We start from the raw sequence: 57171 nt of genomic DNA, 5'->3' as shown, positions 1-57171 counted from the left end.
TATATGGACAATCTATTTTTTTACAAATCTCCAAGTATTCTTTGAATTCCTCAATAATCTTCTCTTCGTCTTCTTTCGTACGGTTATTAAAAAAGCATAATGCGTTCAATGAAAGTGGTTTAAGATGATGGGTATCAAAATAGGCTTTTAAATCATCTAATGTATATTCTTTAAGATAATCTTTTAACTGATCAATTGAACGAATTTCGATAAAATCGTAACCGTGTTTTTCACAATACTCTAAATTCTGTTGAAGAGAAGCACTTTCGAATGTTGTTCCTTCATTAAATGATAATTTCATTGGTAAACCTCCATTTTTCAACTTATGTATGCGATTTCAGTTTAATAGAAATTTTCTTTATTTACTCTATATAATCTTGCTCTAAAATTGTGTTTTGGTGCTATTTTATAATTTAGTTGATAACTTTTGGTTATGAATTAATGCTTTGCACGATACTCAAAGAATATAGAATAGTTGAAAAGTTCCTAAAAATGGACCATTACTTTTGGGTCAGGATAAAATATACTATATTTAGTAATGTTAGTGTTTACAATAAGGTGAGAGGTGAAAAAGTGAATTTCTATATTCCAAAAGTAGAACCGGGCATCAGGTCAAAAAAGGGATTATATTTTTATGAACCTTCCGCTTTAACGAAAGAATTATATCATTATGTCCTATGGGGCGGTGAATATATAGTAGAGGTTCCTTACAGTATTACTCGTGATTACATGAACTCCTTTATCATTTTTTTTATAAAAAAAGGATCGATGCAGTTCCACTATCTTGACCAATCATTTGTAGCCTCGAAAGATGATATTGTTCTTCTAGATTGTAAAGAAAAAAATAACTACTATGCATTGGAAGAAACGACCTTCCAATTTATTCACTTTACAGGTAGTCACACACAAGCTATGTATAACGAGTTATACAAAAGAAAGGGCTGCACGTTTAGGCTGACGAGTGAACAAAATAATATTCCCAATATTTTATCCCTAATCGCATCGAACCAGGAAATTGACTTTACAATATCCCTAGAAATTTATAAACTGCTTGGTAATTTAGTAGAGAGCACCCGGAATACGTTTGAAAACAGAGGTGCAAACGTTGCAAAGGCAGTACCCACCGAAATTCAGGCTGTACTGACTTATATAAGTGAGAATTATTCATCTAAAATTTCCGTCGACCAGCTGAGTGAAATATCCAATTTAAGTACCTATCATTTTTGTCGTACGTTTAAAAAGTACATAGGAACCAGCCCTCACCAATATGTACTAAATTACAGATTGATCCAAGCGAAGAATCAATTGGTAGAAACCAATCTTTCCATCGAGCAAATAAGCATGGATTGCGGATTTAATAGTATTGGCCATTTTATTAGAGTGTTCTCCCAATCTACTGGGGGCATCACTCCCGGAAAGTTTAGAAAACTTTGTTTTTAAATTATCTATTTTAGGTTATGTTAAAAGATATTGTTGTTTTTTACCCCTGTTGATTGGAGCGGAAGGTGCTCGACTCCTGCGGGAGTACGGGGCAGGGGAGACCCCACAGGCGCTATCAGCGCCGAGGAGGCTCTCCGGCACGCCCGCGGGTTTGCTGAGCGCCTGGAGCGGAGATCAACAGCCCAATTTGATAGAGCATATTTTTAAAAAGATATCCATTTATGTGGATATCTTTTTGTTAATTTTTGATAACTTTATAAAAGTTTAGCAAGAATTGAGAATTTGATAGCAATTTTCTATAATACATCGATTCTCCATAATTTATAAAATAAGGTCAACCGGTTAAACAGTCCTACTTTAAAAGGAAGAAGGTTAAACGATGGAAAATAAAAAAATCTCATGGGGGATTGCTCCAATTGGTTGGCGCAATGATGACATCCCGGAAATTGGGGCAGAAAATACCTTGTCCCACTTACTAAGTGATATTGTAGTAGCAGGCTTTGAGGGAACAGAAGTTGGCGGCTTTTTTCCAGAACCTAAAGTATTGAACAAAGAGCTTCAACTTCGCAATTTGAAAATTGCCGGACAATGGTTTAGCAGTTTTATTATTCGCGACGGTGTGGAAGCAGCATCGCAAGCTTTCCATAAACATTGCGAGTATTTGAAAGCGGTTAACGCAGCTGTTGCTGTTGTATCAGAACAAACCTATAGTATTCAAGGTACAGAGAAGAATGTCTTCAAAGAAAAACCATCCTTCACAGATAAAGAATGGGATCAGTTATGCCAGGGACTCGATGAATTAGGAAAAATTGCTGAAGAATATGATTTGAAGCTAGTTTTTCACCATCATATGGGGACGGGCGTACAAACATTAGCCGAAATTAATCGTCTGATGGAAAACACGGATCCGAATCACGTTCATTTGCTGTATGATACCGGTCATATCTTTGTATCCGATGCTGATTATATGACTCTATTAACTAGCCATATCAATCGTATTCATCACGTTCATTTTAAAGATGTGCGTCCAGCGGTAAAAGAACAATGTGATAAAGAAGGAAAGTCCTTCTTACAATCCTTTTTGGCAGGAATGTTTACCGTTCCTGGTGATGGCTGCATTGATTTTACAGAAGTATACAAGCAGCTTTTGGAAACGAATTATTCAGGCTGGATTGTCATTGAAGCAGAACAAGACCCCTCAGTTGCACATCCGTTGGAGTATGCGTTGAAAGCCCGTAATTACATTAATGAAGAATTAATTCCGTTAGAAAATGGTTCATTGATTACAGGTTAAAAAAAACGAACCCTGGGGAGGGAGCATATGAGTAATCAGGCGATTGAAAAACCACGAGATTACAAAAAGGCTTTAAAGAAGATTACAGTTATATCCACTTTCGGAGGACTTCTCTTCGGATATGACACAGGTGTTATCAACGGAGCATTGCCATTTATGGCTAAACCGGACCAGCTAAATCTAACACCGGCTACTGAAGGTCTCGTTACAAGTTCACTTCTTTTCGGGGCGGCACTTGGATCAGTATTTGGTGGGCGTTTATCAGATCGTTTTGGCCGCCGCAAAATGATTCTTAATCTCGCATTACTATTCTTTATAGCAGCAATAGGATGTACCCTTTCACCGTCTGCTGGTGTGATGATTGTCTTCCGATTCTTACTGGGCTTAGCGGTAGGGGCTGCATCCGTAATGGTGCCATCTTTTTTAGCGGAAATGTCTCCGGCTGAGATGCGGGGAAGGATGGTTACCCAGAACGAATTAATGATTGTTTCCGGTCAACTGTTAGCGTTTGTATTTAATGCCATTCTTGGAAATACGTTTGGTGAAGGGGTTTCACATGTTTGGCGTTATATGTTAGTGATTGCTTCACTTCCGGCTGTGGTCTTATGGTTTGGAATGTTAGCGGTTCCAGAGAGCCCGCGCTGGCTGGCATCAAAAGGAAAACTGGGGGATGCACTAAGAGTCCTTAAAGAAATACGTGAAGCAAACCGTGCCCAATCGGAACTTGATGAGATTAAAAATAATATTGATCAAGAGTCAGGGACGCAGCATGCAACATTTAAGGATTTAAATGTACCATGGGTCCGCCGGATTATCGGGATTGGAATTGGTATTGCGATTGTACAACAAATAACAGGTGTTAATTCCATCATGTATTATGGTACTCAAATTCTTCAAAAATCAGGTTTTTCAACTAATGCAGCACTGATCGGGAATATTGCTAATGGTGTCATCTCAGTAGTAGCAACTATTGTCGGGATCTGGCTTTTAGGAAGAATTGGTCGACGTCCGATGCTTATTGCTGGATTGACGGGAACAACAGCAGCTCTTGCCTTAATTGGTTTATTCTCGTTTGTACTTAAGGGATCTCCAGCACTTCCGTTTGTTGTTCTCAGTTTGACTGTTACCTTCCTTGCATTCCAACAGGGAGCTATTTCTCCGGTCACCTGGCTAATGTTATCGGAAATCTTCCCGCAAAAATTACGCGGACTTGGAATGGGTGTTACGGTTTTCTGCTTATGGATCACAAACTTCCTTGTTGGGTTATTTTTCCCAATATTACTTAGTGCAGTGGGCTTATCGATCACCTTCTTCATTTTCGCTGTGTGTGGAATTGCCGCCATTATATTTGTGAATAAAATTTTGCCAGAGACAAGAGGAAAGTCACTTGAGCAGTTAGAAAGTTATTTCCGTAACTATGGACAAGAAAGTCAACAACAAGCTTCCAATCAATAATCTTATAAAACAATGATTGAATGATGAATTAACTATTAAATGAAAGCGTTGTCTAGATGTATCACATTAAATACGTAAACATAAAGGAGAGTATCAACATGACTTTAAGATTTGGTGTAGTAGGAACAGGTGCAATTGGAAGAGAGCATATTAATAGAATTACAAATAAATTATCCGGGGGCAGAATTGTTGCTGTTACGGACGTTAATCAGGAATCCGCTAAGCAAACGGTTGAAACGTATCAATTAGATGCAGTCGTATATCCAGACGATAAGGCACTTATTGCAGACCCGAATGTTGATGCTGTACTTGTTACAAGCTGGGGTCCTGCACACGAAGAAACAGTAGTAGCTGCTGTTGAGGCTGGTAAATATGTATTTTGTGAAAAACCATTAGCCACTACTGCTGCAGGCTGTATGAGAATCGTGGAAGAAGAAATGAAGCAGGGTAAGAAGTTGGTTCAGGTTGGTTTCATGCGCCGTTATGATAACGGATATGTTCAATTAAAACAAGTTATTGACAACAATGAAATCGGTGAACCTTTAATGATTCGTGCTGTACACCGTAACCCGGCAGTTGATGAAAACTATGTTACTGAAATGGCAGTTCAAGATACATTAATCCATGAAATTGATGTACTTCACTGGCTGGTTAATGACGACTATAAATCCGTTCAAGTGGTTTTTCCAAAGAAAACAAAATATTCACATGAAAAATTACAAGATCCGCAATTATTTACAATTGAAACAATTGGGGGCATTGTAATGAATGTAGAAGTATTTGTAAATTGCAAATATGGCTACGACATCCAATGTGAAGTTATTGGTGAAGATGGAATTGCAAAATTGCCGGAAGTTCCAAGTGTTGTTATGCGAAAAGATGCAAAATTAAGCACAACGATTTTAACAGATTGGAAATACCGTTTTATGGACGCATACGATGTTGAAATCCAGGACTTTATTGATTCAATTACTAAAAAAGGTGAGCCTCAAGGACCAACCTCATGGGATGGCTATATAGCAGCAGTAACATCTGATGCATGTGTCAAAGCCCAGCAAACGGGTGAGAAAGAATCTATTGAACTTCAAGAAAGACCGGCATTTTATAGTGAAAAAGAACTTCAAACGGTATAATTTTTTGAACAGGATTAGGTAGTTTTTTGGTCAAGTATTGTTATAGGTTTATATAACAATACTTGACTATTTGTTTTTTTAAAATTAAGTTGTAAGCCTTAGTGAAATATTACAAATTATCCGATCTATGCCTAAATAAGTGAACCAAAAAGTAAAGGGCTGCAGAGATTTTCAAGAAATCCGCTGCAGCCCTGGTTAATAAAATACTATATTACATAATTACATAGTTTCCCAATATTCTCTACTTCCACAGAAACAATGTCACCTGACTTCATTGGACAACTGCCGGAAGGTGAACCAGTAGCCAATACATCACCTGGCTCCAGTGTCATAACCTGTGAAATCCAGCTGATGAGGTAAGGGATTGAAAGTGACATCTGATTCGTATTACCATCTTGTACGACTTTTCCGTTTAAGGTTGTAACTATTTGCAAATTAGTTGGATCTATACCCGTCACGATACACGGACCTAATGGACCAAAAGTGTCAAACCCCTTGCCTCGTGTAAACTGGGGATCCTTTTTTGTCAGATCTCTTGCCGTTACATCATTAAATATCGTACAGCCAAAAACATAATCCAATGCCTCTTCTTCTTTTATATTTTTGCCGCGCTTACCAATAACAAGTGCCACTTCGCCTTCCAATTCCACCTGCTTGGTTAAATCACTTGAAGGAAGAATGATTTCCCCTTGATCTGGAATCAAGGAAGATGCCGGCTTTAAAAACAAAAACGGTTCTTTGAGATTGGCCTTCCCTCCAGTTTCTTTTGCATGTGCAGCATATGTCCAGCCGAAATTAACCACTTTTGAGGGTGCTACAGGCTCTAAAATTTTCACGTCACTATATTTAACTCTTACGCCATCAAATTTTAGTTCATTGTTTAGAACTTCAGTAAAATTACTAGACAACTGTAAAATTTCATCATCCTCAACAATTCCGTAATATACTTCATCGTGATCATTCTGATAGCGAACTATCGTTTGTGTTTTTTGTAGTACCTGCATTACCATACCAAACCATCTCCATCTATAGATAAAATATCCAAAAGATATAATGTTATAGAGAAATTACTTGATGAATCTTACCTGCTGGCTGATTAACTCAATTTGTTCGTCCTTCTTTTTATTGAACTCCACCTTATTTTCTTCAAAGACGTTATTTCCTTCTGCGTCAATGGAAACAATCAGTGGACCGAACTCATTCACTTCACAGACCCAAAGAGATTCAGGCATGCCAAGGTCTTTCCAGTGTACTTCTTTAATTTCTTCAACCTTTGTTGCCGCAAAAACGGCATTTCCGGCTGGAAAAACGAGGTGCAGTGCTTTGTGAGTCTTACAGCCTTCTTCAGTGTTCTTCCCCATTCCACCTTTTCCAACAATGAGCTTAACACCTGTTTCTTCGATAAATTCCTTTTCAAACTTTTCCATTCTCATACTGGTTGTAGGGCCAATAGAGACGATCTCGTATTGTTCATTTCCAAGATCTCTAACAATTGGACCAGCATGGAAAATAGCTTTCCCCCTAAGGTCTACAGGCAATGGAATTTTTTCTTCAATGAGTCTTCTGTGGGCAACATCCCTGCAAGTAACAATTGTGCCCGTTAGGTAGATAATGTCTCCGATTCGGATATCCTTAAGATCTTCATCTTTTATAGGTGTTGTTAATACTTTCTTACTCATAGTGTTACCCCCTCGTGAGTACTAATTTCATAGTTTAAATTACTGTCAAATGTGATCTTTCCTCTTCTATGGGACCAGCATCCGGTATTAACTGCAACTCCAATCGTAGAAGGATGTCTTGCCGTATTGACAACGTTTACACCCATGACGGATTTAGAACCCTTAAGTCCTTGAGGTCCAAGGCCAATCGCGTTAATTCCATCTTCAAGAAGTTTTTCCATCTTAGCAGCATTTTCATTTTCATTTTGACTTCCAACAGGTCTCATAAGGGCTAATTTTGAATTTAATGCCGCTGTTTCAACAGAAGTACCGACGCCAACACCTACAAGAAGTGGAGGGCAGGCGTTAAGTCCATAACTTGTCATGCGATCAAGAACAAACTTTACTACGCCTTCATAGCCTTCACCGGGCATTAGAACTGTTGCTACTCCAGGAAGGGTACAACCGCCACCTGCCATATAAGTGTAGATTTCCACTTTGTCACTGTCTTCTTCAATCTCCCAGAAGATACTTGGTGAACCGTTCCCGATGTTCTTTCCTGTATTATACTCATCGAATGTCTCTACAGAATTGTGGCGCAAAGGTGTTTCCTTGGTTGACTGAAAGACACTATTTCTTAGAATGCTTTCTAATTGCCCGATCAAAGGGAAGTTCTCTCCGCATTTCACAAAAAACTGAAGAACGCCTGTATCCTGACATGAAGGTCTCTTTAACTCAAAGGCAAGCTTCTGGTTATCAAACATAGTTTTATAGATGATTTTTGCAAGAGGATTATCTTCTCCTTCGCTCAGCTCTTTCAGCTTATTTTCCACATCATCAGGAAGTTTGTAGCTGACAAGGGATATAAACTTTGACATCAGATTAGTCATCTTTTCTTTTTGCTGTGTTTTTTCCATAATAGCGTTCATAATAACTCTCCTTTTTATGGTTAGTTCGTAACCCAGTTAGTTTAGTGATGGTGTGACTGACTTTATGTGTTAATTATTAATCAATGTATACGTTAACGTCAATAGGTTTTTTGAATTTAAAAAAGAAAGTTTGACAGCGATGCTTCAAAAACCCTTAATTTATTGTGTCCTTTTTGTGTCTTTTAATATATGAGTATATGGAACTAAAAATAATATATTGACATTAATGTATACGTTAAGTAATAATTGGTGTAAGGGTTTTCACCTGAAAAATAATACGAATATGTAATGGGAGGGGGTTAAGAATCTGGTGATCGTTTTTTCTTATAGGAACTTTCCTATCAGATGAGATTGGTAATAGTAGGGATCTGTCTAATAGATCACCTGGATAAAGTGTCCAAAAAAGTAATTAATGCACCCTAGATAATGCTTAACAAAATGTTTGTTTGTAATACTATCTTTTAGGGGGGAAATTTATGAGTGTTAACTTACAAGAATTGAAAGCAATGACGAAAAAAACAAATGTACGCTATTCTATTTTGGTTATTTTATTTATTACTACCGCAATCAATTATATTGACCGTTCGGCACTAAGTGTTGCTGCACCTGTAATGAGCAAAGATCTTGCGCTGGATGCGGTGTCACTAGGAATCGCTTTCTCAGCGTTTAACTGGGCATATGCCTTTTTACAAATCCCAGGCGGATGGTTATTGGATCGCTTTGGGGCCCGTGTTGTTTATGGAGTTGGATTGTTTGTATGGTCATTATTTACTTTTTTCCAAGGATGGGCTAGCGGATTCCTAATGTTATTCATCCTAAGATTTGTCGTAGGGGTTGCAGAAGCTCCTTCGTTTCCTGGGAATAGCAGATTGACAGCCATGTGGTTTCCACAGAATGAACGAGGCAGGGCGGTATCTGTGTATAATTCTGCTCAATATTTTGGACTTGCTCTGTTTACTCCTATACTGGCTTGGCTTTTACAGAAATATAGCTGGCATATGGTTTTTATCGTTGCAGGGGTGGCCGGAATTGTAGTTTCGCTATTTTGGTTTAAGTTTATCCATGAACCGAAAAAACATCCAAAAGCTAATGAGGCAGAAATTGACTATATTATAGAAGGCGGCGGATTGGCGAATGCAGGGGATAAACCAATCAAAATCAGGTGGGCTCATGCCAAACTGCTGTTGACCAACCGACAAATGGTCGGAATCTATATTGCGCAATTTTGCCTCAATACGATTGTTTGGTTCTTTTTGACTTGGTTCCCTACCTATCTTGTACAAGAAAAACATATGTCCATGCTTAAGGTTGGCTTTATGGCTTCCCTTCCGTACGCAGGTGCCTTTGTAGGTGGTATTGTCGGCGGATATATTTCCGACTGGTTGTTAAAGCGTGGAAAGTCACTTGGTGTAGCACGTAAAACACCGATTATAATCGGATTCTTGTTTTCAAGTATAATTGTCCTGGCTAACTATACTTCTTCTGCGGCGCTCATCATGCTGATCATGTCGGTTGCCTTTTTCGCCAAAGGGATGGCTGGTGCCACTTGGACACTTGTTGGCGATATGTCACCTAAAGAAATCCTTGGATTGAGCGGTGGAATCTTTAATACATCAGGTAACTTGGCCGGTATCGTGATTCCAATTGTAGTTGGATATATTTTGAGTACAACGCATTCCTTTAGTGCTGCCTTGTTCTTTATTGGTGCAGTCTTGTTAATCGGAGCATTATCTTATATTTTCATCGTGAACAAAGTAGAACGGATAGAATTACCCCCTGAATTGAAAGAGTAAAAATAAAATGCAGCCAAGTGTGGTACTCCAACAGCTTGGCTGTTTTTAATATGGAGGGACCTTCGTATGCACTGATAAAAGAATTGAACACTATTTTATCTAACGAAAACCCGATCTTCCGACTATGGAAAATCGGGTTTTTTAGCCCCCATTGTCCCCAACTAAGGAAGAAATATCAATAAAAGACCTTGTGGAAAGACTTCTCACTTTTCAATACCTTTTAAATAATTTAAAATTATCATATAATAATAGTAGATATATTAATATTAAATAATTTTATATAGAAATACTTTTGAGACAGAAAAGGTGTGTGATTAGGTCGCGCATTACCTTGGTGTAACACCTACATCTTTTCTGCCAAATTTCAGTGGAAAAGGTGGGTTAAAATGAACAACGGAGAAACAAAAACAGACGTCATTTTAATTGGTGCCGGAATCATGAGTGCGACTATTGGGACACTCTTGAAAGAATTAGTACCAGAATGGGAAATTACTGTGTATGAGAAACTCGAAAACGCAGGTGAGGAAAGCTCTAACGAATGGAATAATGCGGGAACAGGGCATGCGGCACTTTGTGAACTTAATTACACAGTTGAAAAACCAGATGGAACTCTAGATATTAGTAAAGCGATAAAAATTAATGAACAGTTTCAGGTTTCCATGCAATTTTGGTCTTATCTAGTAAAAAGCAAACTGATCGATAATCCACAAGACTTTATCAAACGCTTGCCACATATGAGTTTAGTACAAGGGGAAGAAAACCTAGCTTTTTTAAAGAAACGTTTTGAAGCGCTGTCAAAAAATCCTTTGTTTCAAGGAATGGAATTCTCTGATGATCATGATAAACTGATCGAATGGATTCCGCTGATCATGGAAGGCCGTACATTGAATGAACCGATAGCGGCAACCAAAATTGATTCTGGAACAGATGTCAACTTTGGTGCATTAACACGCATGTTGTTTGAACACTTAGAGAGTAAAAGTGTCCAGATAAACTATAATCATAGTGTTAACGGTATCAAACGTACAAATGACGGCCAATGGGAATTGAAAGTGCAGAATCAATTTAGTGGTACAGTCAAACGCCATAAGGCAAAATTCGTCTTTATCGGAGGCGGAGGAGGAAGCCTGCATTTGCTGCAAAAATCGGGTATTCCAGAAGGAAAACATGTCGGAGGATTCCCAGTAAGCGGGCTATTCATGGTATGTAACAATCCAGAAGTTGTAGAACAGCATCATGCAAAAGTATACGGCAAAGCTAAGGTTGGTGCTCCGCCAATGTCTGTTCCGCATCTTGACACGAGATTTATCGATAATAAAAAATCGCTGCTATTTGGACCATTTGCCGGTTTCACACCAAAGTTCTTAAAAACCGGTTCAAATATGGATTTAATCACTTCTGTCAAACCGAATAATGTTTTGACTATGTTGTCTGCAGGTGCAAAAGAGATGTCATTGACAAAATACCTGATTCAACAAGTGATGTTAACGAAAGAACAGCGTATGGAAGAGTTACGAGAGTTTATCCCGAATGCTAAAACAGAGGATTGGGATATAGTAGTAGCCGGACAACGTGTACAAGTAATCAAAGATACCGAAGCAGGCGGAAAAGGAACACTTCAATTTGGTACGGAAGTGATTACTGCAGCTGATGGCTCAATCGCAGCGTTACTAGGCGCTTCACCAGGCGCTTCCACTGCCGTTCACGTTATGCTTGAGGTAATCAAAAAATGTTTCCCGCAACATATCAAAGAGTGGGAAGCGAAAATCAAAGAAATGATACCTTCATATGGCATGTCACTAATGAAAAATCCAGAACTTCTGCATGAAATTCATAATTCAACAGAGCAGACACTTGGACTAAGCGAAAAAGAGCTTGTGTTTAGTTAATTCTGAGGATGCAGAAATCAGTTAATAGAAGTAGAAAAAACGCCAATTGGCGTTTTTTTTTTTAGATTACGGTTTTCCTTTCCAAAAACTATTATTTTTAAAAAACTTTATCCATGAACACTTCGTCTATTATTTAGGAAGGAGGGGGAGACATGGAAGAACTGACTTTGGAAGTATTAGAAACAGAAGATAAAGAATTACTTATTGATGAAATTATGAACATGTATGGACAGGAAGTCCTCCACTTGGTTTTTTCCTATGTAAATAATCGTTCCATCGCGGAAGACCTGACTCAGGATATATTTGTTAAGTGCTATAAAGGACTCCATACATATAGAGGCAAATCGAAGTTACGAACTTGGTTATGGAGGATTGCCATCAATCATTGCAAGGATTTTCTGAAAAGCTGGTACAACAAGAATGTTGTGATTACTGAAGAGGAGCCGTTAAACAACACGACGAAAAAGGAAATGATTGAGCTGGCGGTTATCCAAAGGCAAGAGGATGATCAATTGATTTCTGCGATCATGCTCCTTCCTATTAAATATAGGGAAGTCATTTATCTCTTTTATTATGAGGAATTACCCATTAAGGAAATTGCCGCAGTAACAGATGTGGGAGCTAACACCGTTAAAACCAGGCTCAGACGGGCAAAGGAACTTCTGAAAGAACGATTGGAGGAATGGTGATGGAGGACCGTTTAAAGAACTTAAAAAAGGCCATGGATCAACGAACGTTTTCTCAATTGAACTTTACAGAGAAGCATCGCAGAAATATCCTTGGAAAAATTAATCAACCAGCCGAAACTGACGAGGACATATTAGTAGCGGTTATGCAGCTGCTTGTTCATGAAAAAACAGGTTTCGAATTAACGAAGCAGTTGCGAGGAAGAGATATCCGAAAATTTGAAGACAACGAAGGTTTTTTATACACTCTTTTACATCGATTAGAACAGTCCGGATCAATACAATCAGTATGGACGGAAGATGAGGCTAAGTATTATCAGTTAACTGATAAAGGACGAAAAGTGTTGCGGAAAGCTGATAAAAGACAAGCCAAAAACCAAGTGGTATGGAAAGAATTATTTGAGAGGTGAGGCGTTTGTGAATAAAAAACAAATCTTTTTAAATGAAGTCATCGCTCAAATCAAATCCAAGGAAGCAAAGCAATATGTAACAGATGAATTGAATTATCATGTAAAGGAAGCGAAAAATATTTGGATAGAGAAGGGACTTGCAGAAGTAGATGCTGAAGAAAAAGCGGTAGAGCAAATGGGAAGTCCGGTTCAATTAGGGCAGCAGCTCAATAAACTTCATCGGCCAAAGGTAGATTGGATTCTGGTGGCTCTTTTAGTGACCATTTTCGGGCTCGGATTTTTACCATTGTTCTCAATTGGCGGTATGGGTGAATATTTGTTAGCCTCTAAAGTCATCATTACTTTAATCGGCTGTGGATTCGTTATAGGGATCATGCTAATGGATTATCGGAAGTTAAAGAAGCAAGGCTGGTTATTTTATTCCATTGGGGTATTGATTCTTCTGGTGTTAAGACTATTTTCAAACACCACGATTAATGGACTTCCACTTCTTAGGATTGGACCGTTAACGATTGAAAGTATCATGGCGTTACCATTCTTCTTCCTTGCCTGGGCTTCCTTATTTAATCTTGAGAGGCTGAAGGTCTGGCAGTTTATTCTATTATTCTCTCTGCCATTCATGTTACTACTTACGGTACCAAGTATTTCTACCACCTACATTTACACCATTATGGTCTTTTCGATGCTTTGGTGGAGCAAGTTTAGTCGGAAAATTGTTCTATTAATCTGGGGAGTATCCGTTTTTTGTTTCTTGTTCGTGAGTATTATTTCGTGGAAGTTTTTGGGATTTTATCAAAAAGATCGATTGTTGGCCTACTTAAATCCGGAAGAATATTCGGATGGACCAGGATTTATGATCTTGCGTGTGAAAGAATTTCTGTCAAAAGCAGGCTGGTTTGGTCACTCCATGAACAAAGAATTTATTCCCGAAGCCCACACCAATTTCGTCTTTGTGAGCTTTACCTATTATTACGGCTGGCTTTTAGCCTTTGCGCTATTGTTGATTCTGTTCCTATTTGCCGCCAGAATCATTGTGATCACAAGCAGGATAAAAGATTCGTATGGCAAACTTCTTCTCATCGGTGCTGTTGCTCTATATTTCGTCCAGTTAGCCACTAATATCGGAATGACATTAGGGGTGTTCCCATTAATTTCGATGTCCTTGCCATTTATCAGCTATGGATTAATGCCAACACTACTAAATGCTATTTTAATTGGAATTGTCTTAAGCGTCTATCGCCGAAAGGATTTAACCAGAATAACCGGGTAATTAAAAAAAGTAATAGAAAAAAATGAACACTGGAAAAGGCTTCCGTGTTCATTTTCATATCAAAGTAAAATTAGTATTGTACTTCCAAGCCACTTTTTTGAAGATGATCGGAAGATAGACTATAAGCAATGACCTTCTTCTTGTACTGTTTGACTACATCAATGCGATCGTTGTATCTGAAAACAAATAATCGAACATCATTTTTGCCACTTTTCGTATCAATAACCAAAGGGGTATGACTATTTTCGGGATGTAAAAATAATTCCTCAGTCCCTGGATATATATAATGCTGCTTCAAATAGGTAGCTTCGTTAAAGTAATGGATAACTTGAAGTTTGTCTTCACCTGCTAAGTTTTTTCCGTCAATGGTTATGGTGACGTCTGTTTCATTAAGTTTTGAATGAATTTCAAATTTTTTTATAAGCCATTCCACTGGTCCAGTTGGAAGACAGGTCACTAATATTTTAATAGTACTTATGATAATTATCGAAACTACAGCCCATGTCATTTTCCATCATCTCCGTTAAAGATTAATAGGTTAATAATATCTCATCCGGATGAATTGTTAACCATCCAATTTATCTGAAAATGTACCATCCACTTTCTGTCCAGATAGTACAAATAGAAAAGGCCGCCATTTCGGCAGCCATGTTAGCGAGAGTTACCAAGTCATTTATGACATACTTGATGGTAAATTTTGTTCGACCACTGTCTTCTTTAACCAAGGTTTGGAGACCCAGCGCTTAAGGGCAAAAAATCCTCTGATACATTCATCCAATCCTTGAGCAAGCCAAATTCCTAACAGTCCTAAACCAAGTGTAATTCCGAAAAAGTAACTTAAGACGACTGCAATTCCCCACATGCTGATTATTCCGATGACAACAGGGAAGCGTACATCACCGACTGATTTTAAAGAACCCATGAGAACGATATTCATGGCCCGGCCCGGTTCAATGAACACAATCGCCCACAATACTGGGAGAGCGATAGCGATTATGTCAGCATCGGTTGTAAAAATAGTTAAAATTGGCTTGCCGATTAAAGCAACCGCAAGTGAAACAGCTGCCGAAACAATCACGGCAATTTTTAAAGTCTTAAGGCCCCTTTTTAGGGCACGGTCATATTGTTTGGCTCCGATATAACGGGCAATCAACAGTTGTGTCCCTTGGCCAATTGCAAATGTAAATAGGAAGCAAACCATGGATATATTTAAAATATACACACGTGCTGCTAACGCAGCATCCCCGGTTAGTGCTACAAAGCTTGTAATCACCACTTGTGAAAATTGATAAGAGAGGTTTTCTCCAGCAGATGGGATCCCAATCGAAAGTAGCCCCTTAACATCCGTTTGATTAATTTTAAACAAATCTTTCGTATGAAACTTTAAAGCTAGTTGCCTATAAACAAAATAAAAAAGTGCGACAATGATAAAGATCCGGGCAGCAAACATAGCATAGGCAACCCCGGCAACACCTGTTACAGGAAGGCCGAACCATCCTTTAATGGCAATAAAGGAACCGACCATACTAATCACATTCATGATAACCGTAACGACCATGGTTTCTTTTGTGTGTCCGTAGCTGCGCAAAACAGCACTTAATGCTAATGCAATGGCCTCGAGGAATAGAGACAGCCCTATGATAGATAGGAAGGTGTAAGCAAAATCGTAAACTTCCCCACTCAGTCCGTAAAATTTTAAAAACACACCGCCAAATGCAACTACAATGATGGTCATCACAACACCAATCCAGAAGTTCACCCCAAAGGCAGACCTTGCAAGGCGTCGTGCCCGGTCTAATCGGTTCGCCCCCAAATTTTGACCGATCAGGATAGTTGCTCCAATGGCTGTGACGTTAAAAGCTAAAATAAATATATTAATTATCTGATTGGCTACGCCAACTCCTGCCACTGCCTTGTCTGAGTATCCGCTTAAAATTAACGTAGCAACGATTCCCATACCCATATGAAGCGATATTTCGATAAAAAGAGGCCACGTGATGCTAAATAATGATTGGTCCTGGTACTTATTGTTTTCTACAGTCAATTGATTCTCCTTCTTCTTTACTTAAAGTCATATAAAACCTATTCTAACTATATTTGTTCTAATTTAAAATAAAAAAGATATTTCTAAAATTTAGGAGGTCCAATTAAAAAAACCGTGTATAACGGTTTTAATGAATTAGTGAGTTTTCAATTTTGCTTTTCTTTGATTTTTTCACGGATTTCTTCCAGTTCTTTTAATGACAGTTCACCTAGAGATTCTTTAATTTCTTCCTCAAGTTGTTTTTTGTTGCTATCTCGGTATCGATTCCACCATTCCCGTAGACCCTCAGTTTCATCTAAAAGGTATTCGATATCGAGTTCTTCTAATTCATCATCGGACAAATAATTCATTACAGCCCCTAACATGTAAGTAAGTTTACCGACTTCATCTTCTTTTTTGGGGTCATTTTGCGATAGATCATTCTCTTCGGTGTCAGGCACCTCATTATTCACTGAAGCTTTTCGTGGCATTGTTACCATTCCTTACTATATTATACTTTGATGAATAATAGTATTACCATTATATATAGGATTGATTAACTTTACTGACCTTTTTGGAAATTTTCTACATAGGACGCAGTTTTATTTCGCGAATATTTGTAAAAAAAAGTTAAATTTGTAATATAATATTATTAATGCATTTGTGAAATAAGGAGGTATGATAATGATTTGGTTATATATTTTTTCGCCTGTCGTTATTTTGGGTGCAATAGCTTTTTATTTTGACAAAAAATCTGGAGCCGCTCCTTCCGATGATAGTAGATTTGCTGAGAAGTTAGAGGAATACCCTCCGGAAAATAACAATATTTATGGACCGTAATTGACTTCGCCCCATGGATAAATCCAGGGGATTCTTTTTTACACTTTTATCAAAGCCGCCTGTCGGCCGGGGCTTAAAAGGGAGAGGAAATGATGATAGCAACCCAATACAAGATTACTTTACCAAGTGATTATGATATGAACATCATCAAAGAAAGAGTAAGAAATAATGGTCATAAAACAGATGGATTTGATGATCTAAAGTTTAAACTTTATTTAGTAACAGAAAAAGGAATCCATAACAATTTACAAAATAGTTACTGCCCATTATATCTTTGGAAAGGGAACGATGGGCTAAATAAGTTTTTATTTAATGGATACTATGACAATATCCTAAATTCTTTTGGGTGGCAGCGAGTAAATGTGGGAATTCCACTTATTGATACAACAACATCTAAAATCAATGAGAATAACTATCTATTTCAAATCACAAGACAAATACAACCACAAGAAAGTCTAAATAACTTAAAAGATAAAATCGAGGAAGATATTCCGACGATTGATAACTCAGAATATCTCGTAATCTATAATCCTGATAAATGGGAGTATGATGTATTTTACTTATTAAGCGATGTAAGCAACTTAAAAGAAATGAGTGGAGTAATTTATACGATCCTACACATATCACAAGAAGAACTCCCATATTAAAAGTAAAAAAAGAACGCTAAATTCGGCGTTCTTTTATCTTTTAGTTTTCCGAAAGAAAGTTCCTACAATTACTACGACGGCCAAAGGGATGATTAGCCAGAGCCAATTGAATGAGTTACTTTCTTCTTCGTAGTATGTTTCAGTATCATCGAAAGAAGATGCAGTTTCTATTTCTTCCGGCACTACCGTTTCTGCTTCCGTTTGATTTTCATCAAAACTAACCGTTTCAGAATATAAATCCTCGTCTACTGGCTCATCTTCTGGTATTTGTACGTCCATTTCCTCTAAATCAGCAAGCGTATAAACGTTCCCTTCTTCATCCGAGTAGGTAGGTTCATCGTCGTTTGCTTCGTTTATCATTAATAAGGCCGTTCCAAAAACAAGCGTTTTTGATAACACACCACCAGAAAAATAACGTGTAGATTTTGGATATTTTGTTGTAAGGGCTGAATAAGATGGCGATTTCGTCGTAGTGTTTGCTGTACTGCTAGAACTCGGTTTAGGTGAAGAGGTCCTCGGTGTAGACATAGACGGTTTGGTATAGCTAGAACTCGTCCCTCTAGTACCGCCTGTTCGTGTTTTTGCTTCTGCACTGACACTACAAAATAAAAAACTCAAAACAAGGATAGATAGCACACTAACAAAAGTTTTTTTCATTAAATTCCTCCTAAAAAATAGCCTCCTCAGATTAATGAAGCTTCTTACTTTCTTTAATAGATTAAGTAGGTAGGATAATATTAACATATTTTTCCTGATAAAATATAAAAAACTCTGCAATTTTTCGTTCGATATTCCCCCCCTTATCAATAGTTAGGTCCTGAGGAACCCGTTAGTCTGCCTAATTTTAAGGTAAAATAAGCTCACCTATATTCTTTAAGCATAGTATGTAAAAGAAAGTAGGTGAAAACATGACATTAGATTCTCAACGAATAATGGGTGGTTTCCCAGGCATGGGCATGGGCGGTTCCCCAGGTATGGGCATGGGTGGTTTCCCAGGCATGGGCATGGGCGGTTCCCCTGGTATGGGCATGGGCGGTTTTCCAGGCATGGGCATGGGCGGTTTTCCAGGCATGGGCATGGGTGGTTCCCCTGGTATGGGGGGCATGGGCGGTTTCCCAGGCATGGGCATGGGAGGTTCCCCAGGCATGAGCATGGGAGGTTTCCCAGGCATGGGCATGGGAGGTTCCCCAGGTATGGGCATGGGCGGTTCCCCAGGCATGAGCATGGGAGGTTTCCCAGGCATGGGCATGGGAGGTTCCCCAGGCATGAGCATGGGTGGTTCCCCAGGCATGAGCATGGGCGGTTCCCCAGGCATGGGCATGGGCGGTTTCCCAGGCATGGGTATGGGCGGTTCTCCTGGCATGGGTATGGGCGGTTCTCCTGGCATGGGTATGATGGGTGGTTTCCCTAGCATGAGCATGGGTGGTTCCCCAGGCATGGGCATGGGTGGTTCCCCTGGTATGGGTATGATGGGAGGTTCCCCAGGCATGGGTATGGGTGGTTTCCCAGGCATGGGTGGCTTCTAGAACGTATTTACCCAAGTATTCTATAACATCGATCTATAATAATTTAGTAATATTAAAATTTAGATATCAATAAGAGGTTATCACTTTAACCCAGATATACCTCCGAAGAGGCGTTTGCAATTATTTCAGACGCTTCTTTTCATTTTCAATAATTATTTAAGAAATAGCCAATGATTTAGAGTGAAGATTGAGCTTACTCTACTTGCTAGAATTTCACTCAATCATTGAAAATTAAAATTTGATTAAATTTAAAGTACCTTTATTTTTTAGAAGGAATTTTTAAAAGAAAACGAAAATATATAAAATAATACAACCTCGGTTCAAGCTGTGTTTTGTCTATTAATAAATAATGTAAAGGGAGTGCGGAGAATGGTAAATATGTTCATAGATAGTATTTGTCCAAAATGCGGAGAGATCAATCAAGTGGAGCATAAGGGGGAAAAAATTCTTATTGTAACTTGTAAGAACCACCATATGTATGACCATATCATCATCCCGTATTCTCGAACACACCCTATTAAGGATGAAAAACGTATAAAATTAGAAGAAATGCTCTTAGAGAAAAAGTTCCATCGAATGAGTGATAAATCAACCATATGTCTTCTCATTTTTAACAATGGGTATGAAATTGAAGGGCGTTCCACTGTTCGAGATGTTGCAGATTTTCGTACAGTGGTTGGTAAGGATAAAGCCTATGAACAAGCTTTGAAGAAAGCAATGGTGGCGTTGGGTGCATTCTTAGTATAAAAGTGTATTACTCTTTCTGCAAAAAAGTAGTAAAAGGTTGGCGAAATCAATCGTTTGATTATCTATATTTCAAAAAAACTCTGATGGTGTAAAATAATCCCCAAAGCTTATGAACTATTAATTTTCCATTATGAAAATATTCTTTCATAGACCTCTATCCCATATATATGGGATAGAGGGGGGGGGGGCGAGCATTTGCAAAGAAATGTGATTTCTTTATGGGATGAACATTTATTTTGGTTAGAAGTTTTACAAGATCATGCGTATTTTGTGAGAGACAATCTTTCTGTTAGCGAAACTGATTATGTTAACACCGCGCAACAATATATTAATTTATTTGGGGATCTAATTGCAGCATTAAACAACATACCACGTTCGGTTAATTATACAGACGAAACCATGATTTATTTTTCCCAGAGGGCATGGCCGGTGGCTAAAGGATATTTCGAATTTGAAGGGAAATTGCAGGCGCTTAGAATTGATAATAAGCTGAATTTAAATTTATCGCCGACCTACCTGAACGGAACGTTAGCTGAAAATCAAGAATATCTGCGATTTTTAAGTTTGTTGGTTTATGGAAAAGAGCCAGTACCTCTTCCATTAGCAGACCTAATGGATTTATGGCTTGAGGACCAACTAGGGCATGCCGTTCTTTTCAAGAATATCATTGATCCTATTGAAATTATGGCCAGCACTCAAGCGGAGATGTATATCAACAAATTTCAAGTATTTATCGTTCAAAATCACCACTTGAGGGGTTATTTACGGTTCAAAGAGCCAGGGTTCGCCCGTCAAACTGAATTTGCTAATGAAGTGGGAAAAACAACCCTAGAAATGAGCCAATTTGTATACAACATGGTGACTAAATATAAAGAAAATAAATTGCTTAATAAAACAACATTAAGATTTTTAGAGCATCATTTTCCAGAAACCTGTTACTTTATAAAAAAGCTAAGCTTCTACGCTCCCAATTTACAGGAAGCAGTAAGTAAATGCTCTTTAAAAAGACCATCTTATCACTAAAAAAGGGGCCATCCTGATGGCCCCTTTGCTATTCTTGTAACATCGAACTACTTTCCAATGAAGCCGACTTCATTTGAGGCTTAGGCCATTTAACGTTCGCAGCAACAATTCCGCCTAAAATAAGGACAACTCCAAGCCATTGCGACAAACTTACATTTTCTGTTAGGACCAATGCGGATAGAATTACAGCAATCGGTAGCTCAGAGGCTGTCAAGATGGTTCCAAGGCTTGGTCCGACATGCTTCATTCCTATAGAAAATAAAAGCGGTGGCAAAGCGACGCCAAGTAATCCTAGGAACAATCCATAAGGAGCTACTCCAATCATTACGGGTAAATGAAGTAAATTTGTTGGCTGAAAAACCAATAAAACCGTGATTAATCCACCAGTGGACATGAGCGCGCTTTTCTGTACTGGCGGTGTATCCTCTCCCACAGAACTGCTGAGAAAGATAAAAGCGGTATATGATATCGCAGAAAACAGTCCCCACACTGTTCCTTTCAAGGATAGATCTACGCCGCCATCGGTAATAATGCCAGCGGCAAGAATCGAGCCAATGATTAGAATCGCAATCGAAGCCATTTTTCCCCTACTAGGTATTTTTTTATAAACAATCCATTCAATAAAAGTGCCAATCCATACAAATTGAAATAAAAAGATGATTGCAAGTGAAGCATCAAGGGTCTGTAGGGATTGATAATAAAACACACCCGTTAATCCAACGGGAATTCCTGCTAATAGTAATTTACCAATGCTCAGCAGTGTAAGTTTTTTCTTCTTTGAAAAAAGTGCGACAATCCAGATGAGTAAGGTCCCGAGTATGAATTGACTTCCTGTAACTTCTTTTACCGTAAACCCTGCAGAGTAAGCAAGCTTAACAAAGGTCGATAATACACCGTAACAGCATCCTCCTAAAAAAACAATCAATGCATAGTGCCAAGTTTTCATTTTTCTACCCCTTTTTGATTTTTTGAACCAATGTTCCAGTTTCCAAACAACAAAAAAGCCACACAGATCTCAGGTGAGAACTGTGTGGCGAAAATAGAGATATCTCTAGAAAAGTCCACAAACAAATGAATTTTGTTATTTGATTTGCCTTTGTTACTTTAAAACAATTGTCATGAAATGTCAATACTTTGAGTATTTAAAAACCTACGCCATATGACCAGACTTTTTTACTTTCGTTTGTAAGTATTTTTCGTTGTACTCGGAGATATCGCCCCAAAGAGGAGTTCGCCCAGAAACTGGTGCACCTGCTGCTTTTAAGGCTTTAAGCTTTTTCGGATTGTTGGTAATGAGGGTGACAGGTTTGGTTCGTAGTGCTTTAAGCACTTCAATCGCATCCTCGTAATTTCGTGAATCATCTGGAAAACCAAGTCCTTCATTTGCCTCGACAGTATCGTAGCCATTTTCTTGTAGAATATAGGCCATTGCCTTGCTAAATAAGCCTATTCCGCGGCCTTCATGATTGGCTAAATAAAATAACGCGCCGGTTCCATGCTCGGCAATCATTTTCATCGATTGTTTCAGTTGAAAACCACAATCACAGCGCTTGCTTCCAAAGATATCTCCCGTATGACAAATCGAATGCATTCTGATTAATGCATCCTCTCCATATTCAAAATCTCCATAAACGAGGACACTTGATTGTTGGTATTCCGCTAAATTCCCAGAAGCTAATTGATCAATGACTTGCTGGAAATCTTCTGTTACATGTTCACTCTTCAGCCAGCTGTACCATTTGAATTCAACCGTTTCCCCGTATAAATTGACCGGAAGCTTGATTGGTCCCACTAGGTAAATCGCTTCATCACCTTTTTTAACTAATTTTATTTTATCTTCTAAAAAAGAGAGAGTATCTGCTTTTAATTGAATTTGTTCCACTATGAATTCCCCCAATCCATATTTTCATAGATTCCGACTCCCATTTCTGTTAAGAAAGGACATGCACGGCAAAATTATCCCGATAGGTTTTTTCTTTCTCCCGTTGCTGCTGTTGCAGATTTTCTGTATGATTCCGGCGTTCGTGTTCGAATCTTTTTAATTGTGCCTCACTATGGTTCTGTTTGTCGAGTGCTTCGCTCAGCACATCAGCTAATACATCTGCATCTAATAGGGCACAATTAATCCCAAATGCGCCAGTTGGACTCATCGTATGTGCGGCATCGCCCATGATTACCAAACCGTCCATTACCCATGTGGGAGAATGGGAGCTTTGCACTTTTAATAAAATAAAATCGTCCCATGATTGAATCTGTGTACGAATGGTTTCCGCTAACTCTGGAAATGCCTCTATCACTTGTTTGATAAAAGGTTCACATGATTGCTTTTTTAATGTTGGATAAGAATCTTCTTTAATATTCCATCCTATTTGGATGAAACCGCCTGCCTGGGTAAATAAAGCCAGTTGATTTCCATTCACCATTGCGTTTTTAATAGTAGGCTCCCAATTAGCTGGGCTTTGAATTTTCGCCCATAACAAATCGTATCCATGTGTTTTCTTTGTAAATGGCATCTCAGCTAGATTCCTTATTGTTGAGAACCTGCCATCAGCACCAACAACAATCTTGCTGTTTATCGTTACTTCTTGCTCGCCATTCATTGCTTTTAAACCAGTTACACAACCCATATCATTAAAGATTAATTCCGTCACTTTTGTCCCCATCATCAGCTTGAAATTCTGATAAGGTTCAGATGCCCGAATTAACACGCTTAACAAGTTCTTTTGCGGGACATGGATACCGACATGCTGCTCCCCGGCACTAGGTGTAATGGTCTTTATTACCTTTCCGTCCTGCCAATATTCCACTCGTTCCATCAATAACAGTCCAGCAGCTTCCACTTGGTCATATAGACCATATTTTTTTAATACTCGTTCTCCATCTTGATTGAGATGTTCACCACGGAATTCTTTGTCAATCCCTTTGTGGCGTTCGAGTACAATCGTTGAAATTCCTTTTTTCGCAAGCAAATATCCTAGTAAAGCGCCGCCGGGACCTGCACCTACAATGCAAACATCTGCCTCAAGGTTCATGTTTGAAAACCACCTTATTCTATATGATGTATTGACGAACCATAATTGGTTAAAGTAGAATATTAATAGTTAATAATTATTCGTTAGTCAGTTACTTTATGTAAGTAATTATATTTTTTAAACTCGATTGTGTCAAATAAATTTATTTTGCAAGGTAATTATGTTGTTAATTGCATTAGGCAAAGAGGGGGAAAGGTCAATGGATGAGTCAGTCATTTGTCCTCGATTTGAAAAAGCGATGGGGATGTTAAGCCAGCGTTGGACAGGATTAGTTATTTATCAACTGCTATCAGGTCCAAAACGCTTCTGCAGCATGGAATCGTCCATGGCGATCAGCGGAAGAGTCCTTTCCGAGCGGCTTAAGGATTTAGAAGGTCAGGGGATTGTGAAACGAGAAGTGTTTCCGGAAACGCCCGTCAGAATTGAGTATTCTCTTACAGAAAAGGGACTCTCTTTAAAACCGATCGTAGAAGAACTTGAAAAATGGTCACAAACCTGGCTGACCATTGAATAAATGATTTTTGGGGCAACCTTAGCTGAGGTTGCCTAATTTTTTTTGATGTAAGTTATTTTAAATGCATGAAAAGAGTCGGATATTTAAATGAATCATATTTATTGACGACTGAAAATCATAAAAATGAGGCAACAGGGTAGCCAATAGAGCTTATTGACGACTGAAAATCATAAAAATGAGACAACAGGGTAGCCAATAGAGCTTATTGACGACTGAAAATCATAAAAATGAGGCAACAAGGTAGCCAATAGGGCTTATTGACGACCAGAAATCATGAAAATGAGCAACAAGGTAGTCAATAACCATTTGTTTATTTAATTTCCACTCTTGATAAAAAATCAGCCCCTATGCTGCTTTTATTAATCCTTTTTAATAGTTGTATTTGATTCTAGAGTAGAGTGTTCCATGGCCTCAGCGAATTCCTCTTTCATTGTGTCGAGATTTTCTTCGGTTCTAGTATTCCAAATACTATATTTGATTTTACTTGGTAAATCCATTCCTTCTTTTTGCATAATCGTAATCACCTCCATTCCATATCGTCTCAATAATAAGTGGAACTATACCGTAAGAAGCAAAGAAAAATCATGAATAAAATCGCATAGCCTTCAAAAAAGTTAGCAAACTAAAATGGTGGATGACGACTTATTGATTGACATCCTTAATTAGGAAATGATAAGGGTGGTGAAGAGATGGCTAAAAATAAGAATAACCAATTTAAGAAAAATAAAAGTACTCCACCAAATGCAGAGGTGGAATTTTCTGGAGAGAATGGACTTGAAAAAGTAGCAAGACAAGCCCAAAAAAGCAAAAATAAGTAATGAACAGTTAAAAGATCGTCATTTGGCGGTCTTTTTAAATTAGGTAAATCTAGACCAATAACACAATTTTAATAGTTGAGGACATATGTCCTATTCAAATAAGCTTGTGATACCTTTTAATATAGACAGAAATAAAAATTAGGGGAGAAGAGAGAATGAAGGGAATTATCTTTGCTTTTTTAGGCGGGGCATTTATTACTCTGCAAGGAATTGCTAATACACGTATTAGTCAAGATATAGGCACATGGCAAGCAGCAACCATTACCCAGTTTACGGGATTTGTAATGGCTTTTATCATCTTAATGTTCGTTCGGGACGCTAAATGGCAAGGCTTCAAACAAGTGAAACCATTATATCTGATGGGTGGAGCCTTTGCAGCGATTATTATCTTCAGTAATGTCAAATCGATTCAGGAAATCGGTGTAACCCTTAGTATATCGGCCATCCTGATTTCGCAGCTTACATTAACTTTTATTATCGATAGTAGCGGATGGTTCGGCCTTGAAAAGCAGAAGATGAAACTGCCACAGTTTATTGGTATCGGGATGATGATTGCTGGTGTGGTCATCCTAAGGTCTTAATATCACGCATGCTGCAGTTAAAAACAGAGGTGAAACCGAGTGAGAGAACAAAAGGATCAGGAGCAATTGCTCGCTTATATCCAAACATACCAACTAGATTCGATATTTCATGAACCATTGATTCCGCATTTGTCGCTGTACAGCTTTGACCAAGGGGAATTGATCTGTTCACAAGGAGAAACTTCGCAGTATTTATATGTCCTTGTAAAGGGAAAGGTCAAAATCTATACCAGTTCGTCAGAAGGTAAAACACTCATTCTTTCATTTAAGAAACCGATTGAAGTGATCGGGGATATTGAGTATGTCCGTGGCATTGATATTATTAACACGGTGGAGGCTGTATCACCGGTTTGGATGATTGGGATTCACCATCGCTGGTTGAAGAAATATGGAAGTGACCACGCGCCATTCCTGCAATTTCTATTAGATATTATCACGAAGAAGTTTCAGCTTAAAAACAATTCTATGACCTTCAATATAATGTATCCAGTCGAAGTCCGTTTAGCTAGTTACCTATTGTCGGTTTCCTCTGATGAAACAGATTCGCATGATAAAGATCAACTTAGTATCAGCATTAAGGATGCGGCCAATTTAATCGGCACGAGTTATCGCCATTTAAATCGAGTCATCACACAATTTTGTGAAGAAGGTCTGATTGAGCGCCATCGAGGTTCCATTTTAGTTAAGGACAGGAATGGATTGAAAGACCTCGCAGGGGATAATATTTACGAATAACCTTGAAAAATCTCAACATAGGGAGAGAAAATACATGTTTATAGGATTATTGTTTGCAATTATAGCCGGATCGCTAGTAGCTTTGCAAAATATTTTCAACAGTAAAGTCAATGAACGGGCGGGGTCATGGGCAACGACGACTTTAGTATTAGGGATGGGATTTCTTGCTTCACTAACATTCGGCCTCATTTTTGAAGGAGGAGGATTATTCCACCTAGAAAATATGAGAACATGGTACTGGTTCAGCGGAATGATTGGAGTGGGAGTGGTTGTGTGTCTCGTTCAAGGAATGAAGAGACTCGGACCCACTTATGCCATCGCAATCGCGTTAACATCACAATTGTTGATTGCCTTACTCGGGGACTCATTAGGCTGGTTAGGTCTAAATAAGGTTCCATTTACTCTCAATCAATTGATTGGAGTGCTGGTCATCGTCGGCGGAATTGTTGTGTTTAAATTTGCCGGCAGCGGTGAGGGGCAGAAAGTGTTTACTTGGCCATTTGCAAAAGGGAATAAAGTGTCTGAATTTCAACAGAGAGAAAGCTAAAATGCGCTGAGAACTGTACTGGAAATTGATTTTTTAATTTGTTAGATACTTGGCACCGATGGTCATCTCAATTAAAATTATAAATTTTCAAATAATTTGTTGACAGGATTAATGGGAGGATGTTAATATCTTATTAAGTAATCATATGAGTATTGTCGGAATTAAAAACAAGCAAACAAAATGCTCTAAACTAGTTAATAAAATAATAATCGTTACCAGACAACTGGAGACACAACTTACTGTGTCTCCTTTTTGTGTATATAAAATTCATACACTAGTCGACTATTCCGATAGAGACTTCTCGTACCTTTGAGAAGTCTCTTTTTTAATCCAAATTAAAGGAGCTGATTCTATTGAGAAAAAAAGTATTTATAAAGAATGGATGGGACGAAAAAGTTACTTGTAGAAGGGAAATTTGCGAAAAAAGACTTTGATTTGAATGATTGGATTGCTAAGTAACTCTTATCAAAACAAACAAACTATTAAGGGAGAGGATGGTATGGAGAATATCCTTCGGAATGCTGTAGAACAAAGAAGGAAAACATTAATAAATATATTGCTTACCTTTAAAGTATTTGAAAATGAGGAACAGCTTTCGAAGTTTTCTTTAACAGAATTAGAAAATGAATACAAACGATTAAAGTCTAATAGTCATCCTCACAGTGATAGCGGCTCCATTCAATGGAAGAAGAAAATATGAAACTATGGCGCACAGTGACGGTCACTGTGCGTTTACTATTCAGTCTTTTGTTAAACATCACGCGTTTTCTTGCTTCCATCATAAAAAGTGGTTAATCTTGAGATAGATACGAGGATGAGTTGTGGAGGCATTTTTATGAAGTTACTTAAAGAAGTCATTCTGAGAGTTCTTGCAATTATTGCGCTATTCCTAATATCGATTGGGATTTTTATATTACTATCTATTATTCAAGAAACCGTATTTGTACCGAAAGATTATATCATTTGGATTTTTAAACGGCCCTATTCCGGTTTAGTTATAGTTTATGAGATATATCTTATTGGTTTGTTTTTCTACGTGTTCTATAAAGATTTGAGGGATACCTGGAGAAACGGGAGGCTTTTTAAAAAGTATAGAAAACCAGTCCTTACTGCTTTTATTACTTTTAATATCGTTTTACTATATACAATCACTTCCGCTGTCGCTGTAGTAACCAAGGATAAGATTATCAATTATTCGTTTTTTTCTCCACAGGGCAGGGAGTATAGCTACAACGATATCGTTAAGATTAAAACTGGAGTTTATAGTAAGGGGCGACCTTCTCTGTTTAAACAATCAAAAGGTGATTTCTTTTACACAATTGAACTAAATGACGGGACAAAGATTGATTTGACTGATGTGGGTGGAGTAAAAAATGATGAAGATGAGCGTTTTGTCATTGAAAAACTGGATAGACAATTAGTCAACATGGATATTCAGAAAGAATCTAGCATGAAAAACTTTGAATACACCAAGAAGGACTTAGCTAAGATATACACAGATAAAATACGTAACATATTGGAAAATACAAAATGATACTGTAGCCTGGGGATCTGCTAAAAGAAAAAGAGGAACAACGCCAAGCATTGTTCCTCACTACTACACATATTTGTCTCGGCCTGACATCATCCCGAACAGCATAACGACGAAAGAGATGATGATTAATGTAAAAAGTGGAATGGTCCACATATGAGTGTAATCATATAAAAATCCCATAAACAAGGGACCTACTGCTGCTAAGATATAACCAGTTGATTGAGCCATTCCTGATAGATCAGCTGCTTGGCCGGCACTCTTAGAGCGCAGTCCGATATAACTTAAAGCCAGTGGAAAGGTTCCTCCCAAGGCAATACCAATAAAGCTAATACTTACGATTAAAATGGGATAGGATGAGCCCAACAGTAATCCTCCATAACCAATGACAGAGCACATGCTTAACGCGAAAGAAATCCATATTTGGGAACGATAACGACCTGCAATCATAGGGATGAAGAAACTAGCTGGTAAGCCGACAATTTGGCTAAATGACAAGAGCCAGCCAGCTGTTTCCATACTCAATCCATGGCTGTGTAAGATTTCAGGTAACCAAGAAATCGTTACATAAAATAATAAAGATTGAAATCCCATAAATATAGCGATTTGCCAAGCAAGCGGCGAGCGCCAGATATGATTCGAGCTCGGAGTGACTTTTCTAATCTCCTTTTGATTACCTTGATTAAATTTAGAAAGGAATATCCATACCAAGATCGCGGCTACTGCCGGAATTCCCCAAACGTTTAAGGCACCCTTCCATCCAAGGTTCATTCCCACTGCTAACGGAACACTAACTCCGGATGCTAAGGAGGCAACTAATCCCATGGATGTCGAATAAACACTTGTCATCAGCCCGAATTGGTCTGGGAATTTATCCTTTGCAATGGCTGGTAATAAGACATTTCCTATCGCTATCCCGACCCCAATAAACAAAGTCCCTGTGAAAAGGAAAAACGCCATGGGAATAGACCGAATCAAAATGCCAATTAAAAGTGAGGACAAACCTGCTAATAAAGCCAATTCATTTGTTATCCGATTAGCGAGCTTCGGGACAATCGGTGACATGATGGCAAAAACAATTAAAGGCAAACTCATTAATAAGCCTGCGCTCCAATGGGCTAGTCCCACATCTTTCTGGATCATTCCAACTAACGGTCCTACTGATGTAATAGCAGGGCGCAAATTAAAGGCTATTAGTACAATCCCAATAATGAGCCAAATGATGTAAGTCGATTTCGAATAGGTATTTGATTTTAGTAACTCCACTTATTAAACCTCCACTGTAGAACAAACTTTCTACAGTATAACACAATTAAAGTTGTGAGTCGCAACGCGGGCTAGAAAGATCATCTAATGAAATGGAGTCTTAAAGAAGAGAAGAATAATAGGATAAAAAAAGGTCAGCCTTCCATTACGGTGAAGTAGTGGGAGTCTGACCTTTTTTGGAGATTTTTAATTCAAGCTTTTCGCTCAAAAAAGTGGAGCCTAAGACAAGGGCACCGCCTATCATTTGAATTAGTGACATGCCTTCGTTTAGGAAAATCGCAGCAATGACGACGGCTGAAATCGGGTCGATATAGCTGAGAACAGCGATCGTTTGCCCTTTCAGTTCTTGGAGAGATGTAAAATATAAAAAATAAGCAAAACCCGTATGTACAATTCCGAGAATCAAGATAAAAATAATTGAAGTGGAGTCTAAACCACCCAGGTTTAAATTACCCTGCCAGAGTACATAAGGAAACAGAACCAGAGCTCCCGCCATTAATTGCACCAATGTAATTTCAAAGCCCGATAGATTTTTGATAAATTTATTTATTAAGACGACACTTGCATAAAATGCTGCAGCTAAAAGGCCGTAGAAAATTCCTAAAGTATGATTCTGTGATCCGTTTGTACCGCCAGCACCAGGATTAACGATTAAAAACAAACCAATCATTGCCGTTGCGATGCAAATAACCTTCACGCTCGTCAATTTTTCTTTCAGAATCCATGGGGCTAAAATCATCACAAAAATCGGTGCAAAGTAATAGCTAATCGTGGCATTGGATATTGTTGTATAGCGATAGGATTCAAACAGAAAAATCCAATTCAAGCCAATCGCTGCCCCTGATAATAGAAGCAGAAGCGCATTTTCTTTAAGTGCTTGAAAAGATGGCTTATGTTTGACAAGGAAACTAGCAATAAGCAGAAACAGACTTCCGATGACCCCTCGTAAGAAGGCAATTTCACTTGAAGATAGGTCAATCTTTTTTACAAAAACTCCGATGCTTCCAAAAATGAGCATCGTCATGATAAGTCTCATTTTCCCTTTCATGTAGAACCCCCCTCTTTATTAAATTGAATATTACTGTTTGCACAACTGCTGTTTACAGCAGGGGGCACCGCCTTACTTTGTTATAAACTGGAATAATATAAAAATCAACCATTAAATTGTTTTAAAGTACAAGGAGGATTGTATGAATTGGAAGATTTCAATTCATATTAAAGGAAAAGGAGGTATCCTGGAAATGAATTTTACTTGGTTATTTGGGTTATTATTTTTATCTCAACAAGTGAATATGCCAGGTAGTTTATTAATCACTAACAACGGGCAACCTTTGTCGGTAGCTAATTGTACTGACCTTTCATTTAACCTACCTGGATTACCTATTATTAATACAGAAAAGTTAACAAAATGTATGGATCAAATTGACAAACAGGTTTCTAAAATGCCTAAAAATGCAATTAAAGATAAGTCCGGAAAAATTATTCCAGAACATGCTGGTTGCCGATTATATCGCCAGATGTTTACAGAAAAAGTGTATTCATATTATTTTAACAATGGTTCAAATAAATTAGAGGTTCCCTTGCTTCCTATTTACCCTAGAGTTGACAGTGAATTACTTGGAAATATTCAAAATGAAAAAATTGGAAGATATGTAACATCCTTTAATCCATCTAACAAAGAACGAAGCAATAATATTTATCTTGCAACAGAAGCTATTAACAACTATGTTCTATTCCCAGGTGAAATATTTTCCTTTAATAATGTCGTTGGAAAAAGAACAGCAGGAAAAGGATACTTACCTGCTCCAGTGATCTCAAGAGGAGAATTAACAAAAGATATTGGTGGTGGAATCTGTCAGGTATCATCTACCCTTTTTAATGCAGTAGATAATGCGGGATTAAAAGTAGCTCAGCGTATCTCTCACAGCAGAGAGGTTACCTATATCCCACCTGGGCGGGATGCCACCGTTAGTTGGAATGGACCAGATTTTGTATTTATAAATAAATACAATCAACCAATTCTAATTCAATCAAAAACGTTAGGGAACAAGTTAACCATCGAGATATATTCTTCAGATGTCATTAACTATACTCCTAAAAAAGTTCCACACCTTCCTTATGAGCAAAATCACCCACCCAAGTAATGTTACTTGGGTCTTTTCCTGTCAGTCCTTATCGCTCAACTGGAACTTAAAGATTAACGCACGATTTAAACTGAATATTTCATACTATTCATAAGAATCTGTTTTGAGAAACAGGCAGTTATTTTTGCGACCTGAAAGGTAAAACCTATAGGATAAACTCTAAAAAATCCCTTTAATAAAAGGAGAAGCAATGTTTATGAGGAAGTATTTTAGTGGAGCCATTTTAACAGCATTCATCCTATCGAATATGACAGGATGTCAAGAAAGTAATTATAAAAATCCAAATGATATAGCAAAGGAGGTAAAAGAAACGATGAATCCTTCCGCCTATGTAGATCCTGCCATTGACCTCTCTAGCAAACAAACCATCTCGATTATCATCGAATTCAAATCAAAACCAGCCAAAGTAGCAGTGATAGAATCCGAAGCAAAGGGAATTCCATTAACATTGGAGGAAGCGAAGAAACAGGTAGAAGAAAGTCATCTAAACTTTCAAAATGAACTTCACGAGTTATTAGATAAGAATCAGATCCCCTATACCGTTCGTCACAAATATACGACAGCCCTAAACGGTGTGTCGATGGAACTACCCGCAAATGAAATCAAAAGGCTGGCAGAGTCCTCGTCTGTCATTTCAAGGATATCACTAAATAGAAAAATCAAACTAGATCCACCACCCATTTTACCTTATGAACAATTGTGAAAATATAGTTGCGGTATTCTAACGATATATACATAAATACCCCTAAAACTGGAAAACAATATAAAAATTAGGGGGTGGTTCATTTTGAAGAAAAAAATCTTAAAGCCGCTTTTTAAGAAACTCAATCCAGAACCACAATTTAGTGAACAGTCCAATGCACAGGATATTGAACTAAAAAAACAAGATATTAGCAGTAATTATGATCAAAATTTAGCGACATTTAAGTCCATTTTCAGTATACCAAAGAATATCGATATCAAGGTACGTGAGTTTACCATCGGTTCACTTGATCTCCGTGCTTTTATCATTTACATAACTACGATGGTCGACGCACAGAGCATTCAAGAAGGCATCATGGAAAAATTAATTGGAAACGATCAGCCGTCAGGTAAGATTCAAAATATCACTTCCTACCCAAGTGAAAGAACAGCAACAAATATTGGGGAAATTACGGAATTTATTACAGGTGGAGTCACTGCACTCTTTGTGGATGGCGATACTCAATGCTACTTATTTGAAACGACGAAAATTACAGGCCGTTCCATTGAGAAATCCGATAATGAAGTGATTGTAAAAGGGGCAAAGGAAGCTTTTAACGAAAAGGTAATCGATAATATTGCCTTACTTCGTAAAAAGATAAGAAATGAAAATCTTATTGTTGAGGCTAAGGTTATTACGAAACGATCCAGAAACGATGTATTTTTGGTTTATGAAAAAGACCTAGTAAATGATGAATTGCTTCAAACGATAAAAGATAAGTTAGCTTCGCTCGAAACGGATAGGATTCTTGATCTAAGTATTTTAGAGCAATACCTAGAAGATCGACCAAGGTCATTATTTCCATCCATATTATATACAGAACGTCCTGACCGGGCGACATCTTTCATTGAAGAAGGTCACATCGTTTTATTAATGACAAATTCTCCAAGTTGTCTGGTACTGCCTGCTACCTTTTGGTCAATGTTTCATTCGCCCGAAGACCATTATCTACGCACACCCTATGGTAATTTCATCAGGTTTTTGCGATTTCAAGCTTTGTTTGTCGCCATGTTTGCTTCGCCCTTATATATTGCGATTACAAATTATCATGTAGGGATGATCCCGCCTGATTTGTTAATGGCCATTGCCGGGACAAGGGAACGTGTCCCTTTTCCATCGACCGTTGAAATCTTCATGATGGAAATCGCCTTTGAACTCATTCGAGAAGCGGGTCTACGTGTGCCAACCCCTATTGGTCCAACGATTGGGATTGTCGGTGCACTAATTTTAGGCCAGGCTGCTGTTCAAGCGAATATTATTAGTCCGATTGTCATCATTGTTATTGCTTTAAGTGGCTTAAGCTCCTTTATTATCAGTGATGTGAGCATGAATTTTGCGATTCGCATCACGCGCTTTTTGTTTATTTTTGCGGCAGCCTTTATGGGTATTTATGGCGCAATAGCTTTATTTATACCGGGACTCTTTTATTTAGTGTCATTAAAATCATTTGGCATTCCTTACTTTGCACCCATGACGCCACATTTCATCTCTTCAAAAGACTTAATTATTCGTCATGTTCCCATGAAAGAAAGGTTTCGTCCAGGGTATTTAAATCCAAAGGATACTGTCAAACGAGGAAAGGGATAAAAAACCTATGAAGCAGCAACCTGGAAAAATTGGTATCCGTGAATATGTGTCCATCGCCATTTTAATGGTTGGTGCAAAAATAACTGAAGACACACCAACTGCTCTGTTTCAAAAGGTCCAAAATGCAGCATGGATGATCCCGATCATAACGGCCGTAATCTCTTTTATCCCGCTCTTTTTATTAATAAAGACCATGTCATTGTATCAAAACAAAAATCTATTTTCTGTTATTCAAAAATTACTCGGAAAATATCTAGGATTTTTTGTCTGTCTTCTAATATTTATCATCAATGTATTTTCCATTTCGTTCGATTCAAGAACGTATACAACGATCATAAAGACGTTTTATTTTAATAGGACACCTATGGTCATCATCTATGCCATCTTAATGGGCGTTTGTGCATATGGTGCGAAAAAGGGAATTCAGCATATCGGATCGGTTGCCTATCTAATTATTTACTATGCGATACTATTGTTGTATCTTGCGTTCTTTTTAAGTACGCAAGAAAGTAGTATTCAATCCCTTTTCCCCATTTGGGGCCCTGGAAAACTTGAAATATTGAAGCAAAGCACCCTAAGTCTATCCCTTTTCTCTGAATTTTTACTGTTTGCTTTGATTATACCGTCCATCACCTCATACAAAGATTTTCGAAAAGGGACGTGGATTGCCTTAGTTTACGTCAGCATCCAATTGAGTGTGGGTATTATCATTTTCATCTGTCTGTTTGATACATCCTTAAGTCAAAATGGTTATCCATTCCACACAGCGATTCGTTTTATTTCAATTGGAACTTTTTTTCCGAATATCGAAATTATATTTTTCGTCATATGGTTGATGGCGGCATTTATTCGTTTCACAGCATTTTTGTACATAAATGCACTTATGTTCGGTCAGCTATTTAAAATTAAAGACTTTGAATTCCTCATTCCATCACTGGCAACGCTTTATTTATTAATTGGATCCATTCCGGAATCACCTTATGATCTCAGTCTCCAACTGAAACCGATTTTAAGAAGTGTTACAGGTCCTACACTTTTGGTCATTTCAATCACTTTATGGCTGGTTGCACTGCTTAAGGGAGAATTTAAACATGAAAAAAACAGAGGCAGTATATAGAATATTATTGTTTTTCGTCACTGTTTGTTTATTAACAGGTTGTTGGGATCGTCAAGAAATTGAAGACAAAGCTTATGTGATCGGAATAGGATTAGATCGCTCCAAAGATGAAGGGAAAATTAAAGTCACCATGTTACTTGCTAATCCGGAAGTCGGCAGTATGCAAGGTGGTGGTGGGTCAACCGAAAAGCCACGGGAAATTGTCTCGTTTGATGCCAATGATATTATTGCGGCGAAAGCCACAGGCAATTCCGTCATCTCCCGGGATATTAGTTATGAACTATTGAAAATTATTGTTGTTTCCGAGGAATATGCACAAGACAAAGATTTTATTAGGAAATTTTACGACGTTTTAAAGGATAAAGACATTCGCTTGGATTGCCATTTAGCCATATCTAAAGAAAAGGCAAGTGAGTATTTTATTAATAATCGGCCGAAAATGGAAACAAGACCACATAAATACTTTCAATTCATGATTGATCACGGAATCGATAATGGGTTCATCCCAGATTCTACCCTCTTTCGTTTTTTTAAAACGTTAGAAAGAGGGACAGACCTCTTTTTGGCGATGTACACAACAGCCGAGAAGACAAAGAATCCTGAATTAAGAAGTGAAGATGAATACATTGCAGGGCAGTTGAATGCTACTGGCGAACTGGATGTTACACAATTTATTGGGTCAGCTGTCTTTAGGAATGGTGTTATGATTGATAAGCTAACCGGTCAAGAAACACGTAATATCAATATTCTAGATGATTCAACGAACATCCAAGATATATTGGTAGATATACCTGATCCTTTTTCGGACGACCAGTTGCAGTTTGCAGCAAGAGTCATGAAAACAGAAAATAATAAAGTGAAGATGGACTTAAAGGGTCAAAGGCCAAAGATTTTTATAACCATCCCATTAAAGATAGAAATTATATCAAACCCGTCAATGGTCAACTATACAGAGAAAAAAAATCAACAAATAGTAAAAAAACAAATAGCCGCTCATATAAAAACATTGAACGAAAAATTGTTGAAAAAAACACAAACAAAACTTAAAGGTGTACCATATCCATTATCCATGTATGCCAGAAGATATTTTGGAACGATTCAGGAATATAAAAAATTCAATTGGGGTAAATCATATCAGGTAGCGGACATTCATGTGAAAGTAGATGTTGAAATTGTTGATTATGGTAAAAGAACAAAAAAACCTCCAAAGGTGGGGGCATAGTTGGAAAAATTAATTTACGTTAGTCTGTTTTTAATTATTGTTTATACCATGGGATTCGGCGTTTCCTTGTGGAAGGAAAAACAAAAAATAGGTGCAATGGCCATATTTTTTCTGTCTCTTTGCTTAATCATCCTGCCTTTCTTCTCGATTCTTTAAGACTAATCTCAATCGCTAATAATAAAGCAAACATCGAGGGCTGGAAAATCAGTCCTTTTTTATAAATAATTAGTTTGTTGTTTGGATAAACTAACAAAATGTGATGAATAATGTAATTTTAACAATAGAAGTGTAATTTCACTAATAATTGATTTATAATGGAAGTAAATGACCAGAATGATATGGTGACTTAATTTACGCAATATACAAACGGGGTGTGAACTATTGATGATCGCGGATCAAATATTAGTGAAAAAAATGAACCAAAAGGTATTATTGAATGAAATTGTTTCTAATTCTCCAATCTCAAGGGCTAGATTATCGGAAATAACAGGATTAAATAAATCGACTGTATCTTCCCAAGTAAATACATTAATAGAAAAGAAGCTGATTTTTGAAATTGGACAAGGGCAATCCAGCGGCGGGAGAAAGCCTGTGATGCTTGTTTTTAATAAAAATGCCGGTTTTTCAATCGGAATAGATATTGGTGTTGATTCTATCATTGGAATTCTAACAGATTTAAAAGGAAACATCGTTGTAAATCAATACCATCATCTAGAGAAACCTTCTCTTGATACCAACAAAGATATATTATTTTCAATGATTAAGGAACTTAGCAATCAAATCCCTGAATCTCCTTATGGTTTAATTGGCATCGGGATATGTGTTCCAGGTCTTGTCAGTACAGAGCAAAAGGTCATTTTTACTCCTAACGTCGACTGGAATTATCAACTTGACTTAAAAGCTGACATCGAAAAGGAATTTCAAGTACCCGTCTTTCTTGAAAATGAAGCCAATGCTGGTGCCTATGGAGAAAAAGTCTTTGGGGCAGCTAAAAATTACGAAAACTTAATTTACGTGAGTGTCGGTACGGGAATCGGGATCGGAATTGTCATTAATCATGATATATATCGAGGGGTTAATGGGTTCGCTGGTGAAATGGGTCATCTAACCATCGACTATAATGGTCTCAAATGCAGTTGTGGCAACAAAGGGTGCTGGGAATTATACGCCTCTGAAAAAGCATTACTCCACACTTTTCAGCAAAGCAATCGTGTCAATTCCAGTGATGAACTAATCCATCTGGCCAACCAAAATGATCCAGAAATATTAATGGCATTACAAAATTTCGGCTTTTACCTTGGAATTGGAATGACAAGTATCTTAAATACATTTAACCCACAAGCAATTATTATTCGAAATGACGTTGTCGAAGCTCTGCCTATGGTTATGAACTCAATTAGAAATTCTATTTCATCAAGAAGTAATGATCAGCCTATCCACAGTCAGGAATTATTACTCTCTTCCTTAGGAAAAAATGCTCCCGCATTAGGGACATCTTCGATTGTTATTGAACACTTCTTAGAAATGTTTACAGCTTAAATCATGTGTATGCTGAAAGGTGGCGGTATGCTTGAAAAAAACGATTTATATTACGAGAAAACTACCCGGGGAAATTGTTGATAAACTCTCAAGTCAATTTCATGTAAAGATGTGGTCTGAAGAAAATGTTCCTGTTCCAAGGGATGTGTTATTAAAAGAAATAGAAGAGGTAGACGGGCTGATCTGTCTATTAACAGAAAAGATAGACGAAGAGGTGCTAAATAAAGCGAAACAGTTGCAGGTCATTAGTAACATTGCGGTTGGCTATAATAATATCGATATTCAAACTGCAACAGAGAAGGGCATGATCGTAACTAACACACCTGGAGTATTAACCGAAACGACAGCGGATTTAACGTTCGCTCTACTAATGGCAGCAGCCAGAAGAGTGGTGGAGGGATCGGAATATTTGCGCAGTGGGGAATGGGGGTCCTGGTCCCTTATGCAAATGACTGGACAGGATATTTATGGTGCCACCTTAGGTATTATTGGATTAGGCAGAATTGGCGAAGCCCTCGTTAAGCGGGCGCAGGGTTTTGATATGAATGTTCTTTATCATAATCGGACAAGGAAACTGGATAAAGAGGAACAGCTAGGGATTCACTACAGAGAAATGAAGGACTTGTTGCAGCAATCTGATTTTGTTTGCCTGCTTCTGCCGTACAGTCCTGAAGTCCATCACTTAATCGGTAAAGAAGAATTGTCGCTTATGAAAAAAGATGCCATCCTTATCAATACAGCAAGAGGGGGCATTGTCGATGAAGAAGCATTATATCATTCATTGAAGAATGGGGAGATTTGGGGAGCCGGGCTGGATGTTTTTGAACAAGAACCCGTACCAATGGACTACCTTTTATTGTCCCTGCCCAATGTGGTAACCCTGCCGCACATTGGAAGTGCAAGTGTGAAAACAAGAATGAAGATGGCACATTTAGCAGCTGATAATATGCTGAGTGTATTAACAGGCGGGCAAGCCCTTACCCCGGTTAATACTAAAAAGTAAAAGTAAAATACGACACTTTTCTGAAATATTTGTTAAGAAGGATAGTTGTCGCAAGAGGTGTCAATATTATTTATCTTCATAATTATTGGTAATTATTCCGTTATTTAGTAGGTGGCGCAAAGAGAGCCGTTTTTTCTTGATAGAGACAGAGACTTAGAGCATCAGGAGTTAGCATGTTATGAAGTTTCTAATAGAATTAATCATACCTTTCTGTTGTAAAATCCTTCCTCAAATATGACAAAAATCATATGTTACGATGAATTTGTGGAAAAACGGCAAATTGTCGAAATAGGAGGAAGAATCAATGATGAAGAAAAAAGCAATTCTTACTGTTGCAGCTGCAGCGGCATTAATGATGTCAAATCCGGTCTTAAATAAAGCCCATGCGGCCACTAATAGCCCGTCGGTACAGGAAAAGGTCTATGTATACCAAGGGACAAATATGAATGAGCTTAATAGTGTCATTGAGAAATATCTTGCTAGTTTAGGATTTACAGTTACACAAAATACTGAAAAGCAGCCAACTCCAACTCAACCGAATCAAACGGTCGAAACAAAGGAGCCTGCTCAAACTGCACCTCAGCCTGTGCAGCAACAACCAGCAGCTGAGACAGCTACTACACAAACTACAAGTACCTTAAATGCTTATGAGCAAAAAGTAGTTGAATTAACCAATCAAGAAAGAGCAAAAAATGGCTTGCCGGCTCTTAAAGTGGATGTAACGCTTAGCAAAATGGCTCATGAAAAATCCCGTGATATGTCTGCAAATGGCTACTTTAGCCATATAAGCCCAACATACGGTTCACCATTTGATATGATGAAGAAGTATGGGATTACCTATCGTTATGCAGGTGAAAATATTGCAATGGGACAGCGTACTCCTGAAGAAGTCGTCAAAGCCTGGATGAATAGTGAAGGACACCGTAAGAATATTCTCAGCCCGAACTACAATTATATTGGTGTAGGTTATGTCGCGCAGGGGAACTATTGGACACAGGAATTTATTGGTAAATATTAAAAGTTCGGGGCTTGGGGATGAATGATCCTCAAGCTTTTTTTGTATTAAACTAGAAAAATCATTTAGTGTCAGAGGAATTAGTTGAATGAATCTTGAATTATTAAAGGGGTAAATTAAAAGGTATAGTATATAAATTTAAGGGGTGGAAAAATGAAAGTATTAGGATTTGGCGGCATCTTTTGGAGATCAAAAAATATTGATTCTTTAAAAAAATGGTATAACGACGTTCTAGGTATCCCTATGGACAATGATTGGAATATGACAATCATTACTCCTGGAACAGAAAATGAAACAGCTTTTTCATTTTTTACAGAGGAAAATGATTATTTCCCTAAAGAGCAATCTGTTATGTTGAATTTTCAAGTTGATAATATGGCTGAGTTTCTTGAGCATCTTAACCAAAGAGAGGTTCCTCTTTTGAAGGAGCCGGAGCAAAGTGAATATGGAACATTTATTTGGATTTCTGATCCCGACGGCAGATGGATTGAATTGTGGGAAAAATCCACTGACGTTCAAGAAAAGATATAACAGGCAACGAATGTTTTCTTCATTACAAACAAACGGAGCCATTTAGAAAACTAATCAAACGTTTGATTAAAACGTGGCATCCTCAGGATGTAGGGGTGAAACAACTAATCAAACGTTTGATGCAAAAAACCTTACACCTTATAAAAATAATAACGAAACTCGTCATCTACTTTAAATCCTTGGTTTTCCCAAAAGTGCCAGGCTTTTTCATTGGTATGCTCCACTGAAAGTTCGATCCCTTTCGATTTTGTTAATAGGGTAAATTCCTTCACTTTGGCAAAAAGCTGTTTTCCAATTCCCCCATTACGACACTGTTCTGTTATATAGAAGTCATTTAATAACCAAACCCGTTGTAAACTTAATGACGAAAAAATCGGATAAAGTTGCGCAAAGCCAATTACTTCACTTTGTTGCTCTGCAATAAAGATGACAGACTCTAAATGTTCAAATTTTTCGTATAGGAAACTTTCTACTTTCAAAGGATCCTTTGGGTGTTTAAAATACTCACGATAGGAATCGAAGATTGGAACTAGTTTAGGCAAATCTTCGATTGTAGCTTGTCTAAATATTAATTTGCTGCTCATTATACATCCCTCTATGTTCAAAAATATATTATCCTTCTATTCCATTCTATCATAAGTAGTTTTTCATGCTCCTTACCATCTATAAACTTCATGACATAAGAAAACAAACACAGAAATATTATTAGGAAGTGTAAGTAATCATTCTTTCATCCTGTAAGGGGGGTGAAAATAACGGAACCAAGTGGAAGTGAACGAACCCAAAATCGTTATATCAAGTCGACTTTTCAAGCACTTGTTCAGGCAATTATTCCACCCCATTTTAGATATATAAATTCAATAGGCATCGTTCAAGTGCCTGGAGCTCTGGAATTAGATGTTTATGAATATATCATTTGGATATTGGATCATTCAATTGCTCTTCCGGTTAAAGCGCAACTAAATTTAGGAGATTGCAGGTCCATGTCGAAAGCTACTGCTGAATTACTAGACGCGGGCGCTGCTCATTTAATTCAGATGGGGCAGATTCAATATCCACTTAATGTACATACATTCTCTGGCGGAGGTCCATTTTCAGCACTTTCTCCGATAGACAGGTTGAGGGCGATTAGCCATATAGATCGGCTTGAAATTAATCTTGGAACCTTGAGTAGTCCATACAAAAATAATCCGGGACTTGTTCGAATTATGATGGATGCACTAAATGAACTCCCTATGTTTGGCCAGTATTCGGAATGGACAGCGTACGGAACTACACGACTATTTCCTCCTGAGTACAGAAGAGTGGAATATTTTCCGCATGGATGGTTCCAGACCCAATATCCAGGTCCGTCTTTTGGATATCGTGATTTTCGTGGATTCTTAGCAATCATTCAACACAAGAAGGTGAATGACTAATGGCCAATCAGGACGTGATTGTAATTGGTGCTGGCGGTGGTGGAGCCGTGATTGCAAAAGAGCTGGCAGAAATGGGATTAAAGGTTTTGGTTATAGAAGCAGGTCCTTGGTACGGGAACAAAAAGTGGCCTAATCCAAATATACAGCCTGGAGCCGAATCTAGTTCGGCACCAGATGATTTGGATGTCCTGCTATATAAACAATTGTTGAACAAGTATGAAATGAATATGAATGATTTAGTTTCAGGAAGGTTTCGTTGGGGCCCAGCGGATCGCAGTCGCCCCCAATGGTTTCGGCATTCTAATCAAAAGGGCGTTATTTGGCAATGTTCCGGTGTTGGGGGAACCACACAGACCTATACAGCAAATTGCCCCCGGGCATATCCCACCGCCATCGATGATGTCTGGCCCCTATCTTACCTTGAACTTATTCCCTATTATGAAAAGGTTGAAGCGACCCTACCGGTCAACTTTGCCGCTACTACGGCAAAGGAAGACCTATTTTACCATGGTGCGAAGAAGGCAGGGTGGGATTTAATTCCTACACTGGATGTAACCGTTCCAGGATATAGGCCACAGCCTAATGCTATTTTGCCTCCCAATGATCACATCAAAAATCCAAACATCTCCGTTGAGGAACTATCCTGGATGGAAGGATGCACGCTTTCGGGTCATTGTATCAATGGTTGTCCGCATGGACCATCTGTAGATAAAATGGCAAAACGCTCCACAAATGTTAGTTATATTCCGCTTGCTTTAAAGACAGGAAATGTTTGTATAAGACCCAATGCCTTTGCAATAAAAATACTAACAGAAAATACCCCTGCTAAAGGGCTGCATGCCGTTGGAGTAAGAATACGGGACACTTGGACGGGGGAGCAGGAAGAACTAAGTGCAGAAATCGTAGTGATGGCGTCCGGATGCATTGAAAGTCCAAGACTCTGGTTAAATTCAGGACTGCCTGAGAATCCATGGGTTGGAAGAGGATTGGTTAATCATTATATGGACTGGTTATCTGGAATCTTTGATGAAAAGGATTTGATTCCAATACTCGGAACCTCAGATATTAATCCCTTTGTAGGAAATACCTGCGGGGCCAGGCTGGACTATCCCGGACTTGGAACGCTGCAGACGGTTGGGATGAGTCCGGGATTAACCGCTTCCTTTTATGGGGTAAGTGAGTCTGGTTACTCTTTCTTATACCCGCCTAGCTTGGACGATCCTTGGGATATCAAGGGGCGTCTTTTTGGATGTGACTTAAAAGAAGTTATGGATTCCTACCGTAGAACCTTAAATATTTTAGTAAGTACCGATGATGAAGTCGATCAGCGAAATGGAATTACCCTCGACCCGTTACTGAGTGATGAAAATGGGCCAGTGCCTGTTGTGACGTATCAGCCTGCCAAAGCATCCAGAAGGAAACGAAACCACCTAGTGAAGATAGCGGCAGATTTGTTACGAAAAGCTGGCGCTAAAAAAATAATATGGACAAATTGGCCGGCTGGAATGATGATTCATATGGAAAGTACGATGCGAATCGGTTTTGTTGTTGATCAGAATTGCGAAGCATTTCAAGTAAACAGGTTATATATCGCAGATAACAGCGTCCATTATAATAGTTTAGGCGGAGTCAATCCTACCCTTACGACACAGGCTTTAGCTACCCGTACAGCAGAGAAACTATTTAATAAGTATTTTACTTAGCATGCTTGGAAATCCTACTTTTATATAAATCAAAGTTTGGTGGGATTTTTAAACATGAAATTATTTGACTTAATTCAAGATGTTTTTGAACCATTTATGGACGGCGAGAAAAGACCATTAAATGTCATGGAGGTTTCCAACCTATGGTTTTTTCTATTGGGAACGGAAACGACTATGCGAAATGAGGAAATCGGTTACAATCTAGCTCAAGATCCAGAATTAAAGCAAATTTTAAAGGATATCAGAGAAACCGTTCATATTCCGATTAGAGACGAGCTGAAAGAGTTTCTCATGAGAGAGGAGGTCCCCTTTCCACAATCAACTCCAGAAAAACCAGTTGGAGATTATAAGAGTATTCCCGAAGGTGCTAAATTAAACGATGAAGAGATGGCTAACTTAATGTCCTACAATCTTGCTATGGGGGTTAATTATGCCTCTAGAGGACTTACTGAATCCATTCGAGCAGATGTTGGTTTAATCTTTTCGAAAATTATTCTGAAAAAGACCACTGCCGGCTTAACGGTAAAACAGTATTTGGATCGGCACGAGTGGCTGCGAATTCCGCCTTATTACAAGGCTTAGGTAATGTAAAGTATTAAGAGCTTTCCTCAAACCTACAATGAAAGTCAATTTGTAGGTTTTTTATATTTTTTTAGCCAATTGACATAAACATAAGTTTCAATTAATATTTATTTATTAATCAATAAATAAATTGATATTGAAAAGGATGATAGCAATAGTGGCAGTCAGGGAAGATAAAAAAGAACTCATAATCGAAAATGCAGTAGGGGTCTTCGCTGAGAGGGGGTATTATAAAGCAACAACTGCAATGGTCGCAAAGGCTGCGGGAGTGACACAGCCTTATGTATTTCATTTTTTTAAAAACAAGGAAGAATTGTTCAAGGCTGTTATTGATCGTGCATTTGGTCGCATTTATGATACTTTTGCTGAAATTCAAGCACCTGCCGATCGATTAATTGAAACGATGGGGCATGCATTCGAACAAATTATTCAAACGCATCGTGATGAGGTATTGATGGTTATGCAGGCATACGCCATATCAGATACCGGTATTCGCGAACATGTCAGTAAGTTATTTCTAACCATTTTTGAATCTCTAACATTAAAATTTGAAAATGCAGGGATTCCAAATGCTAAAGAAACAGCATCCCAGTTTATTGGCACAGGTTTATTAATTACACTTGCAGAAGTTTTAAATTTGCCGCAATTAACACCTGGAAAAGATCATTGTTAAAAAGGAGCTTAAATCGCTCTCTTTTTTTACAATTATATTTATTGATTGATAAATAAATAGCATCATTTTTTTTGGAAAAATATTTATTGACTGATAAATAAATCATTTGAAAGAAGGGATTATATTGAAGGGAAATCGAAATGAAGTTGAGCCGTCTCATAAACTATTTGAAGGAGAAAGAGGTCTTGTCCTTACTGGTATGATTGGATTTATTCTTTCGGCAGGCATCGCTCTTTATATCTATTTTCAAGGATCGATTAAGGCACCGGAGGGCAATTTGAGGGATGCTTTTTCCTTTAATGCCGCAATTGGCATGTTTTTGCTATCGATGGCTGCGATTTTACCGCTTACAAGATTTAAAGCAGGGAGGCGGAAAGCGGTGCGGTGGTCATTTATCATGGTAAGCTTATATTCCTATACCATTGAAACGGTTCAGAACTTTAGAGGCATAAGTCCAAGATTTTCACGTGAAGGAACAGTTGTGGATACGGCAGCTGGAATGCTGTTTGGGGTTGTTTCATTAGTTCTTGTCTTTTTGGCGATGGTCCTTGTGCTCCATTTTTTTCGATTGAAACGTCCTTATGAACGCCCCTTGCTTCTATTGGGGATCCGCTATGCCTTTCTCTCTGTTCTTGCTGCAAATTTTGCTGGCATCTGGATGATTTTTCTTCAAGACCGCCTAACTGGGGATGGGGGAAATGTCATTGTCCTGCATGGATTTGGATTTCATGCCCTGCAAACACTAATCTTGCTAGCTTGGCTTTTGGAAAAAGCTCAAGTTAGTGATCGGATAAAAAAGCGGCTGATTCACTCCGGGTGTATCGCATGGATGCTCTCAATACTTTTGATAGGTATCCAAACTGCATTAGGTCGTACAGTATTTGAACTGACTCCATTACCCTTTCTCGGCATCCTGTCATTACTCGTTTGGTTTGGAACGTTAATCATCGCCTGTGTTTTTTGGATAAAGCAATGGAAGATTACCTCGGTAACAGCAAATCAGCTTCCTTTAATGAAGGAAAATAAGTAATAATATCCTGTTTTACCTCAAAGTTAAGGGAGCATCATTTTAATCTGGTGCTCTTTCCTCAGTATCGGCTCCGCCTACGCCAAATACCATGATAGCCACGCATGCTATCCCCTCTAATATGTACTATAACGCTAGATTATGAATAGAATATGAACTAGTTGTTAATCATCCGTTAATTTATTGACTATAAAACTAATCAAACGTCTGATTAAATCGCTAGAACCATTGATATACATGGTTTTGAGAGATTGACCAAACGTTTAATTAGAAAAAGTAACGATCATTTTAAAGGAATCCAAATTTCCGAGTAGTAATCATCGCCCCAAGGATCACCGGCTGAATAGACTTCTAAATCTGGCGTCCCTGCGTGCTTGTAGTGGCTGGAAGGGAACCATTCGGTGTATATTTGTTTCCACACTTTTTGAATAGCATCAGGCATTGCACCGTGCACTTCAAATACCGCCCACTTTGAAGCGGGTATCTCGAGATTCATTAAGCCTTCGGGAGTGTCACCAGTATGTTCCGTAGCAATCCAGTAATCCATTAATTGTGTCTCCGTGCTTCGTTTATCGACACATACTCCAAGGACTCCGTTAATAACCCCGTTATTCAACTTGAAAAATAAATCGTTCGTTCCATCTGTATGAACATCAGCCCACATTTTTGGAATCTCCGTTAAGTTCTCCCCGTTCTCACATGATAGCTCGCGCTTGATTCCAACTACTTGGAAACTTTCTCTTTTGATAATTTTGTATTTCATAAGCTCCGCTCCTTTCAATGTTACCTGAATGGCCAAGCGATTATACGTTTCAACTTCCCTATTTTAGTATGAAATTTTATAAATTAGCTAAACTAATATAAAAATCTCAGGGAGGCTTCTTATGGGCTTTGTGGTCTTTTTCTTACTGGCATGGCTAACTGGATCTCTTGTAGCAGTTATAAAAAAGAAGCTAACATTGGCTGAGAATACATTGGTGTTCTTAGTTGTTTTAATTGTTAGTATTAACTTTTCCTGGATTGTTATTGAGGAACTAAGGCTAATCAAACTAACAAAATCAACCTTAGAATATACGGGTTTCCTACTCAATCGTAGTGTAATCACTCCATTTTTAGTCCTTATTCAGCTAAATCTCCTTCTATGGAGTAAAACGATGATGATGAAAATAACAATAATTGTTGCTGTTGTTATTCTACTGATTGGTGTAAGTAGTCTCTCTAACTTTTATGACATAATCGACTATAAACATTGGAATTATTGGTATGATGGAATCTATTTTTTTATTCTAAATTTAATTGCGATTTTTTCTTATAAGTTATATGCGAGAGTTTCTCGGAATGTGGTGAGCTATTAATGATACTATGGGAAGATTTTGATAAAAATGAGATCTATATCTTAATTATGATAGTTGTTGCTTATTTGGCATTTTTTCTATTTCCGAAAAGATTACCTACTTCGATTACCATTTTATTTTTAGTTTGGGGATTCGCAAGCTCTACTTTGTTTGATTTCACTATCGGCGGTGGATTGCTTGATTTTTATAAGGTCAATGATTCTAACAAATATGAGCTATTTGATTTGCTCAGCTATTTTTTATTTGCCCCGTTCAGCTATTTTTTCGTCTACTTTTATGAAAGATTTAAAATCGGCAGGAAAACATTTGTATTTTATGTGCTCGTTTGGTGTTTTGTAGGTTTACTGATGGAAAAAGTCTCTGGATTTATGGGACTAACACATTATCAGCATGGTTATAGTATTAAGTATTCATTGGTGGTATTCTTAGTAGTTCAGACAAGTACAGCCCTTTATTATGAATTAATAAAGAAAAGAGAACCATTAAACAAGTGATGACCTCATCCTGTCATGGTAATTCAGCGGTACATTGTCATGGTCAATTACGTACGGAAAAATTGTAAAACTGTACCTTTACCTTCAGAAACTTCTACCTCCGCATATGCCCCATTGATGAAGGTGATTTGAGGTGGGAGATGTCCGCAATCAATATCATGAATAATTGGTAATTTGAGTTCATTAGCAAGGTCTTGATATACATCTTCCACCGTATAGTTTTCGACAGACTTATTGGCTTCACTCCGGCCAAACATTAGTCCAGAACAATTATCAAACCAGCCGGCTAATTTCATTTGGACCAAGGATCTCCGCAAATCAGCAGTATTCATTTCACAATTCTCTAAATACCAAATGATGGGCTCTCCATTTATATGTTTTTTTCTAAAAGCATCTACATCACCGAATGGTGTCCCGATAAGATGCCTAATAATGTCTATACACCCGCCGAGCAAGCGCCCTTCGATCTTAACAGGTTGGTTTCCGACAACTTTCCAAACGGTCTTTTCGGTTAAATGAAAGACACAGGGTGAGGGATTTGTATGCTGCCATTCCTTTTGATAATGTTCAGAGGAATACTGAATAATAGCCTCTCCAGAGTTCGTTGCTAATACAGACTCCCACATGGCGGTCGTTTCATCCATCAATTCTCCTCTTAAGTCTACGAGATTTGTCCCATGAGCGGTAGCAATACCTGTTTTCAAGGTAATCGCAAGCAAAAGCGCACTAACATCTGAATAGCCTAAAACCCACTTCTTATTAATATTTTCAAATTCTATATGTTCGAGAATCTCGATTAACAATTCCCCGCCCCAAGGTGGAACGATGATGTCAAAGTCACTGTTTTGCATCATTGCATTAAATTCATTTGCACGGATTAAAGCTGGAGCTGATTTAGCCTTGTCTTGAGTCCATGTTGTTTCTCCACAGACCACCGTGAATCCTCTTTGCTTCATCCGGCTGCATGCTTGTTTAATGACTTCATGAAGTGGTGCGGGCACACCTGATGAAGGTGCGGTTACTCCAATGGCAGCTCCCTTTTTTAAATTCGGATAGGTAATCATAATGAAAATCCCCCAAACATGCTTTTACATGATTTTACCAAAAGGTTTAGTAATATTCATCAAAAAATAAATTTCACGATTTTGTCAATTTATGACTAGCCATGTGAACTTGAAAACGCTATAATTAAATTATGAAACAACGTACCACGATGTGGAACAACTAAAATCCAAGAGAAAACCAATTAAGTATAAGGAAGTGGATATTGTGGAAACAAGGTACTCAACACACCCAGATCATGCAAAAACATTTACAACCGAGGAACTTCGCAAACACTATCTAATTGAAGAATTATTTGTGCCAGGCGAAATCAAACTCGTGTATACGATGGAAGACCGTGCTATTGTTGGTGGCATCACGCCAATGGGAGAGACGATTTCTTTAAAGGGCTATGACCAAATCAAAGCCGATTACTTCTTAGAGCGCAGAGAAGTGGGCATTTTCAATGTTGGTGGAAGCGGGAAAATCACCGTGGATGGTGAGACATATCAAATGGACAACAAAGATTGTTTATATGTTGGATTAGGAAAGAAAGAGTTACAGTTCACGAGTGAATCTACTGTGAGTCCAGCAAAATTTTATTTATTCTCTGCCCCGGCTCATAAAGAGTATCCCGTTCAACACGTAGCCTTCAAGGATATTGAAGGTGACCGATTAGGATCACTTGAAAATGCAAATGATCGAGTGATTCGCCGCATGATACATAATGAGGGAATCCAAAGCTGCCAGGTTGTGATGGGCTTGACGCAATTAAATACGGGAAGCGTGTGGAATTCGATGCCAACTCATACACATGACCGCAGGATGGAAGTCTACCTATATATAGATTTAGATGAAAATGCAAGAATGTTCCATATGATGGGTGAACCAACCGAAACGCGTCATTTGGTAATGAAGAATGAACAAGCAGTCATCTCACCGCCATGGTCGATTCACTGCGGCAGTGCAACTAGTAATTATACTTTTATATGGGCAATGGCCGGAGAAAATAAAACCTATAACGATATGGACCAAGTAACCATGGACCAACTGAGATAACTTGTAAACTGCAAAATGATATGACATAAAAGAAGAGGTGTTTAACAAATGAGTTTAAGAGATTTTTCACTAGATTTTTTTCAGTTAACGGGTAAGGTTGCGATTGTGACAGGAGGAAATACAGGTCTTGGCCAAGGGTATGCGATCGCGTTAGCGAAAGCTGGAGCAGATTTATTTATTGTATCCCACGATACCAAATGGGATGAAACCAGAGCTCTGATTGAAGAGACTGGACGTACGGTCCACTTTCATCAAGCCGACTTAACGGTAAGGGAAAATATTAAGAATATCGTAGATGAGTGTATGAACGTCTATGGGAAAATTGATATTCTCGTGAATAATGCAGGAACCATCCGTCGTACGCCATTACTAGAATACAAACAAGAAGATTGGGATGCGGTTATGGATATCAACCTGAACGCAGTCTATTTTCTAAGTCAAGAGGTTGCTAGAGTCATGGCTAAGCAAGAAAGCGGAAAAATTATCAACATAGGTTCAATGCTGTCCTTCCAAGGTGGTAAATTTATTCCGCCATACACAGCCAGTAAACATGGGGTTGCGGGTCTTACAAAGGCATTCGCCAACGAATTAGGACATTACAATATTCAAATCAATGCGATTGCACCTGGATATATCGCTACTGCCAATACAGCGCCAATTCGTGCAGATGAGGAACGGAATGCAGAAATTCTCTCTCGGATTCCAGCCGGAAGATGGGCTGATCCATCAGACCTTATGGGTGTAGTGGTCTTCTTATCTAGTAAAGCATCCGATTATATGAATGGACATATTCTGGCAGTTGACGGTGGTTGGTTAGCCCGTTAATCCGGGTATAGGAATGAGAGGTTCAAAAGTCAAAGGCGGTTCAAAGTCTTATCGCTTACATCCGGCCGCCTTTGATTGTTTACATTTGATTTAGGAACATAACACAGCATGTCTCAACTTTTATTAAAAAATTACCCATTATTAACCGAAAGGTAAGGTATGCAATTATGAAAATTATGAAGACGATTGAAAAAATCCCTGGTGGTCTTATGCTGGTTCCATTATTTTTAGGTGCAATTATTCATACACTCGCACCAAAATCTGGGGAGTATTTTGGTTCATTTACAAATGGGTTAATGACCGGTACAGTTCCAATTCTAGCAGTCTGGTTTTTCTGTATGGGTGCAGGAATCAATATAAAAGCAACAGGTACGGTTTTACGAAAATCAGGAACACTTGTGGTAACAAAGATAGCGGTTGCATGGGTCGTTGCCATGGTTGCTGCTATGTTTATCCCAGATGGCGGGATTCAAACAGGCTTTTTTGCAGGGTTCTCTGTTCTCGCTTTAATCGCATGCATGGATATGACAAACGGTGGTTTATATGCTTCCATTATGCAGCAGTACGGCAGCAAGGAAGAAGCTGGTGCATTTGTCCTTATGTCACTTGAGTCAGGTCCACTCGTGACTATGTTAATTCTTGGTTCAACGGGGTTAGCTGCATTCCAGCCGCAAGCATTTGTAGGCGCTGTCTTACCTTTCTTAGTAGGATTTATTCTTGGTAACTTGGATAAAGATTTCCGTGAATTTTTCAGTAAAGCTACACATACCATGATTCCATTCTTTGGTTTTGCTCTTGGTAACTCGATTGATTTGACTGTGATTGCGAAGACAGGTCTGGCAGGAATTTTATTGGGTCTTCTTGTAATCGCTATCACAGGAATTCCATTAATGCTAGCTGATAAGTTTATTGGTGGCGGAAACGGTACAGCAGGACTTGCAGCATCAAGTACAGCAGGCGCTGCAGTGGCCAATCCGATGATCATTGCTACGATGAAACCTGAATTTCTTCCGGTTGCACAATCGGCAACGGCTTTGTGTGCAGCGTCTGTGATCGTAACATCGATATTAGTTCCGATTTTAACTGCCTACTGGTCACAATATATGAAAAAGAAAAACAATGAACCAGTTGTTCCGGGCGGAAAGAAAATCACGGCTTGATAAGTAAATCAAGGGAGACATATTGGCGTATGTCTCTCTTTCAATTAAGGGGAGAATCGTATGAGTAGAATAATGACAGTAGGAGAACCAATGGCACTCTTTGTAGCAGACCAAGAGGGCTCCTTAGAAAATGTTGAGCGATTTGATCGTTTTGTTGCAGGGGCTGAGGTTAATTTTTCGATTGGGATGTCACGCTTAGGGCATGACGTTACCTATATTACCCAATTGGGGATGGACCCGTTTGGCAAAAATATTGAAAAGTTTCTAAAGCAGAATGCGATTGATACCACGTATGTGACGTATAATGCAAACTTTTTAACAGGGATGCAATGGAAGGAAAAGGTCGTGAGCGGTGATCCGGAAGTGTTTTCAGCCCGTAAAAATTCAGCAGCTTCACATATGAACTTGGAGACAATCGCTCATTTGAACTGGGACGGATTTGACCATATTCATTTAACGGGTATTCCGCCTGCCTTATCAGCAGGATGTCGAGAGATGGTTAACGAACTTATGAAGGAAGCTCGGGAGCGAGGCGTGCAAATTTCGTATGATCCTAATTTGCGTCCAGGCCTTTGGACTGACAAAAACGAAATGGCCCAAGTCATTAACGACCTGGCCTGCCGTGCAGACATTGTTCTTCCTGGCATTGAGGAAGGAAAACTGTTAACAGGTAAAGAAGATGTTCAGGAGATTGCTGCTTATTATCACGCCGCCGGTGTAAAAACAGTCGTTATTAAGCTCGGGGCAGCAGGGGCGTTCACAAGTTCACAAGGTGAGCAATTCTACACAGACGGTTTCCCAGTAAAGAAAGTCGTTGATACGGTAGGTGCTGGTGACGGATTTGCTGTTGGGGTGGTCAGCGGGATATTGGAAGGTTTACCTTTGAAGGAAGCAGTAGGACGCGGAGCTGCAATCGGTGCGCTTGCAGTGATGTCCCCTGGTGATAACGACGGATTACCTAATAGAGCCAACTTGGAAGCTTTTATTGAAGAATCATTGGAGAAGCGTTAATAGATGAGATGAAAAAAGGTAAAGAAAATCCGTTTGATCTGGTTTTCTTTACCTTTGTATTATCTTGTTTAAGAACCAGTATACCCAAGGTTTCTTGAAATAGCGATACTATACTGTTTCATTTTGTCAATTAATGTAAGGTTGATCAGATCCATCGTTACTCGATTATTAGGTCCTGAAATACTAAAACTAGCGATAATCTTACCTTTATGATCGTAAATAGGTGAGGCGATACACATTAGCACTTCTTCATTCTCAGCATTATCTAATGCATAACCTTGCACCTTCACCGTTTCAATTTCTTTGATGAATTCTTCTTTAGATGTAATTGTTGTTGGTGTCTTAGGAATGAAGGAAGTATTTGAAACGATTTCTTCAAATTTGTCCGGCTCCATGTCTGAAAGCAATATTTTTCCTACAGCGGTACGGTACATAGGAGCTCTGCTGCCAATACGTGAATACATCCGAATGGTTTGATTACTTTCAATTTTATCAATATAGACCACTTCGCCCCGGTCTTCAATGCATAAATGAACGGTTTCATTCACTTCGTGTGATAATTTTTCTAAATATGGTTTAGCAATCGTGACAATATTTGAGTTGTTTAAAAGGTTTCTAGAAAGAAAGAGGACTTGTAAGCCAAGTTTATACTTGTCTGTTTCTTCATCTTTGACAACATAATTCATACTCGATAATGTGGATAACAATCGATGAAGGGTACCTTTTGTCAGTCCAACCTGCTCCGATAGCCGCGTAATCTGGATGCCGTCGGGATATTCAGAAAGCTTATTTAATATGGTTAGAGCTCTTTCAAGGGATTGAACATTAGACATAATTTCTACCTCTTTTGAATGTTTTTCATTTTACATTTTTGGAACACTGTTCTATTATATGATACGATAAGAGGTATCTTTTGTAAATTCAAATAAGATCAATGAAAATTTTTTGAGAATAATTTTTTAAAAAAAAGTAGAAAGAAAGTGACTGCTATGATGAAGAAAATCAATATCTTAACGAAAATTGCTGAATGTGGTGTGGTTGCGGTTGTAAGAGCAGACTCTAAGGAAGAGGCTGTTAACATTTCGGAAGCCTGTGTAGAAGGCGGCATCCAAGGGATTGAAGTTACTTTTACCGTCCAAGGCGCAGATGAAGTGATTAAAGAATTAGCAAACCATTATCAAGATAATAATAATGTAGTGATTGGAGCGGGAACAGTACTAGATGCAGCAACGGCCAGGATTGCCATTTTGGCGGGGGCACAGTTTGTGGTGAGTCCAGCCTTTGATCAAGAAACGGCAACGTTATGTAATCTTTATCAAGTACCCTACATGCCTGGCTGTATGACCCTCACTGAAATGAAACGTGCTTTAGAAGCGGGAGTAGATATTGTGAAATTGTTCCCTGGCAGTGCCTTTGGTCCAGAGTTTGTCAAAGCAGTAAAAGCGCCGCTTCCGCAAATAAACATTATGCCAACTGGTGGAGTCGATTTAGATAATGTTGAACAATGGATTAAGAATGGCTGTGTAGCCGTCGGAGTAGGCGGTAATCTAGTAGCACCGGCTAAAACAGGGGAATACAACAAGATTACTGAGTATGCAAAACAGTATGTTGAAAAAGTTCAAATTGCAAGAGGAAGATAAGCTGTATTCCATTTCGTGGTTTTCCAGTATCGAAACAAGGACTAGCTAGTGTTTGTTTCGATCTTTAATAAAGAGGAGGAATAGATGATGCCAACAAATTTAAAAGACACAACTACATTACATAATGGTGTAAAAATGCCGTGGGTAGGATTAGGTGTTTTCAAAGTAAAAGAAGGAGAAGAGGTAGTTCAATCCGTTAAAGCAGCCATTAAGAATGGATACATTAGTATTGATACCGCCGCTATCTATAAAAATGAAGAAGGCGTTGGTCAAGCAATAGAAGAATCAGGGGTGCCGCGTGAAGAATTATTTATCACGACCAAGGTATGGAATTCTGATCAAGGCTATGAGACAACCTTAGAAGCATTTGAAACTAGTTTAAATAAACTTGGACTCGATTACTTGGATCTTTATTTAATCCACTGGCCAGGAAAAGATAAATATAAAGAAACATGGAAGGCTCTGGAAAAGCTCTATAAAGATGGCCGTGTACGCGCCATTGGTGTAAGTAACTTCCTTGTTCATCATCTAGAAGATTTAATCAGTACCGCAGAGATTAAACCAATGGTAAACCAGGTAGAATTCCATCCACATCTAACCCAAAAAGAATTGCTGGCTTACTGTAAAAAGGAAGGCATTCAATTGGAAGCATGGTCACCATTAAAACAAGGCCAACTTCTAAATGAACCAGTTCTTGAGGATCTTGCCCATAAATATAATAAATCAGTTGCTCAGGTAATCTTGCGCTGGGATTTGCAGCATGGTGTAGTGACCATTCCAAAATCAATCAAAGAACATCGCATTATCGAAAATGCAGATCTTTTTGATTTTGAATTATCCGCTGAGGATATGGACAAAATCGATGAATTAAATCAAGATAGCCGCGCTGGCTCCCATCCGGATACAATGAGAGTTGGTTTTGAAGAATAGAATTTAATGATCAAGCGTTTGCCCTTAGTATTAAAGGGCAGGCGCTTTTTCTTTCCTTAGAAAAAATATTACTTGTGCTATAATGTTCTATATCTTAAAGGACAGTAGAACCTAAACCTCAGGAAGGAGCAGGACACTTGGACGTAACATTAACTCATAAACGTATTAAAGAAATGTGCGGCACTGTCTCCTTCAAACGAGGAGAGTATTTTTATCAAACAAATAAAGTTATATTTCAGCAATATCTCCCACATCGCTGTCAAGCAACCGTGGCAGGTGATGAAGATTTTCATGTGACAATCGAAATAGGTCCCAGTGGCGACCTCCGAACGGAATGCAGCTGCCCAAAACTGGCTTCTTTTTCAAAGGAGTGTCAGCATGTTGCGTCCGTTCTACTAGCGATTTACAATCACCAACAGAAAGGGATAATCCCGTCGGTGTCTCAATCAACCCAGCAAGAACTGACCGAAGGATTACTCCATCTCTTTTCGGATCAGCCCGTGCGATCAAGCGGTCATCAACGTCATTTTGAAAAAAGAAATGTACTGGATATCGGGTTTATCTTGAAGCCCGTTGATATTGGCTGGGGAACCAATCTATTTACAATCGAAATTACGCTCGAAAGCATCGTTGTCCCAAACACCCGTGAATTTCTAGAACAGATTAGAGCAGGAAAAACCTATACACTTACCAATTCATTTACCTTTGACCCAAGTCAGCATTGCTTTCATCAAGAAAGCAATGACATTCTAGAACAGCTCATTCAAGTGGTGCGAGATGAAAAAGTTTATATGGATGCGGTGCCTGACACCAATAACAATACCACTACACTGCAAATGCTATTCATTCCATCATCCGCTTGGGGCCGCCTTCTTTCTTTCCTTCGCAAGATACCTAATGTGCTAGTGGAGTATGAGGGCCAAACCTATCCGGGGCTTCGTGTATCTGAGGAAGGGCTACCCTTACAATTTGATTTTTCAAAAGCGGATGGGAACGGCTATCAGCTGAAAGTAAAAAACTTGGAGCGGATGATATTCTTCGAACCCTATCATTCCGTTCTATTTGAGGGGAAAATGAAACAGCTCGAAGATCACGACTTTAAACGTCTTTCTGATCTCAAAAAGATGCTTGATGCCTCAGGAATTAGTCAAATTCCGATTCCAGAAGAGCAAATTCAGTTTTTTTTGGAAAAAGTGGCGCCTGGACTAAAAAAACTAGGCCAGGTTACGATAGCTGAAACAATCACGAAGCAATGGATGAACACGCCACTGGTAGCCAAACTTTACTTAGATCGATTGAAAAACCGCTTGCTGGCCGGACTCGAATTTCACTATGAAAATACAATCATTAATCCATTGGAAAATAGGGACCTCCCGTCTGGATCGGTAGTGATTCGCGATGTGGATAAGGAAGAAGAAATCTTGCAGATCTTTGAGGATAGTTCGTTTGCCAAGACAGATGGCGGATATTATCTCCATAACGAAGAACTAGAATATGACTTTTTAACTTATGTCGTTCCAAGACTTCAAAAACTTGTCCGAATCTACGCAACGACAGCGGTCCGAA

Annotated in this window: 63 protein-coding genes (2 of these 63 only partly in view); 45 read left to right on the top strand and 18 right to left on the bottom strand. The window is 38.5% G+C overall.

Features of this window, described 5'->3' with window-relative positions:
* Window positions 1-301, bottom strand: the beginning of a protein-coding gene (locus tag BR30_RS0131580; RefSeq protein ID WP_026568535.1) for a sugar phosphate isomerase/epimerase family protein. Its footprint begins 563 nt before the window's first position; the window shows 301 of its 864 coding nt (coding positions 1-301); its start codon is at window positions 299-301; the stop codon falls past the left edge of the window.
* A 272-nt stretch (window positions 302-573) separates the two neighbouring features.
* Here BR30_RS0131580 and BR30_RS0131575 point away from each other — a divergent pair, with 272 nt between their 5' ends.
* From BR30_RS0131575 to BR30_RS0131560, 4 genes are all read left to right on the top strand, one after another.
* Window positions 574-1440, top strand: a complete 867-nt coding sequence (locus BR30_RS0131575) for a helix-turn-helix domain-containing protein (RefSeq protein WP_197032448.1) — start codon at window positions 574-576, stop codon at window positions 1438-1440.
* 379 nt (window positions 1441-1819) lie between these two features.
* Window positions 1820-2734, top strand: a complete 915-nt coding sequence (gene iolE, locus BR30_RS0131570) for a myo-inosose-2 dehydratase (RefSeq protein WP_026568533.1) — start codon at window positions 1820-1822, stop codon at window positions 2732-2734.
* A 27-nt stretch (window positions 2735-2761) separates the two neighbouring features.
* Window positions 2762-4189: a sugar porter family MFS transporter gene (locus tag BR30_RS0131565; RefSeq protein WP_051633870.1), complete on the top strand. Its 1428-nt coding sequence runs from the start codon at window positions 2762-2764 to the stop codon at window positions 4187-4189.
* Window positions 4190-4287: 98 nt separating this feature from the next.
* The gene (locus BR30_RS0131560; RefSeq protein WP_026568531.1) at window positions 4288-5322 is read left to right on the top strand and encodes a bifunctional inositol 2-dehydrogenase/D-chiro-inositol 1-dehydrogenase; all 1035 of its coding nucleotides are present in this window, start codon (window positions 4288-4290) and stop codon (window positions 5320-5322) included.
* Between the two features lie 206 nt (window positions 5323-5528).
* Here BR30_RS0131560 and BR30_RS0131555 read toward each other — a convergent pair whose 3' ends face one another.
* From BR30_RS0131555 to ttdA, 3 genes are read right to left on the bottom strand one after another with little or no spacing between them, the layout of a single operon-like run.
* Complete coding sequence (locus tag BR30_RS0131555) at window positions 5529-6332, bottom strand: fumarylacetoacetate hydrolase family protein (protein WP_026568530.1); 804 nt, start codon at window positions 6330-6332, stop codon at window positions 5529-5531.
* Between the two features lie 57 nt (window positions 6333-6389).
* A complete protein-coding gene (gene ttdB, locus BR30_RS0131550) occupies window positions 6390-7001 on the bottom strand; it encodes a L(+)-tartrate dehydratase subunit beta (RefSeq protein ID WP_026568529.1) in 612 nt (203 codons plus the stop codon).
* On the bottom strand, window positions 6998-7909 hold the full coding sequence (gene ttdA / locus BR30_RS0131545) for a L(+)-tartrate dehydratase subunit alpha (RefSeq protein WP_231507880.1): 912 nt from the start codon (window positions 7907-7909) through the stop codon (window positions 6998-7000). Before ttdA ends, ttdB begins: the two co-directional genes overlap by 4 nt.
* Window positions 7910-8385: 476 nt before the next feature.
* On the opposite strand from ttdA, the gene BR30_RS0131540 reads away from it, so the two are divergent.
* The 5 genes from BR30_RS0131540 to BR30_RS0131520 all read left to right on the top strand — a co-directional run bounded on the left by BR30_RS0131540 (window position 8386) and on the right by BR30_RS0131520 (window position 13957).
* On the top strand, window positions 8386-9702 hold the full coding sequence (locus BR30_RS0131540) for an MFS transporter (RefSeq protein ID WP_035446453.1): 1317 nt from the start codon (window positions 8386-8388) through the stop codon (window positions 9700-9702).
* Between the two features lie 386 nt (window positions 9703-10088).
* Window positions 10089-11591: a malate:quinone oxidoreductase gene (locus tag BR30_RS0131535; RefSeq protein ID WP_026568526.1), complete on the top strand. Its 1503-nt coding sequence runs from the start codon at window positions 10089-10091 to the stop codon at window positions 11589-11591.
* 152 nt (window positions 11592-11743) lie between these two features.
* Complete coding sequence (locus tag BR30_RS0131530) at window positions 11744-12280, top strand: sigma-70 family RNA polymerase sigma factor (RefSeq protein ID WP_026568525.1); 537 nt, start codon at window positions 11744-11746, stop codon at window positions 12278-12280.
* Window positions 12280-12687, top strand: coding sequence for a PadR family transcriptional regulator (locus BR30_RS0131525; protein ID WP_026568524.1), 408 nt, complete (start codon window positions 12280-12282; stop codon window positions 12685-12687). Before BR30_RS0131530 ends, BR30_RS0131525 begins: the two co-directional genes overlap by 1 nt.
* A 7-nt stretch (window positions 12688-12694) precedes the next feature.
* On the top strand, window positions 12695-13957 hold the full coding sequence (locus tag BR30_RS0131520; protein ID WP_026568523.1) for an FtsW/RodA/SpoVE family cell cycle protein: 1263 nt from the start codon (window positions 12695-12697) through the stop codon (window positions 13955-13957).
* 70 nt (window positions 13958-14027) lie between these two features.
* Here BR30_RS0131520 and BR30_RS0131515 read toward each other — a convergent pair whose 3' ends face one another.
* From BR30_RS0131515 to BR30_RS0131505, 3 genes are all read right to left on the bottom strand, one after another.
* Window positions 14028-14465: a YfmQ family protein gene (locus BR30_RS0131515; RefSeq protein ID WP_026568522.1), complete on the bottom strand. Its 438-nt coding sequence runs from the start codon at window positions 14463-14465 to the stop codon at window positions 14028-14030.
* 165 nt (window positions 14466-14630) lie between these two features.
* Window positions 14631-16001, bottom strand: a complete 1371-nt coding sequence (locus BR30_RS0131510; protein WP_026568521.1) for an MATE family efflux transporter — start codon at window positions 15999-16001, stop codon at window positions 14631-14633.
* Window positions 16002-16147: 146 nt separating this feature from the next.
* Window positions 16148-16471, bottom strand: a complete 324-nt coding sequence (locus tag BR30_RS0131505) for a hypothetical protein (protein ID WP_026568520.1) — start codon at window positions 16469-16471, stop codon at window positions 16148-16150.
* A 193-nt stretch (window positions 16472-16664) separates the two neighbouring features.
* On the opposite strand from BR30_RS0131505, the gene BR30_RS37160 reads away from it, so the two are divergent.
* Both BR30_RS37160 and BR30_RS0131495 read left to right on the top strand, forming a co-directional pair.
* Entirely contained in the window at window positions 16665-16820 is a 156-nt protein-coding gene (locus BR30_RS37160) for a hypothetical protein (protein WP_155929000.1), read from the top strand.
* A 92-nt stretch (window positions 16821-16912) separates the two neighbouring features.
* The gene (locus BR30_RS0131495) at window positions 16913-17467 is read left to right on the top strand and encodes a DUF4865 family protein (RefSeq protein ID WP_026568519.1); all 555 of its coding nucleotides are present in this window, start codon (window positions 16913-16915) and stop codon (window positions 17465-17467) included.
* Window positions 17468-17500: 33 nt separating this feature from the next.
* On the opposite strand, the gene BR30_RS0131490 is transcribed toward BR30_RS0131495, so the two are convergent.
* Entirely contained in the window at window positions 17501-18085 is a 585-nt protein-coding gene (locus BR30_RS0131490; protein ID WP_155928998.1) for a hypothetical protein, read from the bottom strand.
* 290 nt (window positions 18086-18375) lie between these two features.
* Here BR30_RS0131490 and BR30_RS35005 point away from each other — a divergent pair, with 290 nt between their 5' ends.
* From BR30_RS35005 to BR30_RS0131475, 3 genes are all read left to right on the top strand, one after another.
* Window positions 18376-18993 (top strand): hypothetical protein, encoded by a 618-nt coding sequence (locus tag BR30_RS35005; protein WP_231507879.1) that lies wholly within the window; start codon window positions 18376-18378, stop codon window positions 18991-18993.
* Window positions 18994-19362: 369 nt separating this feature from the next.
* Window positions 19363-19740, top strand: a complete 378-nt coding sequence (locus tag BR30_RS0131480; protein ID WP_026568517.1) for a Gp49 family protein — start codon at window positions 19363-19365, stop codon at window positions 19738-19740.
* A gap of 195 nt (window positions 19741-19935) precedes the next feature.
* Window positions 19936-20763: a DUF2935 domain-containing protein gene (locus BR30_RS0131475; protein ID WP_231507878.1), complete on the top strand. Its 828-nt coding sequence runs from the start codon at window positions 19936-19938 to the stop codon at window positions 20761-20763.
* A gap of 28 nt (window positions 20764-20791) precedes the next feature.
* Here BR30_RS0131475 and BR30_RS0131470 read toward each other — a convergent pair whose 3' ends face one another.
* The 3 genes from BR30_RS0131470 to BR30_RS0131460 all read right to left on the bottom strand — a co-directional run bounded on the left by BR30_RS0131470 (window position 20792) and on the right by BR30_RS0131460 (window position 23795).
* Window positions 20792-21709 (bottom strand): EamA family transporter, encoded by a 918-nt coding sequence (locus tag BR30_RS0131470; protein WP_026568515.1) that lies wholly within the window; start codon window positions 21707-21709, stop codon window positions 20792-20794.
* Between the two features lie 204 nt (window positions 21710-21913).
* A complete protein-coding gene (locus BR30_RS0131465; RefSeq protein ID WP_026568514.1) occupies window positions 21914-22645 on the bottom strand; it encodes a GTP cyclohydrolase II in 732 nt (243 codons plus the stop codon).
* A 49-nt stretch (window positions 22646-22694) separates the two neighbouring features.
* On the bottom strand, window positions 22695-23795 hold the full coding sequence (locus BR30_RS0131460) for an FAD-dependent monooxygenase (protein ID WP_026568513.1): 1101 nt from the start codon (window positions 23793-23795) through the stop codon (window positions 22695-22697).
* A 199-nt stretch (window positions 23796-23994) separates the two neighbouring features.
* Between BR30_RS0131460 and BR30_RS0131455 the strand changes: the two genes are divergently transcribed.
* A complete protein-coding gene (locus tag BR30_RS0131455; RefSeq protein WP_026568512.1) occupies window positions 23995-24309 on the top strand; it encodes a winged helix-turn-helix transcriptional regulator in 315 nt (104 codons plus the stop codon).
* Window positions 24310-24668: 359 nt separating this feature from the next.
* Here the strand turns inward: BR30_RS0131455 and BR30_RS37155 are convergent, their stop codons facing one another.
* The gene (locus BR30_RS37155) at window positions 24669-24839 is read right to left on the bottom strand and encodes a hypothetical protein (RefSeq protein WP_231507877.1); all 171 of its coding nucleotides are present in this window, start codon (window positions 24837-24839) and stop codon (window positions 24669-24671) included.
* A gap of 159 nt (window positions 24840-24998) precedes the next feature.
* Between BR30_RS37155 and BR30_RS38625 the strand changes: the two genes are divergently transcribed.
* The 6 genes from BR30_RS38625 to BR30_RS0131415 all read left to right on the top strand — a co-directional run bounded on the left by BR30_RS38625 (window position 24999) and on the right by BR30_RS0131415 (window position 28524).
* Window positions 24999-25127, top strand: a complete 129-nt coding sequence (locus BR30_RS38625) for a hypothetical protein (RefSeq protein ID WP_269320667.1) — start codon at window positions 24999-25001, stop codon at window positions 25125-25127.
* 155 nt (window positions 25128-25282) lie between these two features.
* Window positions 25283-25708 carry a DMT family transporter gene (locus BR30_RS0131440; protein ID WP_026568511.1) on the top strand — a complete coding sequence of 142 codons (426 nt, stop codon included), beginning with the start codon at window positions 25283-25285 and terminating at the stop codon, window positions 25706-25708.
* 39 nt (window positions 25709-25747) lie between these two features.
* Complete coding sequence (locus BR30_RS0131435) at window positions 25748-26443, top strand: Crp/Fnr family transcriptional regulator (protein ID WP_026568510.1); 696 nt, start codon at window positions 25748-25750, stop codon at window positions 26441-26443.
* 34 nt (window positions 26444-26477) lie between these two features.
* Window positions 26478-26990: a DMT family transporter gene (locus BR30_RS0131430; RefSeq protein WP_026568509.1), complete on the top strand. Its 513-nt coding sequence runs from the start codon at window positions 26478-26480 to the stop codon at window positions 26988-26990.
* A 499-nt stretch (window positions 26991-27489) separates the two neighbouring features.
* Window positions 27490-27690, top strand: coding sequence for a Fur-regulated basic protein FbpA (gene fbpA / locus BR30_RS0131420; protein WP_026568508.1), 201 nt, complete (start codon window positions 27490-27492; stop codon window positions 27688-27690).
* A 135-nt stretch (window positions 27691-27825) separates the two neighbouring features.
* Window positions 27826-28524 (top strand): hypothetical protein, encoded by a 699-nt coding sequence (locus BR30_RS0131415; protein ID WP_026568507.1) that lies wholly within the window; start codon window positions 27826-27828, stop codon window positions 28522-28524.
* A gap of 63 nt (window positions 28525-28587) precedes the next feature.
* Here the strand turns inward: BR30_RS0131415 and BR30_RS0131410 are convergent, their stop codons facing one another.
* Together BR30_RS0131410 and BR30_RS0131405 are read right to left on the bottom strand one after the other, a co-directional pair.
* On the bottom strand, window positions 28588-29787 hold the full coding sequence (locus BR30_RS0131410) for a CynX/NimT family MFS transporter (RefSeq protein ID WP_026568506.1): 1200 nt from the start codon (window positions 29785-29787) through the stop codon (window positions 28588-28590).
* 145 nt (window positions 29788-29932) lie between these two features.
* The gene (locus tag BR30_RS0131405) at window positions 29933-30835 is read right to left on the bottom strand and encodes a DMT family transporter (protein ID WP_026568505.1); all 903 of its coding nucleotides are present in this window, start codon (window positions 30833-30835) and stop codon (window positions 29933-29935) included.
* 193 nt (window positions 30836-31028) lie between these two features.
* Between BR30_RS0131405 and BR30_RS0131400 the strand changes: the two genes are divergently transcribed.
* The 10 genes from BR30_RS0131400 to BR30_RS0131355 all read left to right on the top strand — a co-directional run bounded on the left by BR30_RS0131400 (window position 31029) and on the right by BR30_RS0131355 (window position 40687).
* Entirely contained in the window at window positions 31029-31931 is a 903-nt protein-coding gene (locus BR30_RS0131400; RefSeq protein ID WP_026568504.1) for a VanW family protein, read from the top strand.
* Between the two features lie 196 nt (window positions 31932-32127).
* Window positions 32128-32634, top strand: a complete 507-nt coding sequence (locus tag BR30_RS0131395) for a protease inhibitor I9 family protein (RefSeq protein WP_026568503.1) — start codon at window positions 32128-32130, stop codon at window positions 32632-32634.
* 84 nt (window positions 32635-32718) lie between these two features.
* The gene (locus tag BR30_RS0131390; protein ID WP_026568502.1) at window positions 32719-34260 is read left to right on the top strand and encodes a spore germination protein; all 1542 of its coding nucleotides are present in this window, start codon (window positions 32719-32721) and stop codon (window positions 34258-34260) included.
* 7 nt (window positions 34261-34267) lie between these two features.
* On the top strand, window positions 34268-35377 hold the full coding sequence (locus BR30_RS0131385; protein WP_026568501.1) for a GerAB/ArcD/ProY family transporter: 1110 nt from the start codon (window positions 34268-34270) through the stop codon (window positions 35375-35377).
* The gene (locus BR30_RS0131380) at window positions 35352-36599 is read left to right on the top strand and encodes a Ger(x)C family spore germination protein (protein ID WP_026568500.1); all 1248 of its coding nucleotides are present in this window, start codon (window positions 35352-35354) and stop codon (window positions 36597-36599) included. Before BR30_RS0131385 ends, BR30_RS0131380 begins: the two co-directional genes overlap by 26 nt.
* Window positions 36600-36755 carry a hypothetical protein gene (locus tag BR30_RS37150; protein ID WP_155928994.1) on the top strand — a complete coding sequence of 52 codons (156 nt, stop codon included), beginning with the start codon at window positions 36600-36602 and terminating at the stop codon, window positions 36753-36755.
* Window positions 36756-36980: 225 nt separating this feature from the next.
* The gene (locus tag BR30_RS0131370; protein WP_026568499.1) at window positions 36981-38138 is read left to right on the top strand and encodes an ROK family transcriptional regulator; all 1158 of its coding nucleotides are present in this window, start codon (window positions 36981-36983) and stop codon (window positions 38136-38138) included.
* A 31-nt stretch (window positions 38139-38169) separates the two neighbouring features.
* A complete protein-coding gene (locus BR30_RS0131365; protein WP_026568498.1) occupies window positions 38170-39141 on the top strand; it encodes a 2-hydroxyacid dehydrogenase in 972 nt (323 codons plus the stop codon).
* 307 nt (window positions 39142-39448) lie between these two features.
* Window positions 39449-40159 carry a CAP domain-containing protein gene (locus BR30_RS0131360; protein ID WP_026568497.1) on the top strand — a complete coding sequence of 237 codons (711 nt, stop codon included), beginning with the start codon at window positions 39449-39451 and terminating at the stop codon, window positions 40157-40159.
* Window positions 40160-40309: 150 nt separating this feature from the next.
* Window positions 40310-40687, top strand: coding sequence for a VOC family protein (locus tag BR30_RS0131355; protein ID WP_026568496.1), 378 nt, complete (start codon window positions 40310-40312; stop codon window positions 40685-40687).
* A 131-nt stretch (window positions 40688-40818) separates the two neighbouring features.
* Here the strand turns inward: BR30_RS0131355 and BR30_RS0131350 are convergent, their stop codons facing one another.
* On the bottom strand, window positions 40819-41271 hold the full coding sequence (locus BR30_RS0131350; RefSeq protein ID WP_026568495.1) for a GNAT family N-acetyltransferase: 453 nt from the start codon (window positions 41269-41271) through the stop codon (window positions 40819-40821).
* 162 nt (window positions 41272-41433) lie between these two features.
* Here BR30_RS0131350 and BR30_RS0131345 point away from each other — a divergent pair, with 162 nt between their 5' ends.
* The 5 genes from BR30_RS0131345 to BR30_RS0131325 all read left to right on the top strand — a co-directional run bounded on the left by BR30_RS0131345 (window position 41434) and on the right by BR30_RS0131325 (window position 46093).
* Window positions 41434-42105, top strand: a complete 672-nt coding sequence (locus BR30_RS0131345; RefSeq protein ID WP_051633868.1) for a hypothetical protein — start codon at window positions 41434-41436, stop codon at window positions 42103-42105.
* Window positions 42105-43808 carry a GMC family oxidoreductase N-terminal domain-containing protein gene (locus BR30_RS0131340; RefSeq protein ID WP_026568493.1) on the top strand — a complete coding sequence of 568 codons (1704 nt, stop codon included), beginning with the start codon at window positions 42105-42107 and terminating at the stop codon, window positions 43806-43808. Before BR30_RS0131345 ends, BR30_RS0131340 begins: the two co-directional genes overlap by 1 nt.
* 54 nt (window positions 43809-43862) lie before the next feature.
* The gene (locus BR30_RS0131335) at window positions 43863-44390 is read left to right on the top strand and encodes a DUF3231 family protein (protein ID WP_026568492.1); all 528 of its coding nucleotides are present in this window, start codon (window positions 43863-43865) and stop codon (window positions 44388-44390) included.
* A gap of 157 nt (window positions 44391-44547) precedes the next feature.
* Entirely contained in the window at window positions 44548-45063 is a 516-nt protein-coding gene (locus BR30_RS0131330) for a TetR/AcrR family transcriptional regulator (protein ID WP_026568491.1), read from the top strand.
* A gap of 124 nt (window positions 45064-45187) precedes the next feature.
* Entirely contained in the window at window positions 45188-46093 is a 906-nt protein-coding gene (locus BR30_RS0131325; RefSeq protein WP_051633867.1) for a hypothetical protein, read from the top strand.
* Between the two features lie 280 nt (window positions 46094-46373).
* Here BR30_RS0131325 and BR30_RS0131320 read toward each other — a convergent pair whose 3' ends face one another.
* Complete coding sequence (locus BR30_RS0131320) at window positions 46374-46853, bottom strand: GyrI-like domain-containing protein (RefSeq protein WP_026568489.1); 480 nt, start codon at window positions 46851-46853, stop codon at window positions 46374-46376.
* A gap of 121 nt (window positions 46854-46974) precedes the next feature.
* Here BR30_RS0131320 and BR30_RS0131315 point away from each other — a divergent pair, with 121 nt between their 5' ends.
* Window positions 46975-47445, top strand: a complete 471-nt coding sequence (locus BR30_RS0131315) for a hypothetical protein (RefSeq protein ID WP_026568488.1) — start codon at window positions 46975-46977, stop codon at window positions 47443-47445.
* Window positions 47445-47939 carry a hypothetical protein gene (locus BR30_RS0131310; RefSeq protein ID WP_026568487.1) on the top strand — a complete coding sequence of 165 codons (495 nt, stop codon included), beginning with the start codon at window positions 47445-47447 and terminating at the stop codon, window positions 47937-47939. The genes BR30_RS0131315 and BR30_RS0131310 overlap by 1 nt, the downstream gene beginning before the upstream one ends.
* A 47-nt stretch (window positions 47940-47986) precedes the next feature.
* Here the strand turns inward: BR30_RS0131310 and BR30_RS0131305 are convergent, their stop codons facing one another.
* Window positions 47987-49003: a S66 family peptidase gene (locus BR30_RS0131305; RefSeq protein WP_026568486.1), complete on the bottom strand. Its 1017-nt coding sequence runs from the start codon at window positions 49001-49003 to the stop codon at window positions 47987-47989.
* A 205-nt stretch (window positions 49004-49208) separates the two neighbouring features.
* Here BR30_RS0131305 and kduI point away from each other — a divergent pair, with 205 nt between their 5' ends.
* From kduI to BR30_RS0131285, 4 genes are all read left to right on the top strand, one after another.
* The gene (kduI, locus tag BR30_RS0131300) at window positions 49209-50039 is read left to right on the top strand and encodes a 5-dehydro-4-deoxy-D-glucuronate isomerase (protein ID WP_026568485.1); all 831 of its coding nucleotides are present in this window, start codon (window positions 49209-49211) and stop codon (window positions 50037-50039) included.
* A gap of 48 nt (window positions 50040-50087) precedes the next feature.
* Window positions 50088-50864 (top strand): 2-dehydro-3-deoxy-D-gluconate 5-dehydrogenase KduD, encoded by a 777-nt coding sequence (gene kduD, locus BR30_RS0131295; protein WP_026568484.1) that lies wholly within the window; start codon window positions 50088-50090, stop codon window positions 50862-50864.
* A gap of 167 nt (window positions 50865-51031) precedes the next feature.
* Window positions 51032-52024: a 2-keto-3-deoxygluconate transporter gene (gene kdgT, locus BR30_RS35000; RefSeq protein WP_035446449.1), complete on the top strand. Its 993-nt coding sequence runs from the start codon at window positions 51032-51034 to the stop codon at window positions 52022-52024.
* 60 nt (window positions 52025-52084) lie between these two features.
* Window positions 52085-53035: a sugar kinase gene (locus BR30_RS0131285; RefSeq protein ID WP_026568483.1), complete on the top strand. Its 951-nt coding sequence runs from the start codon at window positions 52085-52087 to the stop codon at window positions 53033-53035.
* Window positions 53036-53103: 68 nt separating this feature from the next.
* Here the strand turns inward: BR30_RS0131285 and BR30_RS0131280 are convergent, their stop codons facing one another.
* Window positions 53104-53868 carry an IclR family transcriptional regulator gene (locus tag BR30_RS0131280; RefSeq protein WP_026568482.1) on the bottom strand — a complete coding sequence of 255 codons (765 nt, stop codon included), beginning with the start codon at window positions 53866-53868 and terminating at the stop codon, window positions 53104-53106.
* 159 nt (window positions 53869-54027) lie between these two features.
* On the opposite strand from BR30_RS0131280, the gene BR30_RS0131275 reads away from it, so the two are divergent.
* The 3 genes from BR30_RS0131275 to BR30_RS0131265 all read left to right on the top strand — a co-directional run.
* Window positions 54028-54675: a bifunctional 4-hydroxy-2-oxoglutarate aldolase/2-dehydro-3-deoxy-phosphogluconate aldolase gene (locus tag BR30_RS0131275; RefSeq protein ID WP_026568481.1), complete on the top strand. Its 648-nt coding sequence runs from the start codon at window positions 54028-54030 to the stop codon at window positions 54673-54675.
* Window positions 54676-54762: 87 nt separating this feature from the next.
* Complete coding sequence (locus BR30_RS0131270; protein WP_026568480.1) at window positions 54763-55605, top strand: aldo/keto reductase; 843 nt, start codon at window positions 54763-54765, stop codon at window positions 55603-55605.
* 137 nt (window positions 55606-55742) lie between these two features.
* A protein-coding gene (locus tag BR30_RS0131265) for a DEAD/DEAH box helicase (RefSeq protein WP_026568479.1) crosses the window boundary here: on the top strand, window positions 55743-57171 show its start. It continues 1775 nt past the right edge of the window; only the first 1429 of its 3204 coding nucleotides appear in the window; it begins with the start codon at window positions 55743-55745; its stop codon lies beyond the right edge, outside the window.

It is taken from the genome of Bacillus sp. UNC41MFS5, from assembly GCF_000686805.1.
Note: the sequence above shows the minus strand (reverse complement) of the source record. Positions and strands in the feature narration are given on the sequence as shown.

What these genes read in the sequence shown, in the direction of transcription:
- BR30_RS0131460 (WP_026568513.1), bottom strand. Translation starts at nt 23,795, where the DNA reads ATGAACCTTGAGGCAGATGTTTGCATTGTAGGTGCAGGTCCCGGCGGC.
- BR30_RS0131540 (WP_035446453.1), top strand. Translation starts at nt 8,386, where the DNA reads ATGAGTGTTAACTTACAAGAATTGAAAGCAATGACGAAAAAAACAAAT.
- BR30_RS0131310 (WP_026568487.1), top strand. Translation starts at nt 47,445, where the DNA reads ATGATACTATGGGAAGATTTTGATAAAAATGAGATCTATATCTTAATT.
- BR30_RS0131320 (WP_026568489.1), bottom strand. Translation starts at nt 46,853, where the DNA reads ATGAAATACAAAATTATCAAAAGAGAAAGTTTCCAAGTAGTTGGAATC.
- BR30_RS0131535 (WP_026568526.1), top strand. Translation starts at nt 10,089, where the DNA reads ATGAACAACGGAGAAACAAAAACAGACGTCATTTTAATTGGTGCCGGA.
- BR30_RS0131400 (WP_026568504.1), top strand. Translation starts at nt 31,029, where the DNA reads ATGAATTTTACTTGGTTATTTGGGTTATTATTTTTATCTCAACAAGTG.
- BR30_RS0131440 (WP_026568511.1), top strand. Translation starts at nt 25,283, where the DNA reads ATGAAGGGAATTATCTTTGCTTTTTTAGGCGGGGCATTTATTACTCTG.
- iolE (WP_026568533.1), top strand. Translation starts at nt 1,820, where the DNA reads ATGGAAAATAAAAAAATCTCATGGGGGATTGCTCCAATTGGTTGGCGC.
- BR30_RS37160 (WP_155929000.1), top strand. Translation starts at nt 16,665, where the DNA reads ATGATTTGGTTATATATTTTTTCGCCTGTCGTTATTTTGGGTGCAATA.
- BR30_RS0131560 (WP_026568531.1), top strand. Translation starts at nt 4,288, where the DNA reads ATGACTTTAAGATTTGGTGTAGTAGGAACAGGTGCAATTGGAAGAGAG.
- ttdA (WP_231507880.1), bottom strand. Translation starts at nt 7,909, where the DNA reads ATGAACGCTATTATGGAAAAAACACAGCAAAAAGAAAAGATGACTAAT.
- BR30_RS0131340 (WP_026568493.1), top strand. Translation starts at nt 42,105, where the DNA reads ATGGCCAATCAGGACGTGATTGTAATTGGTGCTGGCGGTGGTGGAGCC.
- BR30_RS0131480 (WP_026568517.1), top strand. Translation starts at nt 19,363, where the DNA reads ATGGTAAATATGTTCATAGATAGTATTTGTCCAAAATGCGGAGAGATC.
- fbpA (WP_026568508.1), top strand. Translation starts at nt 27,490, where the DNA reads ATGGAGAATATCCTTCGGAATGCTGTAGAACAAAGAAGGAAAACATTA.
- BR30_RS0131335 (WP_026568492.1), top strand. Translation starts at nt 43,863, where the DNA reads ATGAAATTATTTGACTTAATTCAAGATGTTTTTGAACCATTTATGGAC.
- BR30_RS0131525 (WP_026568524.1), top strand. Translation starts at nt 12,280, where the DNA reads ATGGAGGACCGTTTAAAGAACTTAAAAAAGGCCATGGATCAACGAACG.
- BR30_RS0131555 (WP_026568530.1), bottom strand. Translation starts at nt 6,332, where the DNA reads ATGGTAATGCAGGTACTACAAAAAACACAAACGATAGTTCGCTATCAG.
- BR30_RS0131275 (WP_026568481.1), top strand. Translation starts at nt 54,028, where the DNA reads ATGAAGAAAATCAATATCTTAACGAAAATTGCTGAATGTGGTGTGGTT.
- BR30_RS0131455 (WP_026568512.1), top strand. Translation starts at nt 23,995, where the DNA reads ATGGATGAGTCAGTCATTTGTCCTCGATTTGAAAAAGCGATGGGGATG.
- BR30_RS0131405 (WP_026568505.1), bottom strand. Translation starts at nt 30,835, where the DNA reads ATGAAAGGGAAAATGAGACTTATCATGACGATGCTCATTTTTGGAAGC.
- kduD (WP_026568484.1), top strand. Translation starts at nt 50,088, where the DNA reads ATGAGTTTAAGAGATTTTTCACTAGATTTTTTTCAGTTAACGGGTAAG.
- BR30_RS0131285 (WP_026568483.1), top strand. Translation starts at nt 52,085, where the DNA reads ATGAGTAGAATAATGACAGTAGGAGAACCAATGGCACTCTTTGTAGCA.
- BR30_RS37155 (WP_231507877.1), bottom strand. Translation starts at nt 24,839, where the DNA reads ATGGAGGTGATTACGATTATGCAAAAAGAAGGAATGGATTTACCAAGT.
- BR30_RS0131270 (WP_026568480.1), top strand. Translation starts at nt 54,763, where the DNA reads ATGCCAACAAATTTAAAAGACACAACTACATTACATAATGGTGTAAAA.
- BR30_RS35005 (WP_231507879.1), top strand. Translation starts at nt 18,376, where the DNA reads ATGACATTAGATTCTCAACGAATAATGGGTGGTTTCCCAGGCATGGGC.
- BR30_RS0131280 (WP_026568482.1), bottom strand. Translation starts at nt 53,868, where the DNA reads ATGTCTAATGTTCAATCCCTTGAAAGAGCTCTAACCATATTAAATAAG.
- BR30_RS0131565 (WP_051633870.1), top strand. Translation starts at nt 2,762, where the DNA reads ATGAGTAATCAGGCGATTGAAAAACCACGAGATTACAAAAAGGCTTTA.
- BR30_RS0131395 (WP_026568503.1), top strand. Translation starts at nt 32,128, where the DNA reads ATGAGGAAGTATTTTAGTGGAGCCATTTTAACAGCATTCATCCTATCG.
- BR30_RS0131470 (WP_026568515.1), bottom strand. Translation starts at nt 21,709, where the DNA reads ATGAAAACTTGGCACTATGCATTGATTGTTTTTTTAGGAGGATGCTGT.
- BR30_RS0131380 (WP_026568500.1), top strand. Translation starts at nt 35,352, where the DNA reads ATGAAAAAAACAGAGGCAGTATATAGAATATTATTGTTTTTCGTCACT.
- BR30_RS0131355 (WP_026568496.1), top strand. Translation starts at nt 40,310, where the DNA reads ATGAAAGTATTAGGATTTGGCGGCATCTTTTGGAGATCAAAAAATATT.
- BR30_RS0131415 (WP_026568507.1), top strand. Translation starts at nt 27,826, where the DNA reads ATGAAGTTACTTAAAGAAGTCATTCTGAGAGTTCTTGCAATTATTGCG.
- BR30_RS0131360 (WP_026568497.1), top strand. Translation starts at nt 39,449, where the DNA reads ATGAAGAAAAAAGCAATTCTTACTGTTGCAGCTGCAGCGGCATTAATG.
- BR30_RS0131505 (WP_026568520.1), bottom strand. Translation starts at nt 16,471, where the DNA reads ATGCCACGAAAAGCTTCAGTGAATAATGAGGTGCCTGACACCGAAGAG.
- BR30_RS0131350 (WP_026568495.1), bottom strand. Translation starts at nt 41,271, where the DNA reads ATGAGCAGCAAATTAATATTTAGACAAGCTACAATCGAAGATTTGCCT.
- BR30_RS0131305 (WP_026568486.1), bottom strand. Translation starts at nt 49,003, where the DNA reads ATGATTACCTATCCGAATTTAAAAAAGGGAGCTGCCATTGGAGTAACC.
- BR30_RS0131530 (WP_026568525.1), top strand. Translation starts at nt 11,744, where the DNA reads ATGGAAGAACTGACTTTGGAAGTATTAGAAACAGAAGATAAAGAATTA.
- BR30_RS0131430 (WP_026568509.1), top strand. Translation starts at nt 26,478, where the DNA reads ATGTTTATAGGATTATTGTTTGCAATTATAGCCGGATCGCTAGTAGCT.
- BR30_RS0131385 (WP_026568501.1), top strand. Translation starts at nt 34,268, where the DNA reads ATGAAGCAGCAACCTGGAAAAATTGGTATCCGTGAATATGTGTCCATC.
- kdgT (WP_035446449.1), top strand. Translation starts at nt 51,032, where the DNA reads ATGAAAATTATGAAGACGATTGAAAAAATCCCTGGTGGTCTTATGCTG.
- BR30_RS0131515 (WP_026568522.1), bottom strand. Translation starts at nt 14,465, where the DNA reads ATGACATGGGCTGTAGTTTCGATAATTATCATAAGTACTATTAAAATA.
- ttdB (WP_026568529.1), bottom strand. Translation starts at nt 7,001, where the DNA reads ATGAGTAAGAAAGTATTAACAACACCTATAAAAGATGAAGATCTTAAG.
- BR30_RS38625 (WP_269320667.1), top strand. Translation starts at nt 24,999, where the DNA reads ATGGCTAAAAATAAGAATAACCAATTTAAGAAAAATAAAAGTACTCCA.
- BR30_RS0131495 (WP_026568519.1), top strand. Translation starts at nt 16,913, where the DNA reads ATGATAGCAACCCAATACAAGATTACTTTACCAAGTGATTATGATATG.
- BR30_RS0131315 (WP_026568488.1), top strand. Translation starts at nt 46,975, where the DNA reads ATGGGCTTTGTGGTCTTTTTCTTACTGGCATGGCTAACTGGATCTCTT.